The 54,228-nt window shown below is 41.3% G+C and carries 49 protein-coding genes and 1 pseudogene; 7 read left to right on the top strand and 43 right to left on the bottom strand.

Annotation, left to right across the window (positions count from 1 at the left end):
- Positions 1-52: 52 nt before the first annotated feature.
- The 5 genes from J2S07_RS17065 to J2S07_RS17045 all read right to left on the bottom strand — a co-directional run bounded on the left by J2S07_RS17065 (position 53) and on the right by J2S07_RS17045 (position 6,167).
- A complete protein-coding gene (locus J2S07_RS17065) occupies positions 53-997 on the bottom strand; it encodes a YheC/YheD family protein (protein ID WP_307151614.1) in 945 nt (314 codons plus the stop codon).
- A gap of 36 nt (positions 998-1,033) precedes the next feature.
- Positions 1,034-1,792 (bottom strand): YheC/YheD family protein, encoded by a 759-nt coding sequence (locus J2S07_RS17060; RefSeq protein ID WP_307151613.1) that lies wholly within the window; start codon positions 1,790-1,792, stop codon positions 1,034-1,036.
- Between the two features lie 35 nt (positions 1,793-1,827).
- Positions 1,828-2,586, bottom strand: coding sequence for a YheC/YheD family protein (locus J2S07_RS17055; RefSeq protein WP_307151612.1), 759 nt, complete (start codon positions 2,584-2,586; stop codon positions 1,828-1,830).
- A gap of 468 nt (positions 2,587-3,054) precedes the next feature.
- Positions 3,055-4,248 (bottom strand): PDZ domain-containing protein, encoded by a 1,194-nt coding sequence (locus J2S07_RS17050; RefSeq protein ID WP_307151611.1) that lies wholly within the window; start codon positions 4,246-4,248, stop codon positions 3,055-3,057.
- 230 nt (positions 4,249-4,478) lie between these two features.
- Positions 4,479-6,167: a transglutaminase domain-containing protein gene (locus J2S07_RS17045; RefSeq protein ID WP_307151610.1), complete on the bottom strand. Its 1,689-nt coding sequence runs from the start codon at positions 6,165-6,167 to the stop codon at positions 4,479-4,481.
- A 211-nt stretch (positions 6,168-6,378) separates the two neighbouring features.
- On the opposite strand from J2S07_RS17045, the gene J2S07_RS17040 reads away from it, so the two are divergent.
- Positions 6,379-6,945 (top strand): CHASE3 domain-containing protein, encoded by a 567-nt coding sequence (locus J2S07_RS17040; RefSeq protein ID WP_307151609.1) that lies wholly within the window; start codon positions 6,379-6,381, stop codon positions 6,943-6,945.
- Positions 6,896-7,633 (top strand): methyl-accepting chemotaxis protein, encoded by a 738-nt coding sequence (locus tag J2S07_RS17035; protein WP_307151608.1) that lies wholly within the window; start codon positions 6,896-6,898, stop codon positions 7,631-7,633. The genes J2S07_RS17040 and J2S07_RS17035 overlap by 50 nt, the downstream gene beginning before the upstream one ends.
- A 207-nt stretch (positions 7,634-7,840) precedes the next feature.
- Here J2S07_RS17035 and J2S07_RS17030 read toward each other — a convergent pair whose 3' ends face one another.
- The 15 genes from J2S07_RS17030 to J2S07_RS16960 all read right to left on the bottom strand — a co-directional run bounded on the left by J2S07_RS17030 (position 7,841) and on the right by J2S07_RS16960 (position 20,336).
- Positions 7,841-8,443, bottom strand: a complete 603-nt coding sequence (locus J2S07_RS17030; protein ID WP_307151607.1) for a TetR/AcrR family transcriptional regulator — start codon at positions 8,441-8,443, stop codon at positions 7,841-7,843.
- Positions 8,444-8,606: 163 nt separating this feature from the next.
- Positions 8,607-8,825 (bottom strand): hypothetical protein, encoded by a 219-nt coding sequence (locus J2S07_RS17025; protein WP_307151606.1) that lies wholly within the window; start codon positions 8,823-8,825, stop codon positions 8,607-8,609.
- A 312-nt stretch (positions 8,826-9,137) separates the two neighbouring features.
- Complete coding sequence (locus J2S07_RS17020) at positions 9,138-9,431, bottom strand: hypothetical protein (protein ID WP_307151605.1); 294 nt, start codon at positions 9,429-9,431, stop codon at positions 9,138-9,140.
- A 306-nt stretch (positions 9,432-9,737) separates the two neighbouring features.
- Positions 9,738-10,031 carry a hypothetical protein gene (locus J2S07_RS17015; protein ID WP_307151604.1) on the bottom strand — a complete coding sequence of 98 codons (294 nt, stop codon included), beginning with the start codon at positions 10,029-10,031 and terminating at the stop codon, positions 9,738-9,740.
- Between the two features lie 71 nt (positions 10,032-10,102).
- Entirely contained in the window at positions 10,103-11,659 is a 1,557-nt protein-coding gene (locus J2S07_RS17010; protein ID WP_307151603.1) for a phage tail tape measure protein, read from the bottom strand.
- Positions 11,660-11,703: 44 nt separating this feature from the next.
- A complete protein-coding gene (locus J2S07_RS17005; protein WP_307151602.1) occupies positions 11,704-12,447 on the bottom strand; it encodes a pilus assembly protein TadG-related protein in 744 nt (247 codons plus the stop codon).
- Positions 12,440-12,820, bottom strand: a complete 381-nt coding sequence (locus tag J2S07_RS17000) for a TadE/TadG family type IV pilus assembly protein (RefSeq protein ID WP_307151601.1) — start codon at positions 12,818-12,820, stop codon at positions 12,440-12,442. The genes J2S07_RS17005 and J2S07_RS17000 overlap by 8 nt, the downstream gene beginning before the upstream one ends.
- 32 nt (positions 12,821-12,852) lie before the next feature.
- Positions 12,853-13,059, bottom strand: a complete 207-nt coding sequence (locus J2S07_RS16995; RefSeq protein WP_307151600.1) for a hypothetical protein — start codon at positions 13,057-13,059, stop codon at positions 12,853-12,855.
- Between the two features lie 54 nt (positions 13,060-13,113).
- Positions 13,114-14,052: a type II secretion system F family protein gene (locus J2S07_RS16990; RefSeq protein WP_307151599.1), complete on the bottom strand. Its 939-nt coding sequence runs from the start codon at positions 14,050-14,052 to the stop codon at positions 13,114-13,116.
- 4 nt (positions 14,053-14,056) lie between these two features.
- Positions 14,057-14,989 (bottom strand): type II secretion system F family protein, encoded by a 933-nt coding sequence (locus J2S07_RS16985; protein ID WP_307151598.1) that lies wholly within the window; start codon positions 14,987-14,989, stop codon positions 14,057-14,059.
- Positions 14,986-16,320, bottom strand: a complete 1,335-nt coding sequence (locus tag J2S07_RS16980) for a TadA family conjugal transfer-associated ATPase (protein WP_307151597.1) — start codon at positions 16,318-16,320, stop codon at positions 14,986-14,988. The genes J2S07_RS16985 and J2S07_RS16980 overlap by 4 nt, the downstream gene beginning before the upstream one ends.
- 4 nt (positions 16,321-16,324) lie before the next feature.
- The gene (locus tag J2S07_RS16975; protein WP_307151596.1) at positions 16,325-17,452 is read right to left on the bottom strand and encodes a CpaE/TadZ family protein; all 1,128 of its coding nucleotides are present in this window, start codon (positions 17,450-17,452) and stop codon (positions 16,325-16,327) included.
- Positions 17,453-17,488: 36 nt separating this feature from the next.
- Positions 17,489-18,118, bottom strand: coding sequence for an SAF domain-containing protein (locus J2S07_RS16970; RefSeq protein ID WP_307151595.1), 630 nt, complete (start codon positions 18,116-18,118; stop codon positions 17,489-17,491).
- A 204-nt stretch (positions 18,119-18,322) separates the two neighbouring features.
- Complete coding sequence (locus tag J2S07_RS16965; protein WP_307151594.1) at positions 18,323-19,015, bottom strand: hypothetical protein; 693 nt, start codon at positions 19,013-19,015, stop codon at positions 18,323-18,325.
- Positions 19,016-19,031: 16 nt separating this feature from the next.
- Complete coding sequence (locus J2S07_RS16960; RefSeq protein WP_307151593.1) at positions 19,032-20,336, bottom strand: vWA domain-containing protein; 1,305 nt, start codon at positions 20,334-20,336, stop codon at positions 19,032-19,034.
- 455 nt (positions 20,337-20,791) lie between these two features.
- On the opposite strand from J2S07_RS16960, the gene J2S07_RS16955 reads away from it, so the two are divergent.
- Positions 20,792-22,879, top strand: a complete 2,088-nt coding sequence (locus J2S07_RS16955) for a transglycosylase domain-containing protein (RefSeq protein ID WP_307151592.1) — start codon at positions 20,792-20,794, stop codon at positions 22,877-22,879.
- A 194-nt stretch (positions 22,880-23,073) separates the two neighbouring features.
- On the opposite strand, the gene J2S07_RS16950 is transcribed toward J2S07_RS16955, so the two are convergent.
- The 21 genes from J2S07_RS16950 to J2S07_RS16850 all read right to left on the bottom strand — a co-directional run bounded on the left by J2S07_RS16950 (position 23,074) and on the right by J2S07_RS16850 (position 46,553).
- A complete protein-coding gene (locus J2S07_RS16950; RefSeq protein WP_307151591.1) occupies positions 23,074-24,522 on the bottom strand; it encodes a S41 family peptidase in 1,449 nt (482 codons plus the stop codon).
- 146 nt (positions 24,523-24,668) lie between these two features.
- The gene (locus tag J2S07_RS16945; protein ID WP_307151590.1) at positions 24,669-25,928 is read right to left on the bottom strand and encodes a murein hydrolase activator EnvC family protein; all 1,260 of its coding nucleotides are present in this window, start codon (positions 25,926-25,928) and stop codon (positions 24,669-24,671) included.
- A 138-nt stretch (positions 25,929-26,066) separates the two neighbouring features.
- Positions 26,067-26,960, bottom strand: a complete 894-nt coding sequence (gene ftsX, locus J2S07_RS16940) for a permease-like cell division protein FtsX (RefSeq protein ID WP_307151589.1) — start codon at positions 26,958-26,960, stop codon at positions 26,067-26,069.
- A complete protein-coding gene (gene ftsE / locus J2S07_RS16935) occupies positions 26,950-27,636 on the bottom strand; it encodes a cell division ATP-binding protein FtsE (protein ID WP_307151588.1) in 687 nt (228 codons plus the stop codon). Before ftsE ends, ftsX begins: the two co-directional genes overlap by 11 nt.
- Positions 27,637-28,014: 378 nt before the next feature.
- On the bottom strand, positions 28,015-28,353 hold the full coding sequence (gene cccB / locus J2S07_RS16930; RefSeq protein WP_307151587.1) for a cytochrome c551: 339 nt from the start codon (positions 28,351-28,353) through the stop codon (positions 28,015-28,017).
- Between the two features lie 178 nt (positions 28,354-28,531).
- Complete coding sequence (cccB, locus tag J2S07_RS16925; RefSeq protein WP_307151586.1) at positions 28,532-28,867, bottom strand: cytochrome c551; 336 nt, start codon at positions 28,865-28,867, stop codon at positions 28,532-28,534.
- Between the two features lie 51 nt (positions 28,868-28,918).
- On the bottom strand, positions 28,919-29,785 hold the full coding sequence (locus tag J2S07_RS16920; protein WP_307151585.1) for a YitT family protein: 867 nt from the start codon (positions 29,783-29,785) through the stop codon (positions 28,919-28,921).
- A gap of 283 nt (positions 29,786-30,068) precedes the next feature.
- Positions 30,069-31,176, bottom strand: a protein-coding gene (gene prfB / locus J2S07_RS16915; RefSeq protein ID WP_307151584.1) for a peptide chain release factor 2 whose coding sequence is annotated in 2 segments (ribosomal slippage) — positions 30,069-31,103 and positions 31,105-31,176 — 1,107 coding nt in all. Because the reading frame shifts where the segments join, the coding sequence is not laid out codon by codon here.
- 785 nt (positions 31,177-31,961) lie between these two features.
- Positions 31,962-34,475 carry a preprotein translocase subunit SecA gene (secA, locus tag J2S07_RS16910; protein ID WP_307151583.1) on the bottom strand — a complete coding sequence of 838 codons (2,514 nt, stop codon included), beginning with the start codon at positions 34,473-34,475 and terminating at the stop codon, positions 31,962-31,964.
- A gap of 471 nt (positions 34,476-34,946) precedes the next feature.
- Positions 34,947-36,086 carry a YecA family protein gene (locus J2S07_RS16905; RefSeq protein ID WP_307151582.1) on the bottom strand — a complete coding sequence of 380 codons (1,140 nt, stop codon included), beginning with the start codon at positions 36,084-36,086 and terminating at the stop codon, positions 34,947-34,949.
- Positions 36,087-36,259: 173 nt separating this feature from the next.
- Positions 36,260-36,790: a chromate transporter gene (locus tag J2S07_RS16900; protein WP_307151581.1), complete on the bottom strand. Its 531-nt coding sequence runs from the start codon at positions 36,788-36,790 to the stop codon at positions 36,260-36,262.
- Positions 36,787-37,353: a chromate transporter gene (locus J2S07_RS16895; protein ID WP_307151580.1), complete on the bottom strand. Its 567-nt coding sequence runs from the start codon at positions 37,351-37,353 to the stop codon at positions 36,787-36,789. The genes J2S07_RS16900 and J2S07_RS16895 overlap by 4 nt, the downstream gene beginning before the upstream one ends.
- Positions 37,354-37,546: 193 nt before the next feature.
- Complete coding sequence (locus tag J2S07_RS16890) at positions 37,547-39,091, bottom strand: gamma-glutamyltransferase family protein (RefSeq protein WP_307151615.1); 1,545 nt, start codon at positions 39,089-39,091, stop codon at positions 37,547-37,549.
- A 386-nt stretch (positions 39,092-39,477) separates the two neighbouring features.
- Positions 39,478-40,029, bottom strand: a complete 552-nt coding sequence (gene hpf, locus J2S07_RS16885) for a ribosome hibernation-promoting factor, HPF/YfiA family (RefSeq protein WP_307151579.1) — start codon at positions 40,027-40,029, stop codon at positions 39,478-39,480.
- Between the two features lie 264 nt (positions 40,030-40,293).
- On the bottom strand, positions 40,294-41,211 hold the full coding sequence (locus J2S07_RS16880) for an Rpn family recombination-promoting nuclease/putative transposase (protein ID WP_307151578.1): 918 nt from the start codon (positions 41,209-41,211) through the stop codon (positions 40,294-40,296).
- A 217-nt stretch (positions 41,212-41,428) separates the two neighbouring features.
- Positions 41,429-41,776, bottom strand: a complete 348-nt coding sequence (locus J2S07_RS16875) for a hypothetical protein (protein WP_307151577.1) — start codon at positions 41,774-41,776, stop codon at positions 41,429-41,431.
- Positions 41,777-42,178 (bottom strand): flagellar export chaperone FliS, encoded by a 402-nt coding sequence (gene fliS / locus J2S07_RS16870; RefSeq protein ID WP_307151576.1) that lies wholly within the window; start codon positions 42,176-42,178, stop codon positions 41,777-41,779.
- A gap of 64 nt (positions 42,179-42,242) precedes the next feature.
- The gene (gene fliD / locus J2S07_RS16865; RefSeq protein WP_307151575.1) at positions 42,243-44,129 is read right to left on the bottom strand and encodes a flagellar filament capping protein FliD; all 1,887 of its coding nucleotides are present in this window, start codon (positions 44,127-44,129) and stop codon (positions 42,243-42,245) included.
- Between the two features lie 15 nt (positions 44,130-44,144).
- Positions 44,145-44,525: a flagellar protein FlaG gene (gene flaG / locus J2S07_RS16860; protein WP_307151574.1), complete on the bottom strand. Its 381-nt coding sequence runs from the start codon at positions 44,523-44,525 to the stop codon at positions 44,145-44,147.
- A 201-nt stretch (positions 44,526-44,726) separates the two neighbouring features.
- Positions 44,727-44,927, bottom strand: a complete 201-nt coding sequence (locus J2S07_RS16855) for a YjfB family protein (protein ID WP_307151573.1) — start codon at positions 44,925-44,927, stop codon at positions 44,727-44,729.
- Positions 44,928-44,999: 72 nt separating this feature from the next.
- A complete protein-coding gene (locus J2S07_RS16850) occupies positions 45,000-46,553 on the bottom strand; it encodes a plasmid pRiA4b ORF-3 family protein (protein ID WP_307151572.1) in 1,554 nt (517 codons plus the stop codon).
- Positions 46,554-46,731: 178 nt separating this feature from the next.
- Between J2S07_RS16850 and J2S07_RS16845 the strand changes: the two genes are divergently transcribed.
- Together J2S07_RS16845 and J2S07_RS16840 are read left to right on the top strand one after the other, a co-directional pair.
- On the top strand, positions 46,732-47,295 hold the full coding sequence (locus J2S07_RS16845) for a Uma2 family endonuclease (RefSeq protein ID WP_307151571.1): 564 nt from the start codon (positions 46,732-46,734) through the stop codon (positions 47,293-47,295).
- Positions 47,296-47,446: 151 nt separating this feature from the next.
- The gene (locus J2S07_RS16840; protein ID WP_307151570.1) at positions 47,447-48,859 is read left to right on the top strand and encodes a LysM peptidoglycan-binding domain-containing protein; all 1,413 of its coding nucleotides are present in this window, start codon (positions 47,447-47,449) and stop codon (positions 48,857-48,859) included.
- 160 nt (positions 48,860-49,019) lie between these two features.
- Here the strand turns inward: J2S07_RS16840 and J2S07_RS16835 are convergent, their stop codons facing one another.
- The gene (locus J2S07_RS16835; RefSeq protein WP_307151569.1) at positions 49,020-52,667 is read right to left on the bottom strand and encodes a flagellin N-terminal helical domain-containing protein; all 3,648 of its coding nucleotides are present in this window, start codon (positions 52,665-52,667) and stop codon (positions 49,020-49,022) included.
- A 549-nt stretch (positions 52,668-53,216) separates the two neighbouring features.
- On the opposite strand from J2S07_RS16835, the gene J2S07_RS21995 reads away from it, so the two are divergent.
- A complete protein-coding gene (locus tag J2S07_RS21995; RefSeq protein WP_370872869.1) occupies positions 53,217-53,534 on the top strand; it encodes a flagellin family protein in 318 nt (105 codons plus the stop codon).
- Positions 53,526-53,747 (top strand): annotated as a pseudogene (locus J2S07_RS16830) (flagellin); the annotation flags it as partial. The gene J2S07_RS21995 and the pseudogene J2S07_RS16830, both read left to right, overlap by 9 nt.
- Here the strand turns inward: J2S07_RS16830 and J2S07_RS16825 are convergent.
- A complete protein-coding gene (locus J2S07_RS16825; protein ID WP_307151616.1) occupies positions 53,656-54,045 on the bottom strand; it encodes a hypothetical protein in 390 nt (129 codons plus the stop codon). The pseudogene J2S07_RS16830 and the gene J2S07_RS16825 sit on opposite strands and share 92 nt — an antisense overlap.
- Between the last annotated feature and the right edge of the window lie 183 nt (positions 54,046-54,228).

The following is a 54,228-nucleotide window of genomic DNA, read 5'->3' as shown; positions in this document are numbered from 1 at the left end:
TTCGCAGTACCCGCACTACCCATCAGCTATACACTTCCGCCACAACGGTATGTTAGGGACTTGCACCCATTAGAGAGATGCGCTGCCAAGCGCACAAAAGAAATTGATGAACCCTTTCCATTAATTTCTCTAATACATTATCAGGCCAATTTAGGAATTCTTTAAAAAATGTTTCTATAGGATAGGCAGATGAATGAATGGTAATAGGAGATTGGCTTTCACCAATTCTTGCACAAACTCCAATAATATTAATCTTTCCTTCTCCATCTCTCTGTAATTCTGCACGAAAATCAACTCTTCTATCTTTGATTTTAATTAAATCGATTCCTTTCTGGATGATAAATTCCCTATCACCAAAAAACCTGTAAATTTCCTGAATTAAATCTTGCCAAGATTCCGCTTGACCTGTATACATTTTATTCAAATAGTAGCTATACTCGAATTTCCAATTTGGCTTTCTCTGGATTCGGAAAATCCATTTCCCCCTGCCACCACGTACTCCTTTTAAATAAGCTTCATTATTCCGTAATAAAAACTTTCTCAAATCGTGTTCCCTTTGATACAAAACCGAATATGGGAGATATTTTCTAACCTCATTTATTTGACTCAGATCTCGATAAACCTCCCATTTATCGAAGTAGGATTGGGAATTGACCTTTACTACTTGATGTTCATCAAGAATATCTTCCATTTGTTTTGCGCTAAATTTGTTTGGTCCGCCACCTCCACCTCGATGGTAGAGAACGTCAGGTAGAGGGAAATCATCTTGCTTCCATTGGTTTGAATCTATATCAAAGCTAGTGCCTACAATAACATTCTTCTTAAAATTAAAGTCTTTAATTGAGAAGAAAAATAGGGTAACACCTGCCTCAACACTAGCTTTAGCCAATTCTTGAATTCTTTCGTAGCTTCTGAATTTATAATTCTGGTTATTCAATCTTCTAATTACTGAATTACTAACAAAAGTACCCACAATCGGACGTTTTAAAGGCACCATTAGTTCCGTCATTAATTCTGCCCTCCCTCATACTTTTTACTTGGCTTTTTTTCGTAGAGATCTAATTCTGTTATACAGAGTCTTGTCAGGAAGGAGCCCGAAATTACCTTGAATGAGGGGTTCATTGTTTACCTCATAAATCCAGATCTGCTTCTCCGTGTCCAACCCAATATCAACAGCAAACTCCCAGTTTCTAGGATAGATAGGACTCACTACTTTTACAGTTTTTAAAATACAATCATGAAGCCTTTCTATCACTTCTATCTGCTCCTCTTCACTGTAATCAAGTAGTTGAGTAAATAAGGTCTCCAATGGTGTTGGGGTTCCTCCAATGTGAGAAGTTGTGACAATATTTCCAGGTGCACCTACCCTGGCACAAATTCCACCGACCACCCACTTCCCGCGTACACGAAGGGCATGACACCTTAGGTCAAAATATCGAGAATCCTTCGTTATACTATTTATCCCTTGTTGAACGATGTAACGGGTATCCGAAGTTAACTCCTCTACTTCTGACCATAATTGGGAGAAGCGAGCGAATTCCTGTTGTTTCTCTTCATTACTTGTGCGAAGAAGATAGGAACTTGGGCCTGCCCGTTCGACTCTTATAATCCCCCTAGATTTTCTGCCTTGATCAGGCTTTAGATACAACTTTTCATATTCATGGATCATATCCGAGAGTGTTCTTTCAGAAAGGATCTCTGTCGCAGGAAGATACATGTTTGTTTCCGAATGACACTGGAGAACATAAGCGACCGTTGATTTACTTTTCACTTGATGCCTTCCAATTGGCATAAAATCACCCACTTATATCATATTTTTTATTAAGATCACGAACGTTCTTGGTTCTCACGAATCCATTTTTTAGCATCAAGATATTTTTGATATGATACTTTATCATTTACTTTTTCGAGACCCTTAGAGTCTGGATTGGTGTTTGCCTCAATAAACCATACCTTTCCTTGCTTATCGATTGCCATGTCTAAACCAAGCACTAGCAACGGAAAGGATGACCCCAAAACATGTACAATTTGGTGGGATAGATCGGTTAATTCTCGGAGTGTACTTATTGGATTCAATTTTTGGTCGTTTTTTTGCAGGACTTCTTCCAATGGCAAATCATAATTTCCCTTCGCTATATTAGTGACTACAGCATCTTTCTGCTTCGCCACAACTCCGGACATAAGAGAAAGCCGCCAACAATTCATTACCTTTTGCATCACCACCCGAATATGAAAAGGGCCTTCGTTAAAAGTGGCTAGATCTATTCCTTGTTGTACAAGATAAGACCTCCCGGTACTAAATCGACCCCTTAAATCCTTTACAAGTTCGGGGAAAGAAACTATTTTTGTAATATTTTCATAGGATAACTCATATTCAGAGTTGCTGATCCGCTTGACCCGACTAATCCCCGAACCTTTTCTACCTTCATTCGGTTTGATGTAAACTTGAGGATAGGATTGCACCATTCTCTTAAGGTTCTCCTTAGAAAACCAATGGGTTTCTGGGACATGACGAGAGAGGATGGGATCCTCCAACAAAGGGATCGTTTTTTTCATCTTGCTTCTAATAATTTTGTGCACGTGCACTTTTTTAACCTCCTTGATTGCAATTAACCTGCTAGTCCAAATCTAATCAAAACGGCTTGGATGGGAAATTATATTTGACTCGCTATATTGTATTTACTTTCTTCAAAAATGAAATAGTTAATTAGCCAATTTAGATTTCTAAAAGCCGGTGAAGTTTTTTAAACCTATGTAGGAAGAATGGGATTGGAGTCATGAAGAAATAAAAATCGTCAATTTTCGGAGAACTTGCAGTAGATTATTAGAAGAACTTAAAAAGAAGCCAGAATAAAGAAGTTTATCAAATCTATATCTTTGATACTAGTTATATACGCTTTGTAATGTTACATATAAAGAATTGTAAAAAGGGGCTATCCAAAAAGTCAGAGTAACTGACTTTTTGAATAGCCCCATCATTTCATATTCCGATTATTTATGAAAATTCATTCCGGAGAATTATGAACAGATTCCGGGAGTTTATGAAAATTTACATCAAATCGCTTCCGTCCCCCACTTATTCTCTTCTTCAACAAAGAGGATTCCGAGCTCGTGATGATCCCCTTCATAGAGTGCTCGTTGCACGAAACGAACTTCGCCATGAACATCGAGGACCTCTAGCTTACAGTGGGCACGATTCCGTTGCAATGCCTCATAAAATCCTTTTTCGTCGTGAATGGCTGTTCCGTTCACCTTTGTGATCATCTCTCCAACCTGTAAAGCCATTTTGCTAGCGGGCGATTCAGGCAGAATCCCCAGAATCATGAGCCCATTATTTCTTTTTGAGAAATAGAATGGGAGATTTTCATCGACAACCCGCTGTCTTAGGGAGAGAACTTCTCTACCAATTATGGTGAGGGCCACGACAGCAATGGACAAGATTGGGTACCAGTAGCAACCGATTGATAAAAGGGCTAGGAGAATTCCCAAGCCCACCACTCTTTTACCGGTCGTTTGAACACTCTCTTTTGGCAGCATTCCTTGAATTTGCTGGTGGAATCCAACTGCAAACGGGACGAGCAATATAGAATAGGATTCGGCTCCTATGTTGATAACCGGCCACCATTCAAACGGAGGCTGTAAGGCGGTACCAGGTACAAATAGAAATACTGGAACAAGCCACAATCTTTTTACTTCATGAACCCCGACCTGCAGGCCTCTCTTACTTTTCATTAATTTAGGAGACGTTCCCTTCTTCCCATTTAAAATGATGAGAAGTCCCTCGCCAATCAGTAGTAGCGTTAGCAAAACTGCAATGGACGGATAAATTTTTTCATCTAATTCTGCAAACGAATTTTGAAAGAATGGTACATTCCACTTTTCCTTACCAGCAAAGATAGTGAGGAAAAAAGCAAGGCCGACCGTAAAGACAGGTGATAGAAGACGAAGCTTCGTTGTCAAACTCAATAGTAGCGTAAGGGCCGCTATGAAAAAAATGGTGGCAAAGGGAACGGCAAGCCCTAAACCGAAGGTAAGGATTGAGATTCCAACTCCTACAATCATTCCCACCGGGAGGAGCTGCCTCAATTCGAAGTAAGCATTCTCCGCACGAATACTGAAGTTCTTCCGCTCCCTCTTAACCCTTGAAACGCCTAATACAGCTGCCACGAAAAAGCTAAAATAAAATACTGGATGAAGGAACAGCTTGAGCGTACCCTTCAGAAACTCTATCAACCAATCTAGCCCCACATCTGCCACCTACCTTTTATCATAAATCAATAGGGTGAAACTCTCATCTGTCCACCCCAGAAGGACAAATCCAACAAAAAGTCCACCGGCGGTACCTGGTACCACCTTTATTTTACCAAATGTTAGGCAGTAAGGGCAGAGGAAAATGCATGTACTTAGGAAATAGTCTATTAGAATGAGCGAAGCTAGCAATTTAGTAGGAATTGCTAGCTTCGAATATAAGGATTTTGTTAATAGCTTACGCCTGTTCTATTGTGGGTTTTCTCGAATTCCGTCATATTCGGATCAAAAAACTTATCTGTAAAGGCCGCAACAAATTGATCGTTTTGGATGTAGCCTGATCCCCATGTCGGATCCATGGTCAGCCAGCTTCCATCTACTTTCGCTTCCACCCAAGCGTGATTGGATGGCCAGAATCCGCTGAAGGCTGTCCCTTCTATGAATCTTGCTTCAATATTGCTTGCTCGAAGCAAAGCAACAGCCAAATATGCGTAGTCCTGACACACGCCTGTTTTTTCCTCGAGTGTTTTCAGTGCACTGTCATCCCATTCAAATTCATTGTTCTTCATTTTGCCAACATCATAGGAGACATTCTTCGCTACATAATCATAAATGGCTTTTACCTTTTCCCGTTCTGTATTGATTCCTTTTGTGATCTCCTTTGCCAGCTGTGTGATTTCTGGAGCATCTGATTCGATGCCCCTTGAAGGGAGCAGATCGCGTTTATCCTCACCGGTAGATTCGACCTCAAATTTAGCAAATCCAAAATAGCGAAAGCGATTGCTATTCTCTTCCTTAATTTCTGGGACACTCACCGTAATTTCATAGGTCCCAGGTCCAAACCTTAAATAGAAGGAATCATCAAAGGAAAAATTCTCGACTGGAATGACATCTAGCGCCTCATCTTCTCCTTTTTTCGATGTGATATAAATATGGCTCGTGTCTTTCGCAAATTCTGCTTTTGGATCGATCGTCCCTTTAATCCTGTATTCACCATTCGAGACTTCACCACCAAAGGTAGGATAATCCAAAGTGACCCCTCGCTCCACGTAGACATTGGAGTATTCAATCGGCTTCATCACTCTATCTGACTCATTATCTATTAATATAGTTGTCGCCACCTGGTAATAATTATCCCGTTTGGTATCCGGAACTAAGACCTCTAATTCATGCAGACCCTTTCCGTAAAAAAGCGGGACTTCATATTCAAATTTCCCATTTTTAACTGGAATCACATGCTGCCATTTTTCCGAATCCTTTAACAGGTTGAGCATGATCATGTCCTGATCGGATAGATTCTTCACCTTTCCTTTTATTATAAAGGTTTCGTTCTTCTTCACATAGCTGGTCTTCATGTCAACGGATAATCCTGCCGCATATCCAAACGGAGTATATGAAACATCACGCTTCATTTCTGGATTCACATTAACGACATCAAAACTGGCCGTATCATAATAATAATTCTCTGAATCGGTACTCGGTAACTGAACGGTTACCTGGTATTCACCTTCCCCATTGAAAAAGTGAATCGTCTGTTTAAATTTTCCTTCCTGAATCGGAGCATAATATTCATGCTGGGATCCTGCTGGACCCTCCTCATTCGAACGGACTTTGATCCAGGCAAAATCTGATTTTAGCCGATCCGATTGTTCAATCTTCCCCTCTACCGTCACTTTGCCGTTCACCGCAAAATTCTTGTACTTTGGCTTGCTAATGGTTGCTCCAATTTCCTTACTATATGACGTCAGCTCTAGAGGCATAAGCTCAAGTTCATTGTTCTTTTTTTCAGCTAATTGTTCATATTTATCTGCTTGTTCCTTTGTTTTTGAGTTGCTTGTGCTTTTGTTGCTACAAGCGGCCATAAATACAACACTACAAAGAAAACAAAATAAAATGAATCGCAATGATTTTTGCCTCATTTTTTCCTCCTTAACATGTTCGTGTGTTCTATAGGTTTTACGAACAACCTTAACGGAAGTTCCTAAGACTTACGACTCTATTTCATCTGCCAAAAAATCTGTCTTTTTTGCTACTTTCATATTCAAGTAATTAGTTCTTCATAATTTATTCATAATTCGTTGTTATCATTTTCCTATGACAAACGACTTAGTGTTTCAGGAGGATAGCATTATGGCCAAAAGGCACTCGATAAAGTTTAAACTAGGACTTTCCATTATCATTATCATCGGAATTTTTTCAGCCGTTTCCACCTTAGCTGTATTGAATTTCGGGAACCTCATCTCCAACAATCTGGAAGACAAAAAGTCATGGGAAGTCTTATCCATTATTGATGGGCTACAGGAAACAACAAGGGAGGCTGGGATCACGATACAGCAGTCTGATGAATCCCCTTCGAACGTGATTAATAACCTTCGAACAGACATCGACAAGGATTTTGAATCACTATATAGCCTGACAGCCGATAATAGCGAACAACAGCAATTACTAAAGAAAAGTGAACATTACATAAATGATTTCTATTCAAAAATCGAAGACATCATTACTTCAAGTTCGGCGGATGATGAAGCGACCTTGAAAAACAAAATTATGGAGGCGGCTCGACCCGCAGATATGACAGGTGACAACAAGACCGACGAATTCCAGGATTCCCTTACCAAAATTACGGACATCGAAAATGCTGAGCTACTTGAACGAGACAATCAGACAAAACAGCTTCAAAGCCAACACAACAGGTGAAATGGTTCTTAAAGCTGCATCTGTCGGTGAGATTTCTGTGAATGATGCTGTGTCCGCCATTATGACCGTACAAGGCTCCTCCAAAGATGTTCTAAATGTGATGAGCCAGCTCAAGAATTCCTCTAAGGAGATTGAAAAAATTATTGGTCTCATTACGAGCATTACGGAACAGACCAGCTTACTCTCCTTGAATGCTTCCATCGAAGCTGCACGTGCTGGCGAAGCGGGCAAAGGCTTTGCCGTCGTTGCGAATGAGGTGAAAAAGCTTTCTGAAGAAAGTAAGCATTCCGCTCAGCAAATCCAACTCATTGTTGATGAAATTCAGCAAAAGATGCAGGCGACAGACGAAATCATTAAGGAAGAGCAAACCTATATTCTAGCTAGCTCGGAAAAGGTCATGAAAACATCGGAAGAATTTCATAACATCCTTACCTATATTGAAAGCATCTCCGACAAGATTGGTACGATGACCGCCGCCTCCCAGCAGCAATCAAGCATCACGAATGAAATGACGGCTGCCATTACAGAATTATCGGAAGGACTGCAACAGAATGCAACCACTTCCCAAGCCATAACCATGGGTGTCCAGCAGCAAACCGAAATCTACAGAGAAATTGAGGACCGGATGGAAAGACTACAGGAAGTATCAAATGAGCTTAAAAGACATACGAATCGATTTAAAATCTAGCTTGGCGACTTGGGCGAGTCGAACAAAGAGACAGGGCTGTTGTTCTGTCTCTTAAACTTTTTTGTCACTTTATACCCAACCCCACGACTAAAGGTCCCTATTATTATGAAACAGCAATCTAGTATTATCAAAAAATGTAAAATCAAAATCAGCGAGGGAAATAATATCCCATCGCTGTAGTGTGAGTTGTACCCTCTATGTAAACCATTAATCATGTAAGCAGTCTTTAATTCCATTAAATAATATATCGACAGCATTTATGATAAAGTGTTCTAGATCTTCGAATGCCTCATGACGATTAAAGTGTTTATCCAAAACATGAAAATAGATGGTGACGATTAAATCAGCAACAAGAGATAGATTCGCATCATTTCCCTGCTTGCTTCCTTGCACCAATATCCTTTCATAAATTCCGGAAAGATTTTGCCTATTTTGAGTTTCCAGCTTATAAACGATTTCTCCCCCTTCTGAAATTCCCTTTAATGTAATTCTTGCGAAGACCTGGGATTGCCTAACCCCATTAATATCCTCTAGAAGGACGGCGATAATCTTGTCCTTTGTACTCATTGTTGAAGGAAGCTTCTCAGCAAAACGACTTAAGATTTTTATTTGGTTTTGTCCAAATTTTGCAAGAATGTCTTCCTTTGAAGAAAAGTAATTAAAGAAGGTCCCTTTAGAGACTCCTGCTAATTCACATATTTCAACAAGAGTAGTATTGGGAACCCCTTTTTCTTGGAAAAGTTTCATGCCCGCATCATATATTCTTTCTTCCATTTGTTGTTTTTTGTTTGCAGCTCTTCCCATTTTCATTTTCATCACCAACTTATACATTAATATTACTAAATGAAGCGCAAAAAAAGAAACGCTTTTTACAGCGCTTGCTTAAGAATACAATATTAAATGCTCCCAAGTGTGCCTATATAAAGTTCACCCTGAAAGTTGGAAACAATCATATGGACCTCAGCAGCTACAATCAAAAGATGGTTTGGTGACCTTCTTGTTTGTTCTCATACCAAATTTTGATATGGGTGAGAATAGTAAATATAAGAAAGAAATTCATGACCCATACATTTAAAAAGGGAACCAATCCTCCAAATTCAATCGTATGATAGCCTTTCATAATGAGGACAATATACGCTTCAACAAAAACTAGGACAAAACCTCCAGCAAAAGCCAGCACCGTACGAACCATGACCATTCTCTCCTTTATCGCCATATGTACTGAGTATAAATTGTATACACAATTTATACTCAGTACATATGTTAAATCTTATTATGATAAAGATCAATCTATTTCTCGTTGTTCACAAAATTTCTTTAATTTTAGTTTTCCTAGGATAGAGTTTTTACTTCTTACTATCCAAACCATCCTGCAATTTTCTTAAATCCTAATTTCACCACATTTATCCCACCGATTACAGCCGCTCCCGACATGAATGTCTCACCCAAGCTACCCATCTCCATTATGAAAAGCAAACAAAAAGACAGGGTATTAACCTGCCTCTTAAACTATCGCCATCATGAGTCGCCATACGAGGAAAAATGCAGCTATGGAAAGACCGCCATAGATCGTACTCTTTGTGATTTTATTGCCTTTTTCATTTATTCCAGCAAAATCAATGGCAGCAAGAATTAGACCAATAAATAAAAGTCCTAAAAAGATAGACAAGTTCCCTCTTTGACTATCTAGTTCGAATTCCCAGTTTTCATCTGCAACTTGAGAAAAATAAAAAACTAACAATAAAACTACCAGACCTAAATAAGAATAGGTAACAATCGTAAACTTCTTTTTGTCCATATATTCTCCTTAATACCAATTACTATTGTAATGGTTGGTGATGAACGCCTGCTCCTAACCTACCATGATTTGCGTTTGTCTGTGGCTGAAGGATAGGATCCTTTACATCCTCAACATCTTGAATATCCTCAACAGGTTCGTTTGTTTTTGTATCAGTTGAATTATCCGATGGATTTTCAGAAGGGCTCTGTGAAGATTCCTAATGTGTTTTCTGGTGTTGTTTTTTTGTTTTTTCTTCACCTGTCTCACCCAGGCTCTATCTCCATTATGAAAAGCAAACAAAGAGACAAGATATTAACCTGTCTCTTAAACTATCGCCATCATGAGTCGCCATACGAGGAAAAATGCTGCTATGGAAAGACCTCCATAAATTGTACTCTTAGTCACCTTATTCCCCTTCTGGTTAATTCCTGCAAATTCTATTGAAGCTAGAATCATTCCAATCAAAAGAAGGCCAGCAAATATCATTAAATTTCCTCTTTGACCATCTAATTGAACCTTCCAATTTTCATCTGCGACTTGAAAAGCATAGATGATAAATACAATCACGACCAAAACAATATAACAATAGGTAAAAATTGAGAACTTCTTTTTGTCCAAGGTTTCACCTCATTTAACGAATCTTTTATGTTTTATACTATTTGTAGTTTTGAAATACATCGTTCTTAGTATTATTGCTGTACTGGGTGAGGTTTGATCCCTCCACCACCTCGATGATGAATTGGGTTTCTTTCTGTTTGATCCACAGGAGTATTTGGCTCCTTAACGGGTTCATTAACTTGCGGCTGTACAGGCTCCTCTATTGGATCTGTGGATGGACTTTGCTTAGGTTCTTCAATTGGTTTTTCTTTAGGCGGATTGGTCTTGCTGTCTTCTCCGCCACCCAATAGGTCTTCAATCCAATTCTGAATTGGCTCTTCCGCACCTTTCGTTACCACTTCTTCCGCAAATGGATTTGGTATATGACCAAATAGTTTTGATAAGGCCCCTAAAGAGATCAAGGAAGTAAGCGTACCGGAGACAAAGCTCTGCCAGTTAGACCATTCTCCATTTTCAATGACTCCTCCCAGCCAGTTTTCAAGCCCACCTGTAATACTAATGGTAGCAATTAATGACCCGCTTAATGCAAGCCCTGTTGCTAAAACCGGTGCAAAGAATCCACCAGTAATGGCTCCTAATATAGTATCAACTGCTAAGGATTTAAAATCGAAGGCTTCACCGCCAAGCAATTGTCCTATGATATTAATCACAGCGGATCCAAATCCCGATATGGTGGCACCCATTGCAACTTTCCCTAGAAATCCTCCACCTGCATATCCAGCTCGGATCTGCCCCCATACTGGCAATCCTTTAAACCACCGCCAACCAGCAACCGCCTTCCTACTCAACCATGGAAATGCCACGTTCCTCATCCAGCCCCAGACTGATTGACTGCGGGCAACCATCCATGGGACCGCTGTGTTTCGAATCCAAGACCACGCCGCTGGTGCTGCAGTATGTCTTAACCATGTCCAGGCCGCTGCAAAAGCACCCGTTGTCATACCGAAATATCCAGCTGCTCCACCGATAAGTGAAACAAAGAATGCCCCAAAGAAATTATAGTTATCACCAGCCAGCCATTGATACAGGAATCCAGCCCCTAATGCAAGACCACCAATGACGGCAATGACTGCTAAAGCGGGCCAGCTTCCAACGAAAACAAATACTCCTACTACAATTGCAACGGTGGCCAGCACCCCCGCAATAATCGTCTGGAACCATTTATTTTCCTTCACCCATTCCAATGCATCTGAGAAAAAGCCACCAATCGCTGATCCTACCTCTTTGAACCATTCTCCAATATTACTTCCAACCTCTAAAAACCAGTCCCCAATATCGCTTCCGACTTCGGAGAACCAGTCTATTGCTCCATCCGAGGCTTCACCAGCCCAATCTAGAAATTCATTCAATTGTTCCCCGATAGTGGCTCCAAATTCATCCAACAGTTCTAATCCATCACTACCGATATCTTCCAACCAATTCCAAGCCTTTTGCCACCAGGGGACGTCTTCTCCGCCGCCACCGACGGATTCACCCTTCCCATCGGAAAGCTCTGTTTTGTGAATGTTTTGACCATCTGTTTGTACTTCTTCAACATTAGCATAAATGGGTTGCACTAAGAATGCCTGGAGATACATGAGTAATGAAAAACAAATAAAAAACCCCATCCATTTCTGCCTATGTGACATGAATTCGCCTCCTTCACCTTCCTTATGTATGAAATGCTTCATGATTAACTGCAGGTAATTTTGCCTCGATATCCTTCTGGTTCCCCAATTTTAGCTGATGACTCAGAAGTAATGGCAGGTACCTCCTTATCAGGAACCGTTGTATATTTCCCTTTGCGTTCCGTTTCTACGAATATTCGAAAATCCTCAGGGATAAATTTTATATCCTTTAACTTATCGTTTTGATTCTTTTTTGCGTAATCCTCTGCTTCCTTTTTGGCATCTTTTAAATGATCACGAACAACCTTACAGGACATATCAGAAACTTCCTTATCCTTAAAGAAAAACTTCATCGCCGTCTCCGCCACGACCTTCACAGAATGGTTAAGGAGCCATGCCCTGACATCGCCCGGCATGTTTTTTCCTAAGGCTCTTTCCTTCATCTTCACAAACATGTCTAATATTTCCTCCGTTGATGGCGGGGATGGCGCAGGTGTTTCCGGATCCCCATCATCAGCGTAGGAGGCCAATACATCAGCTAAAAATCTTTCCCATTCTGCTCCCAGTTTCTCGAGCTCCTTTTGGGTTTCCTCTTGTAAATGCTCTTTCATGTATTTATTGGAGGTTTGTGCGGCTGCAATGGCCGCAGCATCTGCCCCTGTCTGCGTGACTCGTTTATTGATAAAAACATTGGAAAAATCAAAAAATAAGAAACCAAAGAAAAGGGCAGCGAGAACCATGCCCACCATAATTATGAGTGTTCCGCTGCCTCGTTCATTTTTGATATAGGATTTGAGTTTTCTAGCCATTCGGTTTTTCCTCCATCGGCATCACCGCATCGACTGTATACGTAAATTCCATTTCTTTGATAAAAGGAAGCTTCACAATCGGAGCGGTAATTTCGACAAATACATGTGCATCCTTTGTTCCCGGACCTCCTGTAACATTCACTTTTATCCCCGAAGCAGACCTTTTAGCAACTTCCATCCACTCGGGATCATGGATCGCAGCTGCCCTTGCCCCGTCTCTTGCAGCAGATTCTCCGACGACTAGGGAAAAAGCTATGAGTCCAATTTGCCAAATGATCAAGATGGATAAAATGATCAAAGGGAACATGGCGACAAACTCAATCGCTTGTGAGCCTCGTTCATTTTTGACGTATTTTTTATAAATTCCCTTCAAAAAATCACCTCATCCCATCTACCATGCTTCTATTACAATCCTTCAATCATGTCTTTGAGTTTCTTTATGATACTTTTTCCGAGTGACGTATCTCCCTGAAGTCCAGCGGCAATAACACCCATAATCGCTAGAACAACGAGGCCGAGAGCGACCCACTCTAGTGCCTGTGCCCCTTTTTCATTGTTTACATAACGAATATACGTCTCGTTCATTTTGTTCCATGCCTTTTTAAATAACATCTTTCATCCTCCTAATATCGTTTAATAGTTTAGTTGTTTCATATAAGAGCTCTTCTAAAAGAAGAAATGATCCAATCCAAAGGCTTCCGGATTGTAGATTAAATTCAGTGCTAACAGGCCGAGAATTAGGCCAATAACTGCTGGAGCAATAAAAAACGTTGTAACCAGAGTAATTAAAGGACTTGCCTTAGCCGCTTTTTCCTTAGCAATAAAGCCTCTTGTTGCTCTTAAATCTGCTGCCTGCAGCTTGAAGGTTCGTGAAACGGGAACTCCTAAGGTAGAACCTTGAATTAGAGCATTAACCAAGGAGTGCAGTTCCTTCGATGAACTCCGATTAATTAATCCCTGATAAGCAGAAAGCCGCGGAACTCCGAGTTCAATCTCCTTGTTAAAACGATCGATTTCCTCACTTAATGGTCCTTCAAATTGCTTCGTTACTTGCTTTAGTGCTCCATCAAGGCTCACTCCAGCTGACAGTGTGACACTGACCGTATCAAGAAAATCGGGCATCATGACACTGATCATTTCCTGTCGGTTTTTTGCTTTAAAATATATCCAAAGGTTTGGACCAAACACCCCCCCAATAATCGAAAAAAGTATGATAGGCAAAGCAAATGGAAGGCCGATGAAGCTATAGAATGAGCCAAAGGTGAGCCCAGCCATCGCCAAAACAAAACGGAAACCGTAAAAATCCTGAAGCTGAAGTCCCAAAGGATTCCCAGCTTGACTTAACAGTATTTCTGTCTTTTGTACATCGGAAAACAGTGGATATTGAATACCGATTGGTCCAGCCTTCTTGCCCCATTTCACAAAAGGGCTGATAATGCGCTCTCGAAGTACTTGTTTTTTCTTTTGTTTTTTCTCCGAAAAACCGTTTGCCTTCAGGAGATTATCCTTCTTCGCAATATATAAATATAAAAAAATGAAACCGATAAACATTAGGATCAAGATTAAGCCAAACATAACCGTCGAAAAAAGACCGAGAAATCTCATACCCTTACACCCTTATCGTTGTAATTCGTTTGATAATGATAAATGCTACAAAGACCATTGCTGAGAACCCGGCAAAGACAAGCATTCCAAATGGAGTAAATAAAACGTTTAGAAATCCTTTAATGAATAAATTCATCATCATCGCCATTAAAAAGGGCATGAACATAAGAATGTATGCGATCGAACGACTCTCTGCGGTAATCGTATGAATTTCCTTATGCACCCGACTTCTCTCCTCAAGCGTTTCCGCCATATTGGTGAGAACCTCAGCAAGATTTCCACCTACCCTTTGTTGAATCAAGATCGTACTAACAAAAATTTTGATATCATTGCTTGAAACTCTTTCCCTAAATTCATTCATCACTTGGTCTAGACTATCTCCTAGCTTCAGCTGGTAATCCATTTGTTGAAACTCTAATTTGCTCGGCGCTTTAATATCCCTTCCTACCATTTCAATCGCCTGGGGAATTGTTTGTCCTGCCTTAATGCCATTTGCCATCATTCGACAAACCTCTGGAAGCTGCCCATTAAAGCTCTCCGTCCTTTTATTTTTCCGTGAATTCAAATACAGCTTGGATCCAACCGCGACAATGAGATAGGCAAATAAGAGACTCATCAAGAAGTAAAGTCCTAGAAAAACAACATTGACAAAGGTTAGTGCGGCTAATAACAGGATGTATATTCCCATATACTCAGATGGCTTTAATGGGATATCTCCTTGCACAAGCTTCTTTTTTAATGTTTCAGCAAGCTCTGAGTCATCAAATTTATCTCCAATCAGAAGAACAAAGCTCTTTCTCTCCTGTTGCTTTTTCTTTTCAAACCAGTGATTGATTTCCTTGTAGGCGCGGCGTGTTCTACTGCCTTGAACCATGTAGTAAATTCCAGCGATCATGGTAAAAATGCTTCCTGTTAATGCCATCCAGCTTGCATTCATTGAAATACACCACTTTCTAAATGGTTCACCTGGATACCAAATGATTGAAAACGTTCCAAGAGCCTTGGTCTGTAATCGGTTTTCACGAATTGGCCCGTGACCGTTCCATCAATTAAGGTCGCTTGACGCTCAAAGCGGTAGACATCCTTTAGCAGGATTTGCCCCTGCTCTTCAACGATCTCAGTGATATGAACAATTCTTCTTTTTCCATCTGAAAATCTTGAGGTTTGCACGATTAAATCGAGAGCTCCCACAAAATAGCCGCGAATGACTTCAACGGTTAGTGGAAGTCCGGACATGATAACCATGGATTCCAATCTTCCTAATGCATCCTTTGGACTGTTCGCATGAATCGTTGTTAAAGAGCCTTCATGACCCGTATTCATTGCCTGAAGCATATCGATCGCTTCAGAGCCGCGCACCTCTCCAACAACAATCCGGTCGGGACGCATCCGCAGAGCATTCTTTACGAGATGGCGAATCGTGACTTCCCCTTTTCCCTCCATATTCGGCGGTCGTGCTTCTAGCCTAACTAAGTTGTCATAGTTAAAGCGAAGCTCTGCCATATCCTCGATGGTGACAATCCTCTCCCCTCTTGGGATGGAAGCAGACAGAACGTTTAACAGGGTTGTTTTTCCACTCCCTGTTCCTCCGGAAACTAGAATGTTGGCTTTTGCTTGCACAGCCGCCTGCAGAAACTCCGCCATTTCATCTGAAAAGCTACCAAAGCCTTTCAAGTCATCGAGGGTGTAGGGATCCTTTTGAAACTTCCTAATCGAAATTGAAGGACCATCCACACTGATCGGCGGAATAACGGCATTGACACGGCTCCCGTCCTGTAGCCTTGCATCGACCATAGGTGAGCTTTCATCAATTCTTCGGCCGAGTGGCGCAATAATGCGGTCAATGATATGTCTGACATGGTTATCGTCCTTGAACTTCACTCTTGTTTTTTCAATCTTACCGTTTTTCTCGATAAAGACCTGGTTCGCTCCGTTGACCATGATTTCTGTAATGGATTCATCCCGTAGCAGTCCTTCAAGAGGACCGTAGCCAACTGATTCATTGATGATTTGCTGGATGATTTGTTCTGTTTGGTCTGAAGTGATGATGACCTTTTCTTCGTTAATCATTTGGGTGACAAGGCGCTCGATTGTTTTCTTTCGTTCGACTGGAGGAAGCATCGTGATTGTTTCTAGGTTCGCTTCCTTAATTAAGCGGTCCTTATAATGTCTGACCCAAACATCAATTTGTGACTGGCCAACATTCCATTCCTGCTGACTTTCGTAATTCCTTGCTCCTAGTACCGCTGCCTTTTCAATCCAGGACATGCTGTCACCTCTTTGTCCGTTTTATGAGCTCATCCGTATATTTTTTGACATCCTTGGAAACCTTTGTTGAACCTTTATCCTTTGCTTTTTTAAAAAAGGCCCCTCCCATATTAATGTTTGGCTGTATGGAGAAAAAATCAGAATGAATCAGTCCATGGACCTCTTGATCCAAAATTCTTGAAATATCCTTCTCCGTTAATTCCAGCTTCGGATGAACGCGATTGACAAGGAGTGAAAGCTGGCCATTTTTTCCGATTTGGAATCGTTCAAATAACTCTGATGCATACTTATATGCCCTCATCCCCAGACTATCTGGAGTCAGTACATAATGGACATGTGTTGCTTCATTTAAGCCCGTGAAGGACAAATTGTTAATTGTGGATGGAAGATCCAAAATAACAAAATCATATTGGCTTTTCGCAATACGAATGAGTCTGGCGATCAGCTCATCTGGGATTTGCTCCGCCTTTGCTGGATCGGTCGGTCCCGTAACGAGCGTCAAGTTCGCTTCTTCAATATAGTGGCCGATGTTTTGAATATGTCTAACATCCATTTCCTCCATGACTGGAATAAGGTCATAGTAGGAGCGAAAAGGCTGGCTTCCAAAAAGGACCTCAATATTTCCAAACTGGGCATTCAAATCGATGACCAATACCTTCAATTGATGATGGATGCTTAGTGACTGGGCCACCATTGCAGCGAGTAGAGTCTTCCCGCTTCCACCCTTTGCACTGTAAAACGCATGAACTTGCCCCGAACCGAAACCAGATTCCGTCTCTTTTTGAAACATGAATTGGTTGTTTAGCTCTTTAACGAGCGCATTTAGACGATGTTCTTCTTCTGGAAAAATGATTAAATCCTTCGCACCTGCAACAAGCCAGCTTCTTCCGACCTCAAAATCATGCTCTCTTGTTAGGCCAATTAATACACTGGTAGATGGGACCTGCAGCTTTTTGGGATCCTCTATAGCCTCCACATCTACAAAGATGTAATGGAAATGCCGCTGCTCTAGAAATGTCTTTTTCCATTCGGAAACCGTTGTGACTTCAATTTGATCATCATTTAAGCGATTGCTTAATTGCTCTTTCCAGACTTGATTCTTTGTTATGAATAGACCTTTGAAATTACTCAACTAAACGCATCCTTCCTGTATATAGACAGTACCTCTTTACACTTCTTCTTTTCCTGCAGAGGCCTGATTCACTCTAAGTACACGAATTTGGACAGCTGCATTTTGATAGTGGATAACATCTTCAGCGTCCTTAATCGACAGGGCTACCTTCACCCTTGGAGCTCCTTCCTCCTGCTCCTCTAGCTGCACAACAGGAACATTTTCGAGAATACGCTTCGTTTCCAATTTGTCTGCCTCATCCTTCGAGACGATGACAATATCGACTCGATCCCCTTCAGCCACCTGCTGGTCAATCAAGACGATTTCGGTCGCATTTAACCAAACAACCCTTTCATTCGGAGGGATGTCGAGCTTTTTTCGAACAAGGGAATTTGTTAGGAGCTCTCCCTCATTGAGATTCACTACGCTGATCGCTTCCTCAAGCTCTTTCTCACTCGTAATAAAAGATTCATAGGCACTTGTAGCAGGAAGCTCCACCCATGTCACATCAGATTCCCCAATTTCATGGTAGGATTTGATGTTTTTTGAGGCTGCAGCGACTTGAACAGTCTTCCCAAGCTTCTCCTGTGCTTCATTAATTTGTACAAGGATAAGTCCTGCCGTCACGACGGCTAATAAAAAGGATATGGTTAAGAAAATAATGGCTTTTCGCTTAGCATCGATCATTCAATCGCTCACTCCGTTATCATTCTATCGGGCTGTTTTGATGCTGCCCTTCAATAAAATTGCCGTGTTAGTTTACAGTGTTAATATTTAGCCTTATACGTGTGCGTGAACGGGTTTTATTCGGTACGAATAACTTAGTGACCGTACACGCACACGTATTAGGCGGTATATAAGATTGCTACAAAATATTACAGAGCCACAAAATCAATATTGAGGGATAAAAATATCTGTCCAATCCGAACAAACTGGAAGACTATGTTTCTGTAATTCAAAATATTTCACTGAACGATGATCGGGGAAAATCGGTTTTCTAGAAGCTATGTAAATTTCTGCTGACGGGAGATGGACAAATTGTTCAAGCAAATCCTGCTTCCTCCCAGAAACAATTTTAGTCTGTCTTCGACTATCAAATACATGGAATTGCTTATGTTTAAATTTCTTTAATAATAGATAGCCAGATTGATATTTTGGGTCATTGGTGATCGTGAATTTTTTCGTTGGATGATGATTGGAATAATACAATTCTTCAAATAGCATCTCTTTTAATTTTTCCAAAAAATAGATAGTAAACGCTCGATTTTCTGCTCCATTGAGGAGAAAGAGCTTTCGCTTCGGATAGGCCCAGGTTCGAATTCTTTTGAGCAACCCTTCATCAAGCATAAAAGAATCGTATACATAGAGAATTTCCTCATATTGCTCTAGGAGCTGAATCATTTCCTCAAGCTCAGACTCTTTGTTCCTTTTTGCTACAGTAAGCTTCTTGGCGATGACCCCACCTTTATGCTTTTGTACCATCTCTGGTAGGGATGAATCATTTTTCAGCTTTGCCTTTCTTATCACGGCCTCTTCCAGAACTTCATTCGGTAATCCTAATGATTCGTCAACAATGACCTGCATGGTGTACCTCCTTTCACTAACTGCTGCTGATAATGGATAGCAACTCTTCGTGCTTTTTATTCTTTTTTTCATTGGCCTTTTCAATCAGGGTCTCCTTGAACTGTTGCAAAGCCTCGTATCGTTGCTCGATAAGAAGGTCAATGGCGTCATTCTCTTCTTCGGTGATTTTTTCCTGTGTATAGAGTTCATATGATGCATCAGTCAGCAAGCGGCTCTCTCGGTCGTAAACATCGGTAAAACGAGAGCCTAAATCATTGATTTCCCTCGAAATCTCTGCGACACGAAAATTGACCTTCGTGCTTAAGGTTGCCTTTTCAAAGTTTTTCTCAAAGCCTTTTCTTGCATCCTCAAGTAATTGGGTAATAGTATTGTCTAAATCCATATTGGAATTTACGGTGAAATATTCACCATTCCCTGCTTCGGCTGTTTCCCTCAGTTGTCTTTGTCCCGCATCATCCACATTAAATCCAATGATGTTAACTTTGATGTTGAGATCAGATTCTGCTAGCTTGCGAGCTTCCTCAACTGGATTGCCACCACAGGTTTCAATTCCGTCACTCACAATAAATAAAATATTTTCTGTATTCTCTGATGCTGTTGCCTTCAAATCTTCATATGCCTGATTGATGGAGGCGGCGAGAGGGGTCCAACCACTTGGCTTGAATTTCCCAAGAGCTTCTGTAAATGCCCCTTCATTATATGTACTTGTTTGATACATCACTTCGGTACTCGAACAGGAGAGCGATTTGTCGCTATCGCTTCCAGTTCCTTTATGGCCATAGACTCGTAACGACATGAGGCTTTCCATGGGTAAGCCTGAGGCGTATTTCCTCAATGCGCTTTTGGCGAGGTCCATCTTTATGCCCCCTGGAACATGACCAGCCATGCTTCCACTTGCATCCAAATGGATCGCAATATTCTTCTGCTTCTTTTCCTGATTTTTGGATATATCCAATTCTCCAAAATCAGGCTCAAAGTCACGCAATGGCTCATAAGCTGCTTGATAACTTTGCGCAAACCAATGAACAAGACCATTGAAAATTTCCTGTGGACTCATTCCTTTTGTCTCAAACTCTTTCATGAACCCTGCTAGCTGCTCCTTCGTAAGACTTCCTTTTTCAGCCTCACCTATTTTAATTCCAGCCTGCTGCAGGACTATTTCCTCTGGGTTAATAGCGGCTTCTGGATATTCTACCTTTGCCTCCTCCTGCTTCATCGTCTCTTTTGCTTCATTTTTCTCTTTTTTCGTTTCTTCATTATTTGAACAGGCTCCTACAAATAGAAGGGCTGCGAAAATGAAGAGGTAGCGAATCCATTTCAAGTTCGTATCTCTCCTTTGCCAAGTTACATGTCTCTTTTTTACCCTAAATTTTCCTGAAACTCCTATATATTTACTACCATTCGTTCACATTTTCGTCAAATTTACGTTTAGTATAGTGAATACTGTACTAATAAAATGGGCCTAACATTAGTCTGATATCAAAATATTTTTGAGGAATAAAGGCGGAGACAAGACTAGGAGAATGGTATAGGAGATTTTTTTCAATAGAGGGTTTTTTTGTAATTTTAGGTTCCTTATATTACAAATGTTAAAATTTGTAGTTCTTTTATATGATTTTTTTGTGGATGTGAATCCGTTAGACTGTGGTCTCGAAATGGAATAGACCTCATTGAATGATTTATAATGAAAAAGAATTAGATTTCTCTAATGCCGATAGAGCAAAAGATAGAGAGGGAGCAAATTCTTTACGTTGCGCAAATAAAGGAGAAGGATTTATGAATAGATTTGAACCGCTGCGGGAAAAACTAGGCCTTTTTTGGAGGAGGCTGCATTTAACACAGATTCTCTTATTGCTAGGATTATCTATGATCCTATTTACGATTATTTATTTTGCGATTCTAGCAAGCCAGGCAAATGTGGAATCATTGAAGGCTGGGTTAAGCCAATCAACCGTCATCTATGATCGGAATGGAGAGGTAGCCACCGAGATTCAGACAAACCGAACCTCCGGAGTGGAGGTAGATGAAATTCCTCAGCATGTACGAAATGCCGTGGTGGCGATTGAGGATCACCGCTTTTATGAGCATAATGGCTTTGACTTGAAGGGAATCTCACGGGCCTTTTTTAAAAATCTCTTTGCTGGCAGAATTACAGGCGGTGGCAGCACCATTACACAGCAGCTTGCTAAGAACGCCCTTTTATCGCCAGAAAAAACGTACAAGCGAAAGATCGAGGAGCTGTTTCTTGCCGTTGAATTAGAAAAGAAATATGAAAAAGATGAGATTTTGCAAATGTATTTGAACCAGGTCTATTTTGGCAGTGGGGCCTGGGGGATCGATCAAGCAGCAAAGAAGTATTTTAACAAAAGTATTAAGGATGTCACGATTAGCGAGGGAGCGCTGTTGGCGGGCTTGCTGCAGTCTCCATCGGCCCGGGACCCCTATAAGCATTTGGACCGAGCGATTGAACGAAGAAATGTCGTGCTATCAAGAATGAAGGAAAATGGCATGATCAATGAGGAGGAATTTGCGGTCGCGAAGAAGGAAGAGGTTCACTTGAAGGATGGGGGCGGCAATTTTATTAAAAGAGATCACCCTTACTATGTCGATGCTGTTTTGGATGAGGCCATCCATCAATATGGCCTAACCCAGGAGGAAATTCTGACGAGAGGCTATCAGATCTATACGAATATGGATCAGGGGATCCAAACCTCCATGGAAAAGGTCTATGAGAAGGACTCCATTTTTCCAAAAGGACGCGGTGGAGAAATTGTCCAGAGTGGTTCTGTCATCCTTGATGCAAAGACGGGTGGAGTGCTTGGATTAGTTGGCGGTCGCGGCGATTATGTGTTCCGCGGGTTTAACCGAGCGACGCATTTGAAGGCACAGCCCGGCTCGACAATGAAGCCCTTAGCTGTTTACACACCTGCTCTTGAAGAGGGCTATGCGATCACCTCCATTTTGAAGGATGAAAAAAAATCATATGGCTCTTATACACCGACAAATCCAGATGGGGTGTATAAAGGAGAAGTTCCGATGTACAAAGCGGTGGAGGACTCATTGAATGCACCGACAGTTTGGCTTCTAAATGAAATTGGCTTGGAGAAAGGATTGGATGCTCTGAAGCGATTTGGGATCCCTTTGACGGACAAGGACCATTATTTAGGAATTGCACTCGGTGGGATGCATAAAGGAATCTCGCCACTGAAGCTTGCCGAGGCCTATTCGACATTTGCCAATGACGGGAAACGTCCCGATGGACATTTGATTGAGAAAATTGTCGGACCGACGGGAAATATTATTGCAGAACATAAGAGTGAGACGACAAAAGTAACGTCGAAAACAGTGGCCAAAGAGATTAACTCGATGCTTCTCAATGTCGTGGAATCTGGAACAGGGACAGCTGCCCAAATCTCAGGCGTCGAAATTGCGGGCAAGACTGGTTCGACCCAGCTTCCTTACAAGGATATTAATGGCTCCAAGGACCAATGGTTTGTCGGCTATACCCCGAATGTCGTTGGCGCCGTCTGGCTTGGCTATGACCAAACCGACCGGGAGCATTACTTGTCGAACAGCAGTTCGAAGAATGTCGTACCAGTCTTTCGTGCGCTCATGGAGCCAGCACTTTCCTATGTTGATGCAGGGGAATTTGAAGTAAACTCCGTCAATACACGCCTAGCGGGCGGGAGCACCGAGAAAGAGAAAAAGAACGAAAGCGAAATTGGCGAAACCATCAAGAAAAAAACCGACGAGATCAAAGAAGTCATCAAGGAAGAAAGCCCCAAATGGAAGCAAGCCTTAGAAGAATTCAAAAACAACGCCATCTGGCTCGGCAACTACATCAAAGAAAAAATCGGCCAGTAAATTGGTACGTAAATTGGTACCAGGTACCGCCGGTGGACATTTCGGTCATTTGTCCACGAATGGTACCTGGTACCGTCCATGGACAAAATGCTGAATTTGTCTTTCTGGGGTGGACAGTGAGTGGTACCAGGTACCGAAAAATACCGAAAAATAGGCGAAAAAACTGCCGGGAGTGCTTGCACCCGGCAGTTTTTTTATTTTGTGATGTAGCGAAGAGCGGTTTGGAGCTGGAGGTCATTCTTTTCCTTTTTAATTTCAGCTAGGATGGCTTTTTCTAGTGCGGAAGCGGTGTTTTTATCGATTCTGCCGCTCACGGTTAGGCCTTGATGGTTTTGGAAGGCCTTCACTGCCGTCTCCGTCGCACCATCAAAATACCCATCTACTCTGCCGGGTGCGAATCCAAGTCCCTCAAGAATTTGCTGAGCATTTTGCACCTGCTCACTATTCATATCCTTCTTCAAAGCCTCCTCGATTTGCAAAGGATGGGTATCAAAAATATCGGGCTGCTTGACCTCAATATCTGGCTTAATTCCTTCCTTATGAATCCAATTACCCTCCGGAGTCAGCCATTTATAGATGGTCAGCTTAATATTGCTTCCATCTCCCATTTCAAAAGGCTGCTGTACCGTCCCTTTGCCAAATGTCCTTGTACCAATCAGTTTATAGCCTTCCGCCTCTTGTAAGGCTCCCGCCAATATTTCCGAGGCAGAAGCACTTCCATTATCAATCAAGACGACAATCGGATAAGGCTTTCCTTTTTCCAGCGGAGAAATAAAACGAATCTTCTCGCCATTGCGCTTCTCAATTTGATAAATCGGCTTATCCTTCGTGACAAATTCCTTCAAAATCTTTTCCACACTGCTCAAAAGCCCACCCGGGTTCCCGCGCACATCAATAATCAGGCCATCGATTCCTTTTTTCTCCATCCCAGTGAGATGCTCATGAAATTCTTTAGCCGTTTCCTTTGAAAAAGAAGTGACTTCAAGATAGCCAATATTTTTTCCACTTTGCTTTTTTATGTCACCATAAACCGTGATTTGTGGAATTTCATCTCTTTTGACCTCGATCACAAGTGGCTTGCTTAATCCATTTCTTTCAATTTCAATCTTTACCGTTGTCCCTTTTTCCCCACGTATTTTCAAGGTAGCTTCGTATAGATCGAGTCCTTCGATACTTTCTCCATCCACAGATAAAATCCGGTCATTCGGCTTTAAGCCAGCCTTTTCTGCAGGTGAGTCTTTAAAAGGGGCAACGATGACCACCTTTCCATCCACCATGCTGACCTCTGCACCAATCCCCTCGAAGGAGGAATCTAACGTTTCGTCAAATTGCTTCACCATTTCCGGATCCATATAGACGGAATACTGGTCACCTAACGTATCTAGCATTCCTTTTATCGCCCCCTCAATGAGGGTCTCCTCTTCTACATCCTCTACGTATTGATTCAAAATTAGTTCATAAGCCTTCCCAAATTTATCAAAATGTTCAAGGCTTCCTTTTATCTGTTCAGGCCCTTCTTCCTTCTCCTCGAGCCCTGATTGCTGCTCTTCTCCGGCTCCCTTCCCTTCTAGCAGCCAATAGGTTCCGAAAGCCCCGACAAACAAGGACCCTGCCATCAAAAGAGCGATCCATCTACGTTTCATCCTCTACCTCCTGTCTCTTTATCTCGCAAAACTTGAAAATATGAACTTGTCCTTTCACTATATGATAAAAATAATCGAGTTATGATTTTGCGAAAGACCCTAAACAACAAAAAAGCGGGAGAAACAATGTTTCCCCCGCTGTTGTCTTACAATGGAACGATTCCCACTGGGTTGATCGCATTTGGTTGACCCGCTTGCCATGGTCCTTTATGTAACTCAAAATGCAAATGCTGGCCATAGGAACGTCCGGTATTTCCCATTACTCCAATTTGTTGACCCTTGGAAACAACCTGTCCCTCACTTGCAAGGCGGCTGCTCATATGCGCATAGACAGTTGTATAGATTTGCCCATTTAAAGAATGGGAGATAAAGATACAGTTCCCATAGGAAGAGGAATAATAGGAACGAATCACGACGCCATCAGCCGCAGCAACAATTGGCACATGACCGCTCGCTGCGATATCCACACCCTTGTGATTTCCTAAGGAGCGCGTTCCAAATCCAGAGGAAAGATAGCCTGCTGCTGGTTTCGTAAAAAATCCGCTTGATACCGGTGGTGCAGAACCCGTCGAACCAGAAGCACCGCTATGACTTGCGGCTTTTTTCTTAGCCGCTTCCGCTTGCCGTTTTTGCTCGAGCTCAATCGCTTTTTGCATCGCCTTTTTCTGTGATGCTAACAGAGCCTCTTGCTCCTCAAGCTCTAGCATTTCTGCATGCATGTCCTCCTCTTGCTTCTTTAAGGTAGTCATGACCTTTTCCTTTTCCACCTTTTGAGAGGCCAGCTTCTTTTTCATTGATTCCAAATCAGCCTGCATCTTTTGAAGACTTGCAAGCGTATCTTCCATTTCCTTTTGCTTGCGCTCAAGCTCTTCCTTATCTGCTTTCTGTTCGCGAAGAATTTCCTGATCGGCTTCCACAAAGACGGCTACTGCACTCATTCGATCAATAAAATCAGAAAAACTCTTCGCACCAAGTAAAACATCAAAATAAGTCACTCGGCCATTTTCCTGAAAGGAGCGAGCACGATCCTTTAAGAGTTCATTTCTCTTCTCAATTCTTGCAGTGAGAACAGCGATTTCCTCTTGTAGCTTCTTCATGTTTGCTTCCGTTTCTTTAATCTCTACTTCCTTTTCTTGAATTTTTGCTTCAGTATCTTCCACAGCCAGATCAATTCGCTTGATTTCTTTGTCTAGACTTTGTTGCTCGCTTTTCACCTGATCAATTTTCTCACTTTTTTCATCTATCTTTGAATTGACCTCTGTTTGCTTTTGGTGAATCTCATTCTTCTTTTCTTTTAAACTATTAAGCTTTGAATTAGCGAGGGCACGTTCTGAAGGGAAACCTGTTGCCAAACTACCTAATCCGACGACAGCTGCAATGGATACCGTGACTAGTGTTTTCTTCAATCCCGATTTCTCCTTTCTATTAATAGCTCTTTTCTCAAATATTGTCATTCCAGAACCACAATCTGCACGAAAAAAGCTCTATTATTCTGTACTATGTAGAAGGGATCCCGAGAGCTAACCTCAGAGATCCCCCAATCCTTAAATCTTCAAGAATTTCCTTACCGACATCATACTTCCCCAAATTCCAATCGCCGCTCCAAGTAAGATTAGGATTCCTGCCACCTGAAACATAAATGGGTTGAACTCTAGTAAATGAATGAAATGTCCTTGTAGCTTCCCTGAAATATAATCATAGGAATATTCATAGATAACGCTGATTAACACAATCGGCACAACAGAGCCTAGCACCCCAAGCATTAATCCCTCCAAGAAGAAAGGCCAACGAATAAAGGCATTCGTAGCACCAACCAGTTTCATAATTTCAATTTCTTTTCTCCGCGCCACGATGGTAATCTTGATTGTATTGGAAATCAAGAACATCGCCGTAAATAACAAGCCAACAATAAGGACCAGTCCAACATTTCGACTTGATTTGATAAAAGCGAACAGCTTATCGACGTCTTCTTGTCCAAATTTCACTTTATAGGCAAACTCAAATTTCTCAATTTTCTTCGCAACCTGCTCAAGCTGCTCTGGTTGCTTTGTTTTGACAACGAAGACATCATAAAGCGGGTTATCCTGCTCAAAAAGCTTGAAGGCTTCTCCCTCGTCGCCGAGACTATCAATCAGATTCTTTAATTCATTCTCTTTTGGTGAAAAAACAATCGATTCCACCTCAGGAATTTGTTCAATTTTCTTCTTTAAGGCAGCTTGATCCTGTTTTGTTGCTGCAATATCAATATGCACACGGATTCTGACATCCTCTTCAATATCCGTTGCCACCTTATTAAGGTTCATCATGATCACAAAGAATACGCCTACGAGCATAAGGGTGACCGTGACCGCACTAACAGAGGCAAATGTCATCCAGCCGTTACGGGCAAGATTTTTCAAACTTTCTTTCATATGGCGGCGCAGCGTTCTAGCTTTCATATCCGTAATCACCTCGCTGCTCATCCCGAATAATTTGTCCATTCTCAATCGCAATGACGCGATGGCGAATAGTATTAACAATTTCTTTGTTATGAGTGGCCATCACAATCGTCGTGCCGCGGGTATTAATTTCCTCAAAAATTTTCATAATTTCCCATGAGGTCTCCGGATCGAGATTTCCTGTCGGCTCATCGGCAATCATCACCTTCGGGGAATTGACAATTGAACGCGCAATCGAGACCCTTTGCTGCTCTCCACCGGAAAGCTCAGAAGGGAGCATTCTGACTTTATGCTTCAAATTGACAAGATCTAACGTTTCCATCACACGTTTTTTGATTTGCTTTGGCTGTTCTTCAATTACCTCAAGGGCAAAAGCAACATTTTCATACACGGTTAACGTCGGGAGCAATTTGAAATCCTGAAACACAACCCCCAAATTTCGACGTAAATGGGGAACCTTATTTTCCTTTAATTTTGCTAAATTGACACCATTAATCATAATCGTGCCGCGGGTCGGTTTTTCCTCCCGGTACATCATTTTGATAAAAGTGGATTTTCCCGCTCCACTCGGACCTACGACATAAACAAACTCACCCTGCTTAATTCGAACGTCAATCCCGTTCGCAGCGACAACACCATTCGGATACTTTTTATATACATCTTCCATTTCGATCATCTATATCACCTTTGGGTTCTTTCTATTTTTGTAGAAATCTATCAAAAAAAATATTGCTAGTTATCCAAGCGAACATAGCCTATCGTAAAAATGATTCTCATTCATAGCCAAATTAATTATAACATCATATTTTGTCGAGTTTCGTTTAAAAAATATTACATTTTCTTTTCATCGTGGAAATAATTCTATTTTTTGACAAGGATGGAGTATTTTCTACCTATGTTAAAAATACAACATATCTTTTTGAACTCCTTCTTTTTTGGGAAAATTGTCAAATATGGAAGGAGAATGTAGAAAGAGGGAATAGATGAAAAAACGTTCTGCTATGGAAACAGAACGTTGTCGATTTATTTTGGATATCTTAGAAGAAAAATGCTTTTATTTTTTTGCAGCAAGCCACTCGGCTACCGCTTCAGCTTCCTCACCTTGTAATTGACGACCTGGCATCGTGCCTTGACCATCTTTGATAACCTTTTCAATTTCTTCCTTTGTCATCGTTGCTCCAATTGCCGATAGCTCAGGTACATTTCCACGACCGTCATCTAAATTGACTCCATGACACATCGAGCATTTTTGCTGATATTTCTTTTCTGGATCTACACTTGCAGTCGTATCTTCATTTTTTGAGTTTTTATCAGTAGCTTCTTCTCCTCCGCCACTACATGCTGCCAAAATTAAAGCTGAACCCATTATCAATGCTAGAAGCTTTTTTCTCAAGCTAGACTCCTCCTTAAACTAAGTAAATCTAACTACATTATACAAAGAGCGATGGATCAAAGGCTTTTATATTTTTATCAATTTAGTGAATTTATTCTCTTTTTATAATATTTATTATCTAATAGGTATTAAAAAAACGTTCGGCCATAGAGGAGCCAGAACGTTTGATTTATCTATCTTATTTCTTTGCAGCTAACCAATCAGCAAGTGATTGTGCCTCATCATCTGATACATTTTGTGCTGGCATATTGCCTTTTCCATCAAGAATCACTGTCTTAATTTCGTCTGCAGACAAGGTACCGCCGATAGCTGTTAGATCAGGTCCCACTCCACCTTTTAAATCGCCGCCATGGCAAGCACTACAGCCTTTGCTGTTATATAGCTCTTCACCATTTGCGCTTGCGGTATCTCCGCCTTTGTTGCCGCCCTTATCCTTCGCATCATCATCTCCGCCACCACAAGCAGCTAATACTAAAGAAGTACCCATTAATAATGCAAGAAGCTTCTTTTTCAATTGAACTCCTCCTCAGGAAAATAGTACATATACGGCTATATTATACCAATTCTATGCCCTTTTGAAACCCTCTCCTAGTACCTCTGCTGCATCCATAACAACAACAAATGCTGTCGGATCAATGCTTTTGACCAATTGTTTCAATTTTGTGAACTCCGTTTGATCTACGACACACATGAGGATTGGACGTTCATAATCAGTATAACCACCATATGCTGATAGTTTTGTCACACCTCTATCAATTTTATTCAAAATTCCTTCACGAACTTCTGATTGTTTATTGGTAATGATCATCACCATTTTGGATCGACCGAGACCAATCTGCACCAGATCAATGGTTTTACTCGTGACATAAAGTCCGATCAAAGCATAAAGTCCTCTTTCAATATCAAAGACAATAGCAGCAGTTAAGACAATTAACCCATCAATAATCGCCACACAGGTTCCAAGCGACAACCCTGTATATTTATTGATGATTTGGGCGGCCAAATCCGTGCCTCCTGTGGATGCCTTCCCTCGAAACACAATGCCAAGCCCCAGTCCAATTCCGATCCCACCAAAAAGAGAAGCGAGTAAAGGATCATGTGTCCAAGGATCAAGCTCTTTTGTAAGAAACACCACAAATGGTAGAAACACCGTACCAACCAGCGTCTTGATGCCAAATTGCCTTCCTAATAATAAGACGCCAGCGATAAAAAGCGGAATGTTAAAAGCCCACTGCACATAGGCCGGTTCCCATCCAAATACTGCAGCTGTGATGGTACTAATCCCGCTCACACCCCCAGATGCGACACGATTCGGCAAGAGGAACACATTGAACACCAACGCAATGATGGCTGAACCAAGCAATATGTAAAAATATTCTAAGCTTTTTTCAATAACAGGATTAAATGTATGTCCGCGCCTACGGTTGCTCATAGCCTGTCTCCTTTACCTTATGATAACTCATTATCTTCTTAATCATGTAAAACCCCTATTCCGACAGTGAGTATACCACGGGCTTACACCCATGTAAACGCCAGCAGGCTACCGTTTTAAAGGAGTAAATTCACTTGTTCCTTTTGGTACCTGGTACCGCCGGTGGACATTTTCCCTTAAATGTCCACGTGGAGTGGACACTTTATTCATAAAAAAACCTTCACAATGCCGGGATAGTTGAGGGGATTTTCCTCAAGTCCCTTTGCGTGAAGGTTTGTAATCATTAGGATAGGCTTAGTTTAGAGCGTAAATAAGCATTTATGAAGATATCCAAGTCCCCATCCATAACCGCTTGGACGTTTCCACTTTCAGTATTGGTTCGGTGGTCCTTTACCATGGAATAGGGATGGAACACGTAGGAACGGATTTGGCTACCCCAGCCAATTTCCTTTTGTTCCCCGCGAATTTCTGCAAGCTCCTGCTCCTGCTCTTCAATTTTCTTTTGATAGAGCTTCGCTTTAAGCATTTTCATTGCAGCCTCGCGGTTCTTAATTTGCGAACGCTCATTTTGACATTGAACAACGATTCCGGTTGGCAGGTGAGTGATACGCACTGCGGAATCGGTTGTGTTGATATGCTGCCCACCAGCTCCTGTCGAGCGGTAGGTATCAATCTTTAAATCATCACTGCGAATTTCAATTTCAATTTCTTCATTCATTTCCGGCATCACTTCACAGGAAACGAAGGAAGTATGACGGCGTCCTGACGAATCAAATGGGGAAATCCGAACGAGTCGATGAACTCCTTTTTCTGCCTTCAAATAGCCATATGCATTATGACCTTTTATTGAAAGGGTGACACTCTTAATCCCCGCTTCATCTCCAGGAAGATAATCCAGCGTCTCCACCTTAAAGCCCTTCTTCTCGGCCCAACGTGTATACATGCGCAGAAGCATCGAGCCCCAATCCTGTGACTCGGTTCCGCCTGCCCCCGGGTGTAGCTCTAAAATGGCATTATTTTTATCATAAGGCTCGCTTAGAAGAAGCTGAAGTTCGTATTCATTCATTCGCTTCACTAAGTCTTCAAGCTCTTCCTCAAGCTCGGCCTGAAGCTCGGCATCGCTTTCTTCCTTTACAAGCTCATAGGTTAATTCAAGATTCTCAAAGGTTTCATTCAAATCATGAAACTCATTCACCTGGTCCTTTAGCCCATTTGCCTCACTAATGACGGCCTGAGCACTCTGTTGATCATTCCAGAAATCAGGCTGGAGCATCTCATCCTCCAGCTCAGCAATGCGCGCCTCCTTGTTCTCTAAGTCAAAGAGACCCCCTAAAGTCCGCTAGTTTTTTAGCTGTAGTCTCTAACTCATGTCGAATTTCTGCTAATTCCATTTGCTTCACCTCTGTATATTTTCTTATATAAATTGTTGTTGGTTAATAATAAGGTAAAAATTATAGGTCATGCTTGAAATATGATGGTAAGAATAGTATTTCCTTGGTATTGACGGGATGTTTTTGTCTGGTCGAGTGTGAATGAAGACAAGCTTACCGGTGTTTGTTGATACTTGTCTTTATTTGAGCACGTATGATGACAAGTTCTCCTTGGAAACGTTGAGTCCTGTCGTCATTAGACGCGTATGACGTCAACTTTACATTGGTTACATTGTATTCTGTCGTCATTGAGCCCGTATAACGTCAACTTCCCATCGGTTGCATTGTATTCTGTCGTCATTGAGCCCGTATAACGTCAACTTCCCATCGGTTGCATTGTGTTCTGTCGTCATTGAGCCCCTATGACGACAACTTCACATTGGCTACATCGATTCCTGTCGTCATTGGGTCCCTCTGAAGACTTGTTCACCTGGTCGTCACCATTCGTAGTCCTCAGTGCGTCCTCCCTCAAGACAAATCCACATGTTTTACCCTAACCAACACTCACCAATACACGTACTTCAACCCCAAAGCCATTTTCGAGGAAAGATATTTTCGTACGGATTGTGGCTTTATTGCCAGCCATTCCGCTTCATACTAGACATATGCCACGTATAGAGTAAATCAGCACTTTTCTCTGTTATTTTAATAAATAGACTGCATAAACAAGGTTTAAACAAAAGCAACAATGCTTGAGAAAAGAGCCTCGAGGAAAAAAAGAGTCGGTTCCCCGACCCCAATTTCTTCTATGATGTGCGACCACAGCAGTTTTTGTATTTTTTTCCACTTCCGCAAATACATGGATCATTACGGCCGACATTGATGGCTTTGACGATTGGCTTTTTCTTTACCTTTTCGCCATCTTCCTTTGGATTGACGGCCTGACCCTTTGCGACTTCCTCACGCTCTAGGTTATTGCGGATTTCCGCCTTCATGACGTACTTCGCGGCATCATCCTCAATGGCTGCAATCATTTCTTCAAACATCGCAAAGCCCTCGTGGTTGTACTCACGCAATGGATCGATTTGTCCGTAAGCACGGAGATGGATTCCCTGACGAAGCTGATCCATCGCATCGATATGGTCAATCCACTTGGAATCAACCGCACGGAGTAAGACAACCTTTTCAAATTCACGCATTTGCTCCTCAGCAAGCTGCGCTTCTTTTTCTTCATAGCGCTCTTTCACCTTTTCAAAAATCAACTCGGTGATTTCCTCTGGTACCTTGCCGCGAAGCTCTTCAACCGTGACATCGCCTTCGTGTAAAAGATTACCATTTACATAGTCAATTAAACCTTGTAAATTCCACTTCTCTGGCTCTTCATTAGCAGGCGTAAAGGCCTCCACGTGACGGCTCAAAGAGCTCAAAATCATATTCTGGAGAATTTCTCGTAAATTATCAGATTCAAGCACTTCATTACGCTGCTTGTAAATAATTTCACGCTGCTGGCGCAATACGTCATCATAGGATAGCAATTGTTTACGAGCATCAAAGTTATTTCCTTCTACCCGTTTTTGCGCAGATTCAACCGCCTTGGAAACCATTTTACTTTGGATTGGTTGAGAATCATCCATTCCAAGTTTCGTCATCATGGCCTTCATATTGTCTGAGCCGAAGCGACGCATTAATTCATCTTCCATCGATAGATAGAATTGCGTAACCCCTGGGTCCCCTTGACGACCAGAACGTCCACGAAGCTGGTTATCGATCCGTCGGCTTTCATGTCTTTCCGTACCAATAACCGCCAAGCCACCAAGCTCCTTCACACCCTCACCAAGCTTGATATCTGTACCACGACCAGCCATGTTGGTGGCAATTGTAACAGAACCCTTTTCTCCGGCAGATGCAATGATTTCGGCTTCACGTCCATGGTTTTTCGCATTTAAGACATTGTGATGGATGCCTTTTTTCGTCAAATACTTTGAAATCAGCTCAGATGTTTCAATCGCAACCGTACCAACTAGCACCGGCTGGCCCTTTTTATGGCGTTCAGCGATATCCTCGACGACCGCGCGGAACTTGCCATCCATAGTCGCATAGATTAAGTCGGCACGATCATCACGAGTAATCGGCCTATTCGTCGGAATCACGATAACATTCATATTATAAATATTGCGGAATTCTTCTTCCTCTGTCTTCGCAGTACCCGTCATCCCCGCAAGCTTATTGTACATACGGAAATAGTTCTGGAACGTAATCGATGCGAGGGTCATGCTTTCATTTTGAATTTCAAGACCTTCCTTCGCCTCAATGGCCTGGTGAAGTCCATCGCTATAGCGACGCCCCTTCATCAAACGTCCAGTAAACTGGTCAACAATGACAATTTCCCCATCCTGCACGACGTAATCAACATCGATATGCATGCTCGCATGGGCCTTTAACGCCTGATTGATATGATGGTTGAGGGAAACATGACGGATATCAAAAAGGTTCTCAATCCCAAAAGCCTTCTCTGCCTTGGAGATCCCGTCCTCTGTTAATTGAACTCCCTTCGTTTTCTCATCATACGTATAATCCGTTTCTTTTTTCAAGGTACGAACAAATGCATTCGCCTGAATATAGAGAGCGGTTGACTTCTGAGCTGACCCAGAAATAATGAGCGGTGTACGAGCCTCATCAATTAAAATGGAGTCAACCTCGTCAATAATCGCAAAATTAAGCGGGCGCTGAACCTTTTGCTCCTTGTAGAGCACCATGTTATCACGCAGGTAGTCGAAGCCAAGCTCGTTATTTGTGCTGTACGTAATATCGCAGGCATAGGCCGCTTGCTTCTCTTCCTTCGAAAGCCCATTGGAATTCAAACCCACGGTTAAGCCTAAAAATTCGTAAAGCTGACCCATTTCCGTTGCGTCACGGGAAGCAAGGTATTCGTTCACGGTAACAACGTGTACCCCTTTTCCAGAAAGAGCGTTCAGGTATACTGGCATCGTCGCCGTTAACGTTTTTCCTTCCCCTGTCTTCATCTCCGCAATATTCCCTTCATGAAGGGCTGCCCCCCCCATGAGCTGGACAGGATATGGATAAAGTCCAAGCACACGCTTGGCCGCCTCACGAACAACCGCAAATGCTTCTACTAAAAGATCGTCCAAGGATTCGCCCTTATGATGACGTTCCTTAAATTCAACTGTCTTCATGCGCAGCTGCTCATCCGTTAAAGCAGCTGTTTTACTGGCAAGTGCGTCAATTTGTTCACTTAATTTCGTCAAACGCTTTAGATCACGTTTGGTTGGATCGAAAACTTTATTTAACATTCCAAGCATTGAATACGCTCCTTTTAAATAAGGCTTTATAATCTGCTAGTGGAGAAGCCTCTCGCTACTCCGCTCTCCAACTAGGCCAAAACAATAGCATTTTTCTCAAACATTGTTCCATTTGAACAATTAATTGATCACTAAATCTTTATTTCATACAGCCAACTCTTAAAACAGAGGAGAAAAGTGCTGGGGGATCTTATGCGTGGCACTTACTCTGTATGAAACAGAATGGTCGGTATGAGGACCATTCTATGACCATAATCCGTGGAAGATTTGCCAAAACAAAAAAGAAAGGCGAAATCCTCTCTCTCATTTTGTATTCTAAATAGAGAATTTTTCTCTGTAATCTTGCTGTCTTATCTTTGCTGAAATCAAGTTTATTCCTTATCATATTACCACTTCCAAAGAGGAGTGACAACTTTTGTAAAGGGCCCTTTATCACAAAAAGACTGACTAAAAAGCCAGCCTTTTCATCTATTAGAATAGATATCCATCGTCATCGTCCTCTTCGTCATCCCAGTCATCATCGGGAAAACCAAAGGATCCTAACTCCAAATCCTCTATGATTTGCTCTAGATACATGCCCTTTAACTCCATAAGCTCTTCATATAAATCAAATTCCATATCTCTAATAGCCGTACCCAAAGTAGAGGGAGAGATTCCATATAGATTTGCGATCTCTTTTTTTGTTAGATCGAGCATTGGATTAGCCTTCAGGTTCAAATAATGAACGGCTGCTGCATAGGTTTCTGGCTTTTTAATCAGCTTTAGATCCTTTTCACAGTATTTAAACCAAAGAAGAAGTCCTGTGGCAATGAGCGTATCAGGAGCAGATCCCTCTTTCATTTTTTCTTCAAAAAGAACCGCTATTTCCCTGTGAGCATCGTTCTTCCAGTCAATGCTACCCGATCCATAATCAAGCATCGCATACGGTAAGGTGTTCATCAAATCAAGAAACTGCTCCTGTAAGAACTCTATGGGGTTGTCATAGGTCGTACGTCCGAATTCCTTCCTTAGGAAAAGCTCCTCCTTCTCGTTATCCTCTCCTTCCATGTCAAAAATGGTAGGGAATACGATCCACTCCGTACCAAATGGAACAAGAATGGCAAATAAGAAGGCGTTAGCTGTTACGTCATATTCTTCTAACAGCTTGATTTGGTGGACTTCATTGGTAAATGCATCCCTCACTGCCATAGTATCCGAAGTGATTCCAACCACTCTTCCCGCAATCGGTCTAGGGTTTGTCCATGTTTGAAGAATCTCTTTTACCTTCGGCCGCTGAATCATTCTGCTTTTTTCTTCAATAAAATGCTGTAGAATTGTTTTTCCATGATCGACGGGGACAAAGGATGTGAACCAGAGGGTGTGCACAAACAAATAATACTCCATTTCGTCTTCATCCTCGACTAAAAGGCGGTCAATCCTCCCAGAAAAATCATCATCTAGCTCAATCTCAAATCTCTCCATCGCATAATGGAGCACCTGCGCCTGTATGTCCATGATTTCTTTTTCGATAATGGAAGTGATTGATACCGTCTTCTGAAGCCCGCAGCATTTCTTGTATTTCTTCCCGCTTCCGCATGGACATGGCTCATTGCGGCTCACCTTCGTTTGCATCATTGGTTTCTCCTCTTTTCTATCTATCAGTCTATTTTTTCGTTACATTTTTGAATGTTAAAAAAGGTCCCTTTTACTACCAGTCTAAACATTTTCTCAAAAAAATAAAACAGCTATCTATGAAAATTAGACAACTGTTGTTATTTTTCATCAATTTGTGATAACTTGGTGGCTTAGGACAGGACCACTGCCCCGTAAACGAGCGCTCCAGCGATCACATAAGCTGGGTGAACCTTCATTTTTTCCATGAGAATATAGCTTCCTACCCCGAGAAAGAGAGTTTGCCAGATCCCTACACCCTCATAGGCAGAAAAGAAAAAATCATAGGTCATAACGCCAAGCAACACAGCAATAACCGGGCGAATCAGCGTCGTCATCCGTTTGACCCGCGGAGAATCCTTGTGTTTCATGAGGATCCCCAACAAGCCAAGCATTAAAATGAGCGAAGGGCCAACGGTTGCAAAAATAGCGACAGTAGCACCAAGAAACCCGGCCTGTTGAAAGCCGATATAACCTGCCATCTTGGTGGCGATCGGACCTGGCAAGGCATTGGCCAGCGCCAGCACCTCACTAAATTCGTTAACGGTCAGCCAGCCGTAGCGATCCACAACCTCGTTTTCGATGAGAGGGATTGAAGCGGGTCCTCCACCATACCCGAGGATTCCAGGGATGAAAAATGCCAAAAATATTTTCCAATAAATCATGATACTTGCTTCTCCCCTTTTTCACCAGCAGAATCCTTTTTCACTAAGGCTGCGACAAGTAAGACGATAATAATAATGGCAGGATGAATATGAAGGAATTGTAACAGAATGGTACTGACAAAGATAAAAATAAAGGTCCATTTCCAGCCAAGCTGCGATTTGGACGATTTTTTCACAAAATCCCAGGTTAGGGTTCCGAGTAACACCATGACAACCGGTATAACCGCTGTTGCCATCCCATGCACCCAAGGTTGATCCCGGTATGCATTCAATACGTTTAATAGAAGAATCATCAGCAGGATCGTTGGAACCATCGTTGCCACGAGGGCATTGATCATGCCGAGCACACCGCCAACACGATACCCGATATACCCCGCCATTTTCGTATTAATTGGACCTGGCAGGGCATTGGCAAGTGCTAAGATATCACCAAATTCATCTGTATCCATCCATTTAAATGTATCTACGACTTCCTTATGAACGAGGGGAATCGCAGACGGTCCGCCGCCATAACCTAATATCCCCGAGCGAAAAAAGGCTATAAAAATATCGAGCTGTTTCATCGTCCCGTCACCTTTCCCTTCTCAGTATATTGTTGTAAATATGGAGTCCATTTACACCCGACCCTCTCCATGACAAAGAAAGTGGTATACCTAATATACCACTCTTCATGGATGATAACACCATTCTGTTTCCTTTACGGTCATCGGGTCAACGGTGCACGCTTTTGCTCTCAATTAACAACTTGTACTTACATTACCAAACAGCAATTGACCCATCAGTGCGTGCTTCCGTACCACCGATAAGGACACCTGTATCCGGATCACGCCAAATAATTTGTCCACGTCCAAATCCACCAGTGTCGACCGACATTTCCACTTGATGCCCTTTGCGAGCAAGCGCTTGTGCAAGATGATTTGGGAAATGAGGCTCAACTTGAATTTTCTTTTCACCAACCCATTGCCACCTCGGAGCATCTAGGGCAGCCTGGGGATTGAGGTGGAAATCGATGGTATTCATGATGACCTGCATATGTCCCTGCGGCTGCATGTATCCACCCATCACGCCAAATGGCCCAATTGCCTCGCTTCCCTTTGTAAGAAATCCCGGAATGATCGTATGATATGTTTTTTTGCCTGGTTGTAGCGCATTGTGGTGCTCCGGATCAAGGAAGAAATCCCGCCCCCTATTTTGCAAAGCAATTCCGGTACCAGGTACCACAAGTCCTGAACCAAAGCCCATGTAATTGCTCTGGATAAAGGAAACCATGTTGCCCTCCCCGTCAGCCGTTGCAAGATAGACCGTGCCCCCGCTTGGCGGCTGATATGGGTTCGGAAGGATTGCCTCTTCCGTAATTTCATTTCTTCGACTCACAGCATAAGCTTCTGATAGTAATTCATCAACCGTCAATTTCATTTCCTTCAGGTCCGTGATAAAAGCTTTTCCGTCTGTGAAAGCAAGCTTCATCGCCTCAATTTGCTTGTGGTAGGTGTCAACGAAATCTCTCGTGTGGAAGTCATAGCCCTGAACAATATTTAATGCCAAAAGGGCTACTAGACCTTGACCGTTCGGCGGAATCTCCCATACATCATACCCGCGGTAGTTAACCTTAATCGGCTGAACCCATTCGGCTTTATAATCGGCAAGGTCCTCCTTCGTGAGGAACCCATTATATTTTTTCGAAAAAGCATCGATTTTCTCAGCAAGTTCTCCCCGATAAAAACTTTCCCCATTTGTTTCCGCAATGGAACGAAGGGTTGCTGCATGACCTTCCGACTTCCAAACTTCGCCGACCTTTGGCGCCCTTCCATGTGGTGCAAAGATATCAAACCAATGTTGGAATTCTTCCCCCGTTAAAAGTTCCTTAAATCTTTTATAAGCAATTCCCCAATAGCGCCCTAGGATCGGCGTAAGCGGAAAACCGTTTTCTGCATAATCGATCGCTGGCTGAAGGACCTCTTTTAAAGATAGCTTACCAAATCTTTTCGATAATTCTGCCCACGCAGACGGTGCTCCTGGAACGGTGACAGGGAGCCAGCCGTAGGTCGGCATCTCATCAAAGCCCCTTTCCTTCACCGCATCAATACTAATAGACTTCGGTGCAGGACCGCTTCCGTTCAAACCATGGAGCTCGCCCTTTGTCCAAACAAGCGCAAAGGCGTCTCCCCCGATGCCATTTGAGGTTGGTTCCACGACGGTTAACATGGCAGCCGTCGCAATCGCTGCATCAATGGCATTGCCGCCTTTTTTTAGAATATCGAGTCCAGCCTGGGCTGCCAGCGGCTGAGATGTGGCTACCATTCCTCTTTTAGCAAAGACCGCCGTCCGCTGAGATGGATATGGATAATATTGAAAATCAAGATTCACCTTGTTTGCCTCCTTAATTTAGAGGCCCTTTTCTCAAGCTATGTAGGGATTTTCAGAAATATCATGATTTTGGGCGTATTCTTGAGAAGGGGTCCTGCTGTTATGGTTTTATTGTGATTTGTGTGAATAGGTTTAAAATTCATATATTCATATTTTAATATAATGTGAAGGATTGTACAATTTTTGTTTTTTGGGGGATGGATTAATATTTCTGTTGAAGCTGTTTTAAATGGGGTTACGGGTTAGTAGATTCACTTAGTTCTCCAGAACAAATAAAAACCGCAGCCACGAAAAAGGTGACTGCGGTTCGTTGTCCATTTTTACTGCGCTTCGATTAAGCCATAGCGGCCATCCTTACGCTTATAAACAACGTTCGTTAAGTTTGTTTCAGCGTTTGTGAAAACGTAGAAATTATGACCAAGCATGTTCATTTGAAGAATCGCTTCCTCGCTGTCCATCGGCTTCAAGTCAAAGCTCTTTTGACGAACAACCTCGAGCTCATGCTCTTCTTCAATCGTTGGTGCGCTGCTGTCCTCGAAAGTTGTAAATACTGTATTCACATGACCTTTTTCACGGGACTTGCGGTTCACCTTTGTTTTGTACTTGCGGATTTGACGCTCTAATTTATCGGTAATTAAATCAATCGCTGCATACATATCCTCATGAACTTCCTCTGCACGCAATACAAGATTTGGCATTGGAATCGTAACTTCTACCTTAGATTTCTTGTCATTGTAAATTCGTAAATTCACATGCACATTTGCTTCAGGAGTTTCTGTAAAATATCTTTCCAGTTTACTAATTTTCTTTTCGACATACTCTCTAATTGCTGGAGTTACCTCAATGTTTTCTCCTCGTACGTTAAAATTCATAAGTGAACTCCTCCTTTTCCTATAATCCAATAACGTATACATCTTTTGCACCCAGTAGGAGTTTGCTCTGGGTAGCAAAGGATTTATACAGAACCTTAAAATAAGGCTATGTATACTATTTCTATTTTAACCCATAAAACTCCTGCTAAAACAGTGAAAAACCTAATAAAAATTTGTCGAATTCGTGAAAGAGAGCAATCCGGTTGGTACCAGGTACTTTTTTGAACTATGGTTCAAAAAGGTACCTGGTACCGAGTAATAAAACTATAGGTTTTCTATTTCTTCTTTGCTTAACTCCGTAAGCTTTGTAATTACATCGATAGAGTATCCTTCCTGCAACATTTTCCGGGCGACTTCCTTCTGTCCAAGAATCATTCCTTTTGCTTCGCCTTCTTTGATGCCTTCTTCTCTTCCTTCTTCCTTCCCAATTCTTTTGTAGTATTTTGCAAAGGATGTATCCTCTAAGGATAATGACATTTCTGTTCCCTCCTTTTCAATCATTGGGGTGATTTCATAGACTAATGCTTCTGTTTCCTCTTCTTGTAACTCGATAACATGGTCAATGAATATGAATAATCTTTCGATTTTCTTACGGTCTAAGCTCGTATTTTTTAGCAGTAACCTCATCAGTCTCCTTTTATATGGATACTTCAAATTTTCTTGTTTTTTTCCTCGCAACACATACAATCCTGCCAAAATGACAAGAGAAAAAGGATTATTTGATTGTAGTAGTTCAGCTTCATCCTGTTCCAATATTTTGTAGGCTTGATACTTATAGATTAATTCTGTACCAAAAAAGTGATAATTATAGATGTTTGGTTTGAAGGTTGAGGAATCATCGGTGAAAAGGGCGATGGCGAATAGCTTTTGATTAAACTTATCAAGTGCTCGATAAAAATATTGAAACATGCGCATTGGAAAATCGGGATCTCTGTCTCCTTGGACCTCTATATGAACAAGTATCCACTGTTCCTGTCCATTTTTCAACTTTAATCCAATAAGTTTGTCTGCTCTGCGGTTCTTAGATTTGGAGGATGGAAAAAGTTTTTGCAGTTCTTGCTCTCTGGACTGCGGTGGTTGAGAAAAATCAGCTATCTCATACAAATCTGGGGCAAAAAATAAGAGGAATTCTTCAAAAAGCTCAGAGATAATTTCTTTCCATAAACGATCATAGTCTGGCAAGGGGTGCCAACTCCTTTCTTCATTCGGGGAAAAATTTCATGAAAAAAATGGGGCTATAATAATATTCGACAATCGAATCTAAATTCCCTTTTCTACTTAACCCAAAAGGAATAGGTACTTTTTTGAACAAATGTTCAAAAAGGTACCTGGTACCAATTTGAACCGTGACCAAAAATAAAGCATCCGGCTTTTATCAAAATTAACCGGATGCTTTATTTTACTTTTTCTTATCTAGGTACATTCCATCAATGGAGAAGTTCCCGTAAGGATCTGCATATTGATCGCTTTTCTTCTTTTGAAGGCTCAACAGTTTGATATCCTGTTTGATTTTGCTTTGATGATTCTCTAGCAACGTCTTAAGTTTATACTCTAATTTTCTAAGCTCTTCTTTATTGTTCTGGCTGAGCTCCCCTAAATCGGGAAGCTCCTTGAGAATGAGCTCTCTTTCATTCAGCATTCCTTGTATGGTCTCAATAAATTCTTCTCGGTCATCGGTAGGAAATTCCGCTTCAAGATGTGCCAGCAGCTGTTTCGTCTTTTTTATAAAACGGACCAGCGCTTCCATCTACACCTGTCCACTTTCTGCCATCTGTGGTTTCTTCGCTAGTTTCATAACTTCTTTCCAAGTATCCCGAAATTCCAAAACAAATCCTTCAACCTCATCAAGAATTTCTACACTGTTTTTTGTATTGGCCTCAATGAGGCGATGATAGAGATAATCATACATTTGTAATAAATTCTTAGAAATTTCAACGTTCATGTCTAACGTAACCATAAGCTCTTGAACAATATTCTGAGCCTTAAGCAAGTTGGTATGACGTTGTTCTATATCATTAGCTTCAATTCCTAATTTTGCAAGCTTAATAAATCTCAAGCAACCATTATAAAGCATGAGAGTCAATTCTGCAGGTGAAGCAGTATTAACTGAGTTTTGCTTATAGGCTTGATACGGCTGTTGCATTGCCAAATTACTCACCTTCTTATATTATTTCCATCCGGCAGTGGTGTTATCTTCTGGGTAGAGCCGTTTCTTATTTCTGACCCATTCCTAGCTGGGCCAAAAGCTGTGAAGATTGACTGTTTAGTTGCTGCATCGCTTTTTCCATCGCAGTGTATTGGTTCCAATAGCGTTGTTCAACCATCTTTAACCGATCTTCTAATCTTGTAATATTATCCTTAATTCTCAAAATATCTTTACCCATTGAGTAGTTATGCTCGGTTTTATAAGTATTCCCGGCCTTTTCCTCAATCTTGCCCATTGTTTCTGCTATTGAACTACGAAGTCTACGGGCAATACCTAGAACGGGTGTCGTGTTCTTATCATTAGGATTAAGTGATGCTGTTCCATCCGCCATAAAAAGCTGATAAATGGCTTCCGGGTTATCTTCAATGGCTTCCCTCAGCTTGTCCTCATCGATTTCTAGCTTTCCACCATCCAGATAATCCTTTGAGGTCTTTATCCCAATCTCGGAAAGCTGATTGTATTTCTTGTCCGTACGCGTATCCGCATTTGAAACGACCTCAGCATAGAGATCCATTCGCATTTTTGAAAGCCCAGAGGATAACAATGTGTCACGGCGCAGCATCCCGCTCCTTGCTTTCTCTTCCCATTGCTCAACCTCTTTCTCTTTCATTGCAGCTTTTTGCTCATCTGTTAACGGAGTAAAGGTTCGATAACGCTCTTCTTTTAACTCCCCGTTAATCTTTCCAATCATCTCATTGTATTTATCCACAAATTCTTTGATGGTTTTCACAATTTCGTCGGTGTCGTTTTTGACACTGATTGTTGAAGATTCAGTGGAACCAGCCGAATCTTTCTTTAATGTAAAGGTGACATCGTTCATTGTGAAAGTGTTTGATTTTCTGGTTGTTTGTAATCCATTAATGGTAAAGGAAGCATCTGTACCGTGTGAAGAGTTATCTTCATTAGAAGAATCCAATTTTAATGCGCCTGTAAAAAAGGAAGCAGACTCGCCGACAAAATTTATCGATTTTCCGTCTTTGACTAATTCTCCCGTTGCCTTGCGTTGTGTCACAACCTTGTCTGTGCCACTATCGTAGAAAATATTAATCCCTACATTGGATTTGTTAATTTCATTGAACACGCTGTTCAATGATGTAGTTCCAGAGAATTTGAAGCTTGATTCCCTCGTATTAGTCGAACCATCCTCATTATACGTTTCAATATTAAAGTCTAAGTAATTGGCCTTAAATTCTACGCTAAATGTATCCCCTTCAGCTAGGGATTCTCCAAATACCATTTTGCCAGTATTATCATCAATATAAACTTCTTTCCCGGTAGGTTTATCACTTTCTGTGGCTGCTTTAGCTACAATTTTATAATTTTCTGTGCTACCATCAGCTTTCGTCACAGTAATAAATTGTTCACTGGTACCTGTCTGAGCATTTATATCTGAAATGGCTCCCCTTGTAAGTTGAAAATCCGTGCCTCCACCCTCAGGAACAGTAAAACTATTTGAGACATCTTCCTTCTTCCACGTTAAACCCGAAAGCTTATCCTTCTGCGACCACAAGCTTTTTGTCGGGTCTAATTTACCTCCAGTACTTATCGATCCAGTACTCTGAATCCTAGCAGCCGTGGCCAATTTCACATTCTCAATTTTATAAGAGACATTCCCAGCCTCAGCATTTGCAACTGCACTAACAAGTTCACTGTTGGAAGTCGTTACTGTTTTCTTTAACATCTTTGATTGTTTATATATATTATCAAATAAATAAGTATCAAAGCTCTTTAAAAGCTTATTCATTTCACGGTAATCATCCCGTTGCCACTCGATTACTTGCTGCTGCTGCTTAAGGCGATCCAATGGCTGTCTTTGAACCTTCATCAATGAATCTACGATGGATTGGGTGTCCAAACCACTTGCTAATCCGGTAAAGCGTATCGATTCTACCACTTTGTTCCCTCCCAATTAGAGCTTCTTATCTATAAATAAACCGAGAAAATGTGTCATTTTGGCATACATATCAAGCAGTTCTCTTTCGGGAATTTCCCTTATGACCTTTTTCGTGTCCTGATCAATCACTTCCACATAATAACGATCAAGGTCCTCATGCATTTTGAAATTCAAAGACGTATAATGTGGCTTTAAAAATTCGTTCATGCCGTTAACAATATGCTCTATGTCGTCCTTTGTTAACTCCTTTTTCTTTTCCTCATCTGTTTTCGTTCTTGCATTTTGTTGTTCTTCTTGATGTTTTTCTATTAATGCCCTCGCCTCTACCTTCAGCATTTGTTTGCTTTGAGTAGATTCAACTGAACCTGTTGAGGAAGCTAAACCATTAATTTTCATATTGAACAACTCCTCGATATAATCCTAAGAGTTATATCGGTTGAGAGTAGCTTTATTTAACATTTCTCGACAAATAATTAAAGGGAATTTACCAATGGATGTAAAAATTCTCTGCTAAAGACATGCCATCAGCCTGAAACTAAAAAAGAGATGTTCATAGATGATCCACCACCATCGACAAACACCTCTGTCTTTTAGATTTTACCCTTTTAGATCAATACTTGCTCCAAGATGTGGCTGTGCAGCTTGCTGAATCGCCCTCACATCTGCCTCACTCATCATCTTATTAAGGAAATCAGCGTTTCCCTCTGCAGAATCCATAGCTTTTTTCAGTATGGATATTGATGCCTGCTGGTTTACCTGGCCTTGACTGAAGGCCATGGATAATAATGCAACGTCCATAAAAAAACCTCCTCTTCATTCTATTGTCTCCTTCTTAGTAAAAGAAAACAAGCTTAAACGGCGAAATCCGAACTAGAATCCGTAAAATTGCTGCATGCTCTTCTTGATCTCTTGAATAATCGGCTGGTTCTCAATTTCCACGACAGATATTTTGAGCCTTTCTAAAACTGGTTTCAAAATAAGATGTAGCTCTCTAGTTATCCATACCTCTCTAGGCACTGCTTCCAGCTTTTCTCCAAGTTGAACAAAAATGGATTGTATATTTTTTTCACGTTCCTCTGGCCGCAACAGCTCATGATGAACAATCATTCCATTTTTTCGTTCAGCTGCTACAAAAACGAGCGGAAAATAAGGCCTTTCTGATGGTTGATCTTGAACAGGGCCGAGACTGTAAAACATGCCGATTTCTAAAGGCACATTAAATTTTTTATTTTTTGTCTTTATTCTCTGAAGATCTAGTTCGCTAATATGAAAATCACTCGGTTCTGCTTCTACCTCATTTGCTTTCAGTAAAATATGCGTATCCTGCCAATTCAATGTTTTACTTATCTCAACTGCTGACTGGGCAAGACACTCTCCTTCCTCATGAAAGCCCTCGATAATAAGTCCATCTTTTACTCGACGACAAATATCAAGCGCCCGCTCTAAGACGATAGCGAATGACTCTACTTCTTCACTTGATAGAAGCCAAGGATAATAGCCAGGGACTAAGCTACGAAACATCGGCCATTTCTTATGTCCTCGGAAGGTGAACCCTGCTTGTTTGATAAGATTGTAATCATCTGGTGTAAGCTCGTCACGATTGCAAAAGCTTAAGACAATGCTATGATTTTGGTAGATTGCATCCTCATTAATAACAGAACCCGCTACAATACCTTTCAAAAAAGCAAGTCCATCCTGACCTATAAAAGCAGCAAGCCCAAATTCTTCTCCCAACGCACCCATGATAGAGCAATAAAAGTATTCACCTGATTGTGGATCCTGCACTGCAAAGATTTGATCATCATCAAGGTACTCCCAAGGGGCCAGCTCGTTAAACTGTTTAGCTAAACTTAAAAGATGTGGCCAATGATTTTCCCTATCATCCTTCTGTTCGTCTAAAGGTAAAGAAAGTTCCTCCGCAAAAACGTTTAAAAGCAAATTAATCCTACTCTTTAGCTCTTCTGGATCGACCTCTTCTACCTCCTCCACAAATCCACCGCTATCCTCTTCCGCTGGCCCCCTCATGGCTTTCACACAATATGGATAAATCATCCCCTGTTCAGGAGCCAAGATTTTCTCTAGCACGATTTCATGGCGCCAATCATCACCAAAATCATACACATAAACAAGCTTGTCCTTTTCTTTGACAAGCCAATCGGATAATGTTTCAACGGTTTCATCATAATCATAGTCATCGAATCCTAGCAAATTATCATCATCAAAACCGATAGTAATAAATCGATTGGTTAGACTGACTCTATTTGTTTTTCTTGCCTCAAAGCAATGCAAATGCATACCCTGCCAATCGAAAGCGATTTGAATCGTCTCATGGAGATCCGCTAATGTCATGTTTGAGTCTACTAAAAGTCTTCTCCAAATAGGGGGGCTCGTATGCTGAAGGGTAATTTTCAATTGATAGATCATGCGTCCGATACCTCTTTTCAAAAGAATATATAGCAGAATGGAATATTCTTATTATTTTCCTTACTAGAAGTATAATCTTTGTTCAAACAAAACTTCAAGATGAGCTTGTGGATAGGCATCTTGTACTTTGAAAATATTGTATACTATCTCTATAAGATGAATGAAGAGAGGTGATAACATGACGAAGAAAAAAGTAAAAGAATCCCCTTCTACCTATGAATTCAAAGAGGAACGTTTCGAGATCATTGAGGGGGTGCGCTATGAGATGCAGGCCGCACCTGCAATAAGACATCAGCAGTTAGTAAAGTACTTGTGCAATAGCTTGGATGTCACTTGCGCACCAGAGGGACTTGTCCTCACGGCTCCGATCGACGTCCATTTCGACGATGCTAACGAATGCCAGCCAGATATTATTTATATTGCAAACGAAAACCTCAACATCGTCACGGAGAAAAAAATTATCGGCGCACCTGACATCATTGTTGAAATTCTTTCACCAAGTACAAGCTACAATGACAAAATCCGCAAAAAAGCAGTATATGAGCGATTTGGTGTGAAGGAATACTGGATTGTCGACCCTGTTCACCAATACGTTGACCAATTCATCCTCGACAATCAAAAATACATCCTCGCCCAAACATATGGCAGCAAAGACACCATCCACTCCAACCTTTTTTCATGTATAAAAATAGAGCTAGAATCCATTTTTAGCCGCTTGTTGGTATTTGATAATGATAAGTAGTTCAACAACACCTTAGTATGTGAAATATTGAATTGCTAAGGTGTTCATTTCTAGAAAGACAATCGGATTCTAGAGATAAACGTTATAAAAAACATGATCCCATCACTCCATACATATATTTCACTATCCGTAGAAAAAAGGAGGGCTTCTATTGGATATACATGTAGTCAAAAGAGGGGAAACCCTTTGGCAAATAGCCAATGCTTATCATGTCAATCTAAATTCTATTGTGCAAACCAATGAATTACAGAGTCCTAATCAGCTTTTAATCGGGCAATCACTTGTCATTCCGACCGGGAACACAACTCATATCATTCGTTCTGGAGAAACACTGTGGTCTATTTCTCAGCAATATGGGGTCACGATTCAAGCGATTATCCAGGCAAATCAAATCACAAATGCGAATGTTCTCTATCCAGGGACGAAGCTTGTCATCCCGCCTATTGTCCACATTGTTCAGCCTAGAGAAACGTTATGGCAGATTGCTAGCAGGTATAAAACCTCCATTCCAGCTATCCTCGCTGAGAACCAATTGACGAATCCAAACTTAATTTATCCAGGAACACAGCTCATCATCCCTAGACCTAAACCAATGATTGAAGTGAATGCCTATACGTATCAATCAGATGAGGCAGCCGCAGAGTCCATTAATGAGATTGGGGATTTACTTACTTATTTAAGCCCATTCGCTTATATGATTACGGAGACAGGAACGCTAAATCCGATGAAGGATGAGCGCATGATACAAGCGGCCATTTCCAAAAGAGCGACACCGATGCTAGCCATTACCAATTTTACATCCACATCGGCTGGTTCGAATTTAGCCCATACCATTTTAGCAAATCCTACTTTACGTGATAAGGTGATCAACAATGCGCTTCAGGTCATGGACAGTAAAGGCTACAAGGGATTAAACATTGATTTTGAAAATGTCCTGCCCGAGGATCGAGAGAATTATAATCAGTTTCTTCAACGTGCGGTTGAACTCCTTCATCCAAGGGGATATTTTGTTTCGAGCGCGGTCGCACCAAAGGTAAGCGCAACACAAGGAGGTCTGTTATATACAGCACATGACTATGAAGCCCATGGGAGAATCGTTGATTTTGTCGTACTGATGACGTATGAATGGGGATATCGCAAGGGACCGCCACAAGCCATTTCGCCGCTTAATCAAATGAGGCGGGTAGTGGAATATGCCCTATCTGTTATGCCAGCTCAGAAAATATTTCTAGGATTCCAAATCTATGCGAGAGATTGGAAGATTCCATTTGTCCAAGGCTCAGAGGCAGAAACCTTCAGTCCACAAGAAGCGGTAAGACGTGCAGTAAAATATGGGGCAACCATTCAATATGATCAAACAGCACAATCCCCTTTCTTCCGTTACACGGATGATCAAGGACAGGGACATGAGGTTTGGTTTGAAGATGCACGAAGCGCCCAAGCGAAGTTTGATATGGTGAAGCAATACAATCTTCGCGGTGTAAGCTACTGGGCATTAGGATATCCGTATCCGCAGAATTGGGCGTTGTTGAAGGGGAATTTTCAGGTTAGAAAACTAATTTGACTGTAATGATACTGTACTGTCCACAATCTTTATAAAGATGAAAACTTTTAAGAGATAGCGTGTATCATAGTGTACTAGACTCATTAATTGTATAAAAACACCTTATCAGTTCCTATTAAGTTGAACATAAACTGATAAGGTGTTGATTCATTAGGCCATCTTATTTCAATAGCTCTAAAACGGTTTGTGGTTGATGAGATGCTTGAGAAAACAAGGTCTGTGAGACTTGAAGTAGCATTTCACTCTTAGCCTTGTTCATAACCTCATTCGCCATATTCGCATCACGAATTCTTGATTCAGCCCCAATGATGTTCTCGTGATATTGTTCATTGCCATTTATAATAGAGCTCAAACGATTTTGATAAGCTCCCATTTTACTTCGCTCACTTACCGTCTTTTGCAATGCCTCATCCAACCGGACAAGTGCTTTTTCCGCATGTTGCCTTGTGTGAACCATAACCGTATTGATTCGAAGTAAATTTAACGAAAGCCTTGTTTTATCCAGCGTCATAGCTTGGCCAGCATTCGCCCCTACCTGTATTTTCGGATCAGGATCTTCTTTTCTCTCTGCCATTTCAAAAAACAATGTCCCTCTCGCATTTCCTTGAATCGAATCTATGGAAATCTGCCCGAATTCTTCGGAACTTAGCTTCAGTCTCCCCTCATAATAAGAAGCAATCAGTCCTGAACCCGAAGACTTCAGTTGGCTATTTAGCATACCTAATAGATCATCCGCAACATATTCACCTGGAGGAAGGATCATTGTCTTTTGCACTCCATCTACACTAACAACGAATGTGTCATTAACCCCTTCTTTAATCTTAGTACCTTGGCTCAAATCAACAATTCCGACCGTATATGATGGAGCGGGTTCTCCTTGAGCCCGATAAAAAATAGTATAAGCGGCACTTCCTCGAACACCATCAATTCGGTAAGTACCAGTATCATTTCTTCCATCTTCAACAAAATGATATTTGAGAACAAGCTTTCCGTTGTCATCCACATTCGTTCCACTATCAATCCCACCGATTTGGAACAAGAGTGTATCATTAGGAAATCCTTTATCGGTTAAGGCTTCCTTAAGCTGATTATTCAATTGGGATACTATTTCTGTTGCATTGTATTTACCTGGTGGTAACGACAAATCAAAGGTGGCTTTCGCTCCATTTTTATATAGGTCAAATGTCAGACGGTCGTTTACATTTGGATTGATAATAATTTCTTTATCCACAATGGTTTCACGACCAACGATATAAGAATCGGTCTTATAGGAAGAACCTTGAGACACTCCATATCCAGGACTAACGTAATCATATCTCTGCATCGCTTCACGAAAGAAATCCCCAGAAAAACTAGAAAGCTGATAATTGCCGCTATTTTTTGTCGTCAACTTAATCGACCGACCTGAAGCACTAGCGATGACTTGATTATCCGGGATACCTTTAGCCTGAAAAGCATTGGATAATTGTTCGTTTAATTCGGTCAAAAGATCTTGGATTCCAGCAAAATCTCCATGTGTCACCCGAACCGCTATATCGTAGTTCACCCCGTTCTCGGAGTAGGTAAACAATAGCTCGTCATTGGTTCCATCAATGGTAAAATTAGAAGGAATCTCATACCTCCCAGTTACTGATGAACTCGTTTTTCCTCCAGATCCACTTAGAGAATTACTGATATTCAAAGATTCTCTTTCTAACCCTGGACCAGAAGCAGCTTGAAAGGCCTGACCACTACCTTCCGCTTTCGTTGAAAGCAACAAATATCTTCCATCCTTTAATGATGCGGTTACAACTGATTGATCGAGATGACGATTCACTTCATCAATAAAGCCTTGAGCATTATAGTTACCATTTGCTAATGTGATCGCTGTCGGATTCCCATTTAACGTAAATGTAAAGGTGTGATTATCATCCGTAATGGTCATTCCAGACAATAAATCTACCCGCCCCTGAGCAGTTGCTGGCGTGGTAGGAATAATAACATCTCCAATTTCCCCTTCAGGTGGATATTGGGGTGCCCCAGTCGTTCCTCCAGTGAAATAAGGCTGTAGAATTTCCGTTCCTCCAAATAGAGTATCATAGGCTGTGTTTTCGGCCGTTCTACCAACGTAGATGCTTCCTTGTCCTTGTTCTTTATGGGTTAGAACTAAAGAAGATTTCCCATTCGAACCCTGATTAAATGACGCAGTGATTTTCATCCCTGCGGTTGCAAATTGATTGTTTAGTTCTGCTATTAATTCGTCCTTCGTATATGTTTTTTGTCCTAGGTTTACCGTATACTTTGTATTGTCTATAGTAACGACCAGTTTATTATTTGTCTGATCAATCGTGGTATTATCCGTTAATCCATAATTTCCTTCTACTTTTGCAGTGGTTGTGGTACCTGGGTAGATATCCAAGTTATAATAGTGGACATTATTTTGATTGAATAAAACGTCATGGGCTGAAGAAGTACTGTCCACCTGAATTTTACTAATGCTTCCATATAGATTGCTGTTCAAGTTTAACCTTCCTGCTGATAAACTCACACGAATATCTATATCCAAATCAGAAAAAGCTTCCTCCAGTCTATTTTTTACTTCCGCCCCAGTTAAAGTGACTTCATCCTCTCCATCCTTTAGAAGATTAATAGTATAGTAGGACGGATCATCGTTCGCTTGGAGCCGTAATCGATCATTTTCTCCTCTTTTAATCGTCACCCCAGTAGTCAAGTTAGCCCGTCCATAATAATAGGCACTACTCTTAGAAACACTACCCTGTTTGGCAATATCGTAAATTATCGAGGTGATTCCATCAATTTCAATCATATTTCCACTTAAGCCAGTGATCACATATTTATCCGAAGTGATTGCGATATTATTCGTACCATACGGAATCGCTTTAACATTATCCTCACCCTTAGACGCTAAGTCCTGATTAATATAGTCAATTAACTCCTCTTTTGAAAAAGACTGTGGAGGAAAAGTGATCGTATACTGCTTTGAAGCACCAGCATAAAAGGATAGCTTATCATTTTTACCAGGGAGAATCGTGAGTTTTTGACCGTCCTGAAAGTTGGTTGTCCCAATGATCATCCCTGGAGGGTTTCCAATCGTATATTCATAAAAAAGAAAGGCTGCTCCCCCCTTGATCGAGTCAATGGACGACACCTCTTCAGTTTGCAAGGAGAGGGTTTGATTTTCCGTTACATCAACTATAATCGGTGGGGTGAAGCGAATCAGCTCATTATCTATTGCATCAGCGATCTCATTTACATCATAAATTCCCTCTGGAATCGTAATCTTCTTCGGAAAACCATCCACTACAATTTCTAGATCATTATTATAGCCATCAACAATTTTGATCGGTTCTGGAAAGATTCGATTCCCTTCTAGCTGGGCATAGGCAGGAGAATGTTGTTCAATAACTGGCTTTGTATTCCAATTAGAGTCTCCTACCATTTCATTAATCGCTTCTTGAAGATGAGAAAATTCCTTTTGAATGCTCTGACGGTCCTGATCTGTCAATGTATCAGATAATGCTTGTACAGATAACTCCCTCATTCTTTGGATCGTATCTGTTATTTCCCCGAGGACCCCATCTGTAGTCAGTACCAGCGACTCGGCTTCCTTCGCATTTTGCGTCGCTCTCGCTAATGCCCTAATTTGAGCCCTCATGCCTTCACTTATGGATAAACCTGCTGCATCATCTGCAGCTCGATTAATTCTTAAACCACTTGCCAAACGTTCATTTGCTTTATTCACATTTTTTATTTGTTTATTCGATTCATTCATTAGTTTTAATCCCTGAAGATTATGCCGAATATACATAGTTGCCTCCAAAGTCACATCATTCACAATTGTTATAGATATATAAGGATATTTTACCATAAAAATTAGAGAATAAGGATGAGAACTAACTACTACTGACCTTAACGCACATAACTTCAAGAGGGATTCATTTATGATCATTAATCACAATTTATCGGCCTTAAATACATATAATGGTGGCGGAGATACAGAGATTTCCAAAATTGTTAATTCCATTGGGACAGGAAGTAAGACAGATTAGCAAGGTACCCAGGAAATTATTCTGTCGCGTATTTGGCCGTCCGTTTACTTGCATGAGAAAACTCCTGGGGGAATTGAGACAATCATGAATTATTTATAAAACAATCCCAGCAACGACTAGTTTTGGTTCTACTCCCGGATTTATTACAGCTTTTAAGAATGATATTCAGAGTTTTGCAGATTTAAGTAAAGCAGACATTGTACTCGATCCCGTCTCAACCGGAGAGACAGATACAAGTGCCGTCGGAAATGCCGATGCAGATGGCGGGGTTGCCAACCAAGCGCATGAGGTAATTCCTGATTCTCCTAATGCAGCCGATTGACCAACCATATACAGGCTTTAATATCATCTGGCCGTCAACAGCTGAAAAAGGGAATCTACATATGCAAATTGGCGCCAACACAGGACAAACCATTCAAATTGCCATTAAAAACATGCGAGCAAGAGCACTCGGAATTGCTGGAGACTCCGGTCAACAACCTGAAGATAGGTCAGCAAACTACTCTACTAAAAATAAAACCGACTTTGGCAACTATGCACTAGATGTCACCACCCATGGAAAAGCTACCGCGGCGATAAAGGTATATGATGAGGCCATTGAAAAAATCTCTGCCTATCGCAGCTAGCTTGGGGCACTACAGAACCGCTTAGAACACACAATTTACAATTTAAATAACAGCAGCAATAACCTAACATCCGCAGAATCTAGACTACGAGATGTGGATCTCGCACAGGAAATGATGAAATTTACGAAGGAAAATATTCTCGGACAAGCTGCACAAGCGATGCTCGTGCAGGCGAATCAGATGCCGCAGAGAGTCTTGCTGTTGTTAGGGTGAGGTGAGGGAGGTATACATCTAACATTGTATGATATATTGTAAAAGGAAAGTTATTACTTTTATTGTTAATTTCCTCAATAATATCAACAAGTAAATTACTTAATTGTGCTGTTGTTTCAGTGAGAGATTCACCTAGATTATTAATGTATATTTCCATTAAATTATTTGAAGAAACAAACAATTCCACAAAACGATTGGAGTTTTCAGATATTTCCTTCATATTTAAGTTTTCTTCAGAAACAATGAATTCATCCATAAGTTTCATATTATCTAATAAAGCTCTTTTATAGTAATACAATCTTACACCAACTTTTTTGGGGTTCCATTTTTGTGCGCTTACACTATTTAAACGTAAACCAAATCAATGATATTGATTGAATAAATACTGTATTTTGCAAGAAAAAAGTACATAAAAATGCAATAAAAAATGCAGAAGCTTGCCAGCCTTATTTAAAGTGATTATGATTGACGGGATAGTGCG

This window comes from Anoxybacillus andreesenii (assembly GCF_030813005.1).
Lineage (GTDB): Bacteria > Bacillota > Bacilli > Bacillales > Cytobacillaceae > Robertmurraya > Robertmurraya andreesenii.
This window is presented reverse-complemented; position numbering and strand designations above follow the sequence as displayed.

Bases quoted from the DNA above. Each gene is read 5' to 3' on its own strand.
- J2S07_RS17065 (WP_307151614.1), bottom strand. From the start codon at position 997: ATGGTGCCTTTAAAACGTCCGATTGTGGGTACTTTTGTTAGTAATTCA.
- J2S07_RS17060 (WP_307151613.1), bottom strand. From the start codon at position 1,792: ATGCCAATTGGAAGGCATCAAGTGAAAAGTAAATCAACGGTCGCTTAT.
- J2S07_RS17045 (WP_307151610.1), bottom strand. From the start codon at position 6,167: ATGAGGCAAAAATCATTGCGATTCATTTTATTTTGTTTTCTTTGTAGT.
- J2S07_RS17040 (WP_307151609.1), top strand. From the start codon at position 6,379: ATGGCCAAAAGGCACTCGATAAAGTTTAAACTAGGACTTTCCATTATC.
- J2S07_RS17030 (WP_307151607.1), bottom strand. From the start codon at position 8,443: ATGAAAATGGGAAGAGCTGCAAACAAAAAACAACAAATGGAAGAAAGA.
- J2S07_RS17025 (WP_307151606.1), bottom strand. From the start codon at position 8,825: ATGGTTCGTACGGTGCTGGCTTTTGCTGGAGGTTTTGTCCTAGTTTTT.
- J2S07_RS17020 (WP_307151605.1), bottom strand. From the start codon at position 9,431: ATGGACAAAAAGAAGTTTACGATTGTTACCTATTCTTATTTAGGTCTG.
- J2S07_RS17010 (WP_307151603.1), bottom strand. From the start codon at position 11,659: ATGTCACATAGGCAGAAATGGATGGGGTTTTTTATTTGTTTTTCATTA.
- J2S07_RS17005 (WP_307151602.1), bottom strand. From the start codon at position 12,447: ATGGCTAGAAAACTCAAATCCTATATCAAAAATGAACGAGGCAGCGGA.
- J2S07_RS16995 (WP_307151600.1), bottom strand. From the start codon at position 13,059: ATGTTATTTAAAAAGGCATGGAACAAAATGAACGAGACGTATATTCGT.
- J2S07_RS16990 (WP_307151599.1), bottom strand. From the start codon at position 14,052: ATGAGATTTCTCGGTCTTTTTTCGACGGTTATGTTTGGCTTAATCTTG.
- J2S07_RS16985 (WP_307151598.1), bottom strand. From the start codon at position 14,989: ATGAATGCAAGCTGGATGGCATTAACAGGAAGCATTTTTACCATGATC.
- J2S07_RS16980 (WP_307151597.1), bottom strand. From the start codon at position 16,320: ATGTCCTGGATTGAAAAGGCAGCGGTACTAGGAGCAAGGAATTACGAA.
- J2S07_RS16970 (WP_307151595.1), bottom strand. From the start codon at position 18,118: ATGATCGATGCTAAGCGAAAAGCCATTATTTTCTTAACCATATCCTTT.
- J2S07_RS16965 (WP_307151594.1), bottom strand. From the start codon at position 19,015: ATGCAGGTCATTGTTGACGAATCATTAGGATTACCGAATGAAGTTCTG.
- J2S07_RS16955 (WP_307151592.1), top strand. From the start codon at position 20,792: ATGAATAGATTTGAACCGCTGCGGGAAAAACTAGGCCTTTTTTGGAGG.
- J2S07_RS16950 (WP_307151591.1), bottom strand. From the start codon at position 24,522: ATGAAACGTAGATGGATCGCTCTTTTGATGGCAGGGTCCTTGTTTGTC.
- ftsX (WP_307151589.1), bottom strand. From the start codon at position 26,960: ATGAAAGCTAGAACGCTGCGCCGCCATATGAAAGAAAGTTTGAAAAAT.
- ftsE (WP_307151588.1), bottom strand. From the start codon at position 27,636: ATGATCGAAATGGAAGATGTATATAAAAAGTATCCGAATGGTGTTGTC.
- J2S07_RS16920 (WP_307151585.1), bottom strand. From the start codon at position 29,785: ATGAGCAACCGTAGGCGCGGACATACATTTAATCCTGTTATTGAAAAA.
- secA (WP_307151583.1), bottom strand. From the start codon at position 34,475: ATGCTTGGAATGTTAAATAAAGTTTTCGATCCAACCAAACGTGATCTA.
- J2S07_RS16905 (WP_307151582.1), bottom strand. From the start codon at position 36,086: ATGCAAACGAAGGTGAGCCGCAATGAGCCATGTCCATGCGGAAGCGGG.
- J2S07_RS16900 (WP_307151581.1), bottom strand. From the start codon at position 36,790: ATGATTTATTGGAAAATATTTTTGGCATTTTTCATCCCTGGAATCCTC.
- J2S07_RS16895 (WP_307151580.1), bottom strand. From the start codon at position 37,353: ATGAAACAGCTCGATATTTTTATAGCCTTTTTTCGCTCGGGGATATTA.
- J2S07_RS16890 (WP_307151615.1), bottom strand. From the start codon at position 39,091: ATGGTAGCCACATCTCAGCCGCTGGCAGCCCAGGCTGGACTCGATATT.
- hpf (WP_307151579.1), bottom strand. From the start codon at position 40,029: ATGAATTTTAACGTACGAGGAGAAAACATTGAGGTAACTCCAGCAATT.
- J2S07_RS16875 (WP_307151577.1), bottom strand. From the start codon at position 41,776: ATGGAAGCGCTGGTCCGTTTTATAAAAAAGACGAAACAGCTGCTGGCA.
- flaG (WP_307151574.1), bottom strand. From the start codon at position 44,525: ATGAAAATTAATGGTTTAGCTTCCTCAACAGGTTCAGTTGAATCTACT.
- J2S07_RS16855 (WP_307151573.1), bottom strand. From the start codon at position 44,927: ATGGACGTTGCATTATTATCCATGGCCTTCAGTCAAGGCCAGGTAAAC.
- J2S07_RS16850 (WP_307151572.1), bottom strand. From the start codon at position 46,553: ATGATCTATCAATTGAAAATTACCCTTCAGCATACGAGCCCCCCTATT.
- J2S07_RS16845 (WP_307151571.1), top strand. From the start codon at position 46,732: ATGACGAAGAAAAAAGTAAAAGAATCCCCTTCTACCTATGAATTCAAA.
- J2S07_RS16835 (WP_307151569.1), bottom strand. From the start codon at position 52,667: ATGTATATTCGGCATAATCTTCAGGGATTAAAACTAATGAATGAATCG.
- J2S07_RS21995 (WP_370872869.1), top strand. From the start codon at position 53,217: ATGCAGCCGATTGACCAACCATATACAGGCTTTAATATCATCTGGCCG.